At 41.6% G+C, this 57,427-nt stretch carries 36 protein-coding genes, 1 tRNA gene and 3 pseudogenes; 19 read left to right on the forward strand and 21 right to left on the reverse strand.

Annotation, left to right across the window (positions count from 1 at the left end; genetic code table 11):
• A pseudogene (locus tag RMY27_RS02075) lies at positions 1–1,693 on the forward strand (S-layer family protein); the annotation flags it as partial.
• 234 nt (positions 1,694–1,927) lie between these two features.
• Here RMY27_RS02075 and RMY27_RS02080 read toward each other — a convergent pair.
• Entirely contained in the window at positions 1,928–2,278 is a 351-nt protein-coding gene (locus tag RMY27_RS02080) for a helix-turn-helix transcriptional regulator (protein WP_322660039.1), read from the reverse strand.
• Between the two features lie 80 nt (positions 2,279–2,358).
• Here RMY27_RS02080 and trxA point away from each other — a divergent pair, with 80 nt between their 5' ends.
• From trxA to RMY27_RS02105, 5 genes are all read left to right on the forward strand, one after another.
• Complete coding sequence (gene trxA, locus RMY27_RS02085) at positions 2,359–2,682, forward strand: thioredoxin (RefSeq protein WP_012412473.1); 324 nt, start codon at positions 2,359–2,361, stop codon at positions 2,680–2,682.
• 220 nt (positions 2,683–2,902) lie between these two features.
• A complete protein-coding gene (locus RMY27_RS02090) occupies positions 2,903–3,697 on the forward strand; it encodes an SDR family NAD(P)-dependent oxidoreductase (RefSeq protein WP_322660041.1) in 795 nt (264 codons plus the stop codon).
• 207 nt (positions 3,698–3,904) lie between these two features.
• The gene (locus RMY27_RS02095; protein WP_322660042.1) at positions 3,905–5,017 is read left to right on the forward strand and encodes an alkene reductase; all 1,113 of its coding nucleotides are present in this window, start codon (positions 3,905–3,907) and stop codon (positions 5,015–5,017) included.
• 159 nt (positions 5,018–5,176) lie between these two features.
• Positions 5,177–5,842, forward strand: a complete 666-nt coding sequence (locus RMY27_RS02100; RefSeq protein WP_289799746.1) for a nitroreductase family protein — start codon at positions 5,177–5,179, stop codon at positions 5,840–5,842.
• 736 nt (positions 5,843–6,578) lie between these two features.
• A complete protein-coding gene (locus RMY27_RS02105) occupies positions 6,579–8,207 on the forward strand; it encodes a serine/threonine protein kinase (RefSeq protein WP_322660043.1) in 1,629 nt (542 codons plus the stop codon).
• A 200-nt stretch (positions 8,208–8,407) separates the two neighbouring features.
• On the opposite strand, the gene RMY27_RS02110 is transcribed toward RMY27_RS02105, so the two are convergent.
• The 3 genes from RMY27_RS02110 to RMY27_RS02120 all read right to left on the reverse strand — a co-directional run bounded on the left by RMY27_RS02110 (position 8,408) and on the right by RMY27_RS02120 (position 11,682).
• A complete protein-coding gene (locus tag RMY27_RS02110; protein WP_322660045.1) occupies positions 8,408–9,589 on the reverse strand; it encodes a CapA family protein in 1,182 nt (393 codons plus the stop codon).
• Positions 9,590–9,806: 217 nt separating this feature from the next.
• A tRNA-Ser gene (locus RMY27_RS02115) sits at positions 9,807–9,891 on the reverse strand.
• Positions 9,892–10,236: 345 nt separating this feature from the next.
• Positions 10,237–11,682 carry a PQQ-dependent sugar dehydrogenase gene (locus RMY27_RS02120; protein WP_322660047.1) on the reverse strand — a complete coding sequence of 482 codons (1,446 nt, stop codon included), beginning with the start codon at positions 11,680–11,682 and terminating at the stop codon, positions 10,237–10,239.
• A 66-nt stretch (positions 11,683–11,748) separates the two neighbouring features.
• Here RMY27_RS02120 and RMY27_RS02125 point away from each other — a divergent pair.
• The 5 genes and pseudogenes from RMY27_RS02125 to RMY27_RS02145 form a co-directional block, all read left to right on the forward strand.
• Positions 11,749–12,059 (forward strand): annotated as a pseudogene (locus RMY27_RS02125) (IS1 family transposase); the annotation flags it as partial.
• Between the two features lie 138 nt (positions 12,060–12,197).
• A complete protein-coding gene (locus RMY27_RS02130; protein ID WP_322660048.1) occupies positions 12,198–12,473 on the forward strand; it encodes a hypothetical protein in 276 nt (91 codons plus the stop codon).
• Between the two features lie 187 nt (positions 12,474–12,660).
• On the forward strand, positions 12,661–14,367 hold the full coding sequence (ilvD, locus tag RMY27_RS02135; RefSeq protein WP_322660050.1) for a dihydroxy-acid dehydratase: 1,707 nt from the start codon (positions 12,661–12,663) through the stop codon (positions 14,365–14,367).
• Between the two features lie 283 nt (positions 14,368–14,650).
• The gene (locus RMY27_RS02140) at positions 14,651–14,989 is read left to right on the forward strand and encodes a hypothetical protein (RefSeq protein ID WP_322660052.1); all 339 of its coding nucleotides are present in this window, start codon (positions 14,651–14,653) and stop codon (positions 14,987–14,989) included.
• A 236-nt stretch (positions 14,990–15,225) separates the two neighbouring features.
• The gene (locus RMY27_RS02145; RefSeq protein ID WP_322660054.1) at positions 15,226–16,239 is read left to right on the forward strand and encodes an alpha/beta hydrolase; all 1,014 of its coding nucleotides are present in this window, start codon (positions 15,226–15,228) and stop codon (positions 16,237–16,239) included.
• Positions 16,240–16,451: 212 nt separating this feature from the next.
• On the opposite strand, the gene RMY27_RS02150 is transcribed toward RMY27_RS02145, so the two are convergent.
• From RMY27_RS02150 to RMY27_RS02160, 3 genes are all read right to left on the reverse strand, one after another.
• On the reverse strand, positions 16,452–21,866 hold the full coding sequence (locus tag RMY27_RS02150; RefSeq protein WP_322660056.1) for an AAA family ATPase: 5,415 nt from the start codon (positions 21,864–21,866) through the stop codon (positions 16,452–16,454).
• A gap of 512 nt (positions 21,867–22,378) precedes the next feature.
• Positions 22,379–22,933: a RidA family protein gene (locus tag RMY27_RS02155; RefSeq protein WP_322660058.1), complete on the reverse strand. Its 555-nt coding sequence runs from the start codon at positions 22,931–22,933 to the stop codon at positions 22,379–22,381.
• A gap of 1,317 nt (positions 22,934–24,250) precedes the next feature.
• A complete protein-coding gene (locus RMY27_RS02160; protein WP_322660060.1) occupies positions 24,251–25,900 on the reverse strand; it encodes a Ppx/GppA phosphatase family protein in 1,650 nt (549 codons plus the stop codon).
• A gap of 349 nt (positions 25,901–26,249) precedes the next feature.
• On the opposite strand from RMY27_RS02160, the gene RMY27_RS02165 reads away from it, so the two are divergent.
• On the forward strand, positions 26,250–27,131 hold the full coding sequence (locus RMY27_RS02165) for a 4-hydroxybenzoate solanesyltransferase (protein WP_322660062.1): 882 nt from the start codon (positions 26,250–26,252) through the stop codon (positions 27,129–27,131).
• Between the two features lie 314 nt (positions 27,132–27,445).
• Positions 27,446–29,197 (forward strand): asparagine synthetase B family protein, encoded by a 1,752-nt coding sequence (locus tag RMY27_RS02170; RefSeq protein ID WP_322660064.1) that lies wholly within the window; start codon positions 27,446–27,448, stop codon positions 29,195–29,197.
• Here the strand turns inward: RMY27_RS02170 and RMY27_RS02175 are convergent.
• Positions 29,174–29,329: a hypothetical protein gene (locus tag RMY27_RS02175; protein ID WP_322660066.1), complete on the reverse strand. Its 156-nt coding sequence runs from the start codon at positions 29,327–29,329 to the stop codon at positions 29,174–29,176. The two genes, RMY27_RS02170 and RMY27_RS02175, sit on opposite strands and share 24 nt — an antisense overlap.
• A gap of 361 nt (positions 29,330–29,690) precedes the next feature.
• Positions 29,691–32,978, reverse strand: coding sequence for a filamentous hemagglutinin N-terminal domain-containing protein (locus tag RMY27_RS02180; protein ID WP_322660068.1), 3,288 nt, complete (start codon positions 32,976–32,978; stop codon positions 29,691–29,693).
• A 195-nt stretch (positions 32,979–33,173) separates the two neighbouring features.
• Between RMY27_RS02180 and RMY27_RS02185 the strand changes: the two genes are divergently transcribed.
• Both RMY27_RS02185 and RMY27_RS02190 read left to right on the forward strand, forming a co-directional pair.
• The gene (locus tag RMY27_RS02185; protein WP_322660070.1) at positions 33,174–33,296 is read left to right on the forward strand and encodes a hypothetical protein; all 123 of its coding nucleotides are present in this window, start codon (positions 33,174–33,176) and stop codon (positions 33,294–33,296) included.
• A gap of 1,568 nt (positions 33,297–34,864) precedes the next feature.
• Positions 34,865–35,521 (forward strand): pentapeptide repeat-containing protein, encoded by a 657-nt coding sequence (locus RMY27_RS02190; protein WP_322660072.1) that lies wholly within the window; start codon positions 34,865–34,867, stop codon positions 35,519–35,521.
• A 510-nt stretch (positions 35,522–36,031) separates the two neighbouring features.
• On the opposite strand, the pseudogene RMY27_RS02195 reads toward RMY27_RS02190, so the two are convergent.
• Positions 36,032–36,247, reverse strand: a pseudogene (locus RMY27_RS02195) (IS4 family transposase); the annotation flags it as partial.
• A gap of 43 nt (positions 36,248–36,290) precedes the next feature.
• Between RMY27_RS02195 and RMY27_RS02200 the strand changes: the two are divergent.
• Entirely contained in the window at positions 36,291–41,024 is a 4,734-nt protein-coding gene (locus RMY27_RS02200; protein WP_322660074.1) for a hypothetical protein, read from the forward strand.
• A 449-nt stretch (positions 41,025–41,473) separates the two neighbouring features.
• Positions 41,474–41,869: a hypothetical protein gene (locus RMY27_RS02205; RefSeq protein WP_322660075.1), complete on the forward strand. Its 396-nt coding sequence runs from the start codon at positions 41,474–41,476 to the stop codon at positions 41,867–41,869.
• Between the two features lie 239 nt (positions 41,870–42,108).
• Here RMY27_RS02205 and RMY27_RS02210 read toward each other — a convergent pair whose 3' ends face one another.
• From RMY27_RS02210 to fraC, 3 genes are all read right to left on the reverse strand, one after another.
• A complete protein-coding gene (locus RMY27_RS02210) occupies positions 42,109–42,888 on the reverse strand; it encodes an ABC transporter permease (protein WP_322660077.1) in 780 nt (259 codons plus the stop codon).
• Between the two features lie 179 nt (positions 42,889–43,067).
• A complete protein-coding gene (gene fraD / locus RMY27_RS02215; protein ID WP_322660079.1) occupies positions 43,068–44,075 on the reverse strand; it encodes a septal junction protein FraD in 1,008 nt (335 codons plus the stop codon).
• A 60-nt stretch (positions 44,076–44,135) separates the two neighbouring features.
• The gene (gene fraC, locus RMY27_RS02220; protein ID WP_322660081.1) at positions 44,136–44,675 is read right to left on the reverse strand and encodes a filament integrity protein FraC; all 540 of its coding nucleotides are present in this window, start codon (positions 44,673–44,675) and stop codon (positions 44,136–44,138) included.
• Positions 44,676–45,048: 373 nt separating this feature from the next.
• Between fraC and RMY27_RS02225 the strand changes: the two genes are divergently transcribed.
• Positions 45,049–46,185: a cob(I)yrinic acid a,c-diamide adenosyltransferase gene (locus RMY27_RS02225; protein WP_322660083.1), complete on the forward strand. Its 1,137-nt coding sequence runs from the start codon at positions 45,049–45,051 to the stop codon at positions 46,183–46,185.
• Positions 46,186–46,504: 319 nt separating this feature from the next.
• On the opposite strand, the gene RMY27_RS02230 is transcribed toward RMY27_RS02225, so the two are convergent.
• Positions 46,505–46,897, reverse strand: coding sequence for a hypothetical protein (locus tag RMY27_RS02230; protein ID WP_322660085.1), 393 nt, complete (start codon positions 46,895–46,897; stop codon positions 46,505–46,507).
• Positions 46,898–47,161: 264 nt separating this feature from the next.
• On the opposite strand from RMY27_RS02230, the gene RMY27_RS02235 reads away from it, so the two are divergent.
• Positions 47,162–47,317, forward strand: a complete 156-nt coding sequence (locus RMY27_RS02235; protein WP_322660087.1) for a hypothetical protein — start codon at positions 47,162–47,164, stop codon at positions 47,315–47,317.
• A 153-nt stretch (positions 47,318–47,470) separates the two neighbouring features.
• Here the strand turns inward: RMY27_RS02235 and RMY27_RS02240 are convergent, their stop codons facing one another.
• The 7 genes from RMY27_RS02240 to RMY27_RS02270 all read right to left on the reverse strand — a co-directional run bounded on the left by RMY27_RS02240 (position 47,471) and on the right by RMY27_RS02270 (position 57,146).
• Entirely contained in the window at positions 47,471–48,439 is a 969-nt protein-coding gene (locus RMY27_RS02240) for a PleD family two-component system response regulator (protein WP_322660089.1), read from the reverse strand.
• Entirely contained in the window at positions 48,436–52,719 is a 4,284-nt protein-coding gene (locus RMY27_RS02245) for a PAS domain S-box protein (protein ID WP_322660090.1), read from the reverse strand. The genes RMY27_RS02240 and RMY27_RS02245 overlap by 4 nt, the downstream gene beginning before the upstream one ends.
• A gap of 730 nt (positions 52,720–53,449) precedes the next feature.
• A complete protein-coding gene (locus RMY27_RS02250) occupies positions 53,450–53,686 on the reverse strand; it encodes a hypothetical protein (protein WP_322660092.1) in 237 nt (78 codons plus the stop codon).
• Between the two features lie 736 nt (positions 53,687–54,422).
• Positions 54,423–54,773 (reverse strand): hypothetical protein, encoded by a 351-nt coding sequence (locus tag RMY27_RS02255; protein WP_322660093.1) that lies wholly within the window; start codon positions 54,771–54,773, stop codon positions 54,423–54,425.
• A gap of 451 nt (positions 54,774–55,224) precedes the next feature.
• The gene (locus tag RMY27_RS02260; RefSeq protein WP_322660095.1) at positions 55,225–55,350 is read right to left on the reverse strand and encodes a hypothetical protein; all 126 of its coding nucleotides are present in this window, start codon (positions 55,348–55,350) and stop codon (positions 55,225–55,227) included.
• A gap of 208 nt (positions 55,351–55,558) precedes the next feature.
• Positions 55,559–56,038, reverse strand: a complete 480-nt coding sequence (locus tag RMY27_RS02265) for a YbjN domain-containing protein (protein WP_322660097.1) — start codon at positions 56,036–56,038, stop codon at positions 55,559–55,561.
• A gap of 250 nt (positions 56,039–56,288) precedes the next feature.
• The gene (locus tag RMY27_RS02270) at positions 56,289–57,146 is read right to left on the reverse strand and encodes a nitrate ABC transporter ATP-binding protein (RefSeq protein ID WP_322660099.1); all 858 of its coding nucleotides are present in this window, start codon (positions 57,144–57,146) and stop codon (positions 56,289–56,291) included.
• Positions 57,147–57,427: the final 281 nt, after the last annotated feature.

Below are 57,427 nucleotides of genomic sequence, written 5' to 3' on the forward strand. Positions count from 1 at the left end.
TACTCGAAGGTTAAGTTCTCAGAATGGAGCGCGAGTATCAACTTCTACTTCAGGTGAGGGACAGGGGGGAAATTTGACTGTAACCGCCACTGATTCCGTGGAACTAATTGATGCTAATAGCGGCTTGTTTACTGTAACTTCCGGTGCTGGAAATGCTGGAACCTTGACAATTGATACCAGACGCTTGAGTGTCCAAGATGGAGCACAAATATTAACTATTAGTAGTGGTCAAGGAAACGGGGGAAATTTGTTTGTGGATGCTAGGGATTTGGTGGAATTGAAGGGAACAGGAATATCATCTAATAGTGAGCCAAGCCCTAGTTTGTTATCTACTCAAACAACAAACGTTGGCAATGCCGGAGACTTAACAATTATTACTAGGCAGTTAATTGTGGGAAATGGCGCGCAGATAGCTACTGGTACTCGTGGTCAAGGAAACGGTGGACAGATAGAAATTAATGCAACTGAAGCTGTTAATGTTTTTGGATTTGCCATTAATAAAACGGCAAGTGGGTTATTTTCACGTACCATTCAAGAGGGGCAAGGAGGAAACATCGTTATTAATACCAATGCTTTGCGGATAGCAGACAATGGGGTTGTAGATGCCCGCACTTTCCGTCAGGGAAATGCTGGCAATATCACGGTGAACGCGAATACTTTGGAAGCGGTTAATGGTGGACAAATCCTTGCTAATGCTTTCACAGGCAGCAGTGGGCTTGCAGGTAATATCACAGTTAATGCTACTGATAGAGTGATTATATCTGGCAGCGCTGCCTTCAAACGCCGTGTCCGAGGAATTGATGGGAACTTTGTTGAGGATGAGTCTGCTAACAGTGGCTTGTTTGTTCGCTCTCGAGGATCAAAGGGTGCAGGCAACCTTCAGGTAAAATCTCCTTTTATTCGTTTAGATCATGAAGGGGAAATCACTGCTGAAACCGCATCCGGTAATGGTGGTAATATTACACTCCACGACCTAGATTTGTTGTTCCTAAGTGGTAATAGCCAGATATCTGCTACCGCAGGCACTGAAGGGGCTGGTGGAGATGGCGGTAAGATCACCATCAATGCCCCTAATGGCTTCATCGTTGCTAAACCAAATGAAAACAGCGACATCACCGCCAATGCCTACAATGGTAATGGGGGAACAGTCACAATCAACGCTACTAAGATTTTTGGAATTGCCTCACTAACTAGCGAAGACCTTAAGAGGTTGCGCCCTAACGATCCAAACCCAGACCCGCGTAAACTTCAGACAAATGATATTACAGCAATTTCCCAAACAAGACCTGATTTAAACGGCATTGTAGAAATCAACACGCTTAATGTTGATCCCTATCAAGGATTAATTAACTTACCAGCCGTCCCAGTTAATAGTCAAGTGTCGCAAGTCTGTCAAGCCCGTACAGCACAAAATGAAAGTAGTTTTACGATCGCCGGACGCGGTGGCTTACCACCCAATCCCAGAAGCCAACCCCTCACTCCCGATGCAGTTCAAGTAGATTGGGTAACTCTCAACCCAAAGGGTGAAAACCACTCTAGTACAAATGTTTCAAATCAGGCAAATAGTTCCAGTCCAGCGCCAATTGTGGAAGCGCAAGGCTGGGTGAAAAATACTAAAGGTGAAGTTGTACTAACGGCTGATGCGCCGACAGTTTTGCCTCATAGTTCCTGGCTTACTACTTCTTGTTTCTAGGAAACATTGCCCTCTTTTAGGAAAGAGCAGATTACAGGGAGAAATGCTTTCTCGTTCTGCAAGTCAATCGAGATCAGATACCCAAAATTATCGACGGTATTGATTTACTCTCTACAGATTTAGGTTTATCTCTACTCCAAGGACTTTTCAAGAACAACATGATATTATCTTTGCTGATTTAGAAACACAAATTGAAAAACGAGCAGATTCTTAAACAGGTCATGCCCAATACCCCTAAATCTTTGAAGCTGTTTGTTTGGCACTGGCGGGTTCAAAAGGCAATGGTTGAGCGGCTTTCAATACCACATCCAACAACCCTGGAAATAGCACCTCTAAATCTTCACGCCGCAGGATGTTAATGTGATGTGTCCCTTCTTTGCGTGTAAAGACTATCCCTGACTCTCGCAAAATCTTAAAGTGGTTGGACATCGTAGACTTAGCGATCGCAAAATCAAACCTCGCACAGCATTGTTCCCCTTCAGTCGCCAACAGCCGCACAATCTCTAGCCGCACGGGATCGCCCAATGCATACAACACGCCCGGTAAAGAAATATTTTTTCTATCTGGATGATAAAGGAATCTCATAGTTGCATTATCTCATCAGGTGGCATATATTTTTATTATTCGATATTATCGAATAATAGAATTAAGTAGGAAGGCAATTTATGTCATCCATTACAAACGTCACAGAAGCCACATTCAAGCAAGAAGTCTTGGAAAGTGAAATTCCGGTATTAGTGGACTTTTGGGCACCGTGGTGCGGCCCTTGCCGGATGGTGGGCCCAGTCGTCGATGAAGTTGCTGCTGAATACGAAGGACAGGTGAAATTTGTGAAGTTGAACACAGATCAAAATCCTACTGTCGCTAGCCACTATGGAATTCGCAGCATTCCGACATTGATGGTTTTTAAAGGAGGTCGCCAGGTTGATACTGTCGTAGGGGCGGTTCCAAAAACTACCTTGAATAAGACCTTAGCACAGCATCTTTAATTTGAGTGCTGAGTTAGGAGTGCTGAGTGCTGAGTGCTGAGTTAGGAGTGAGGAGTGAGGAGTAGTGCTGAGTGCTGAGTTAGGAGTGCTGAGTGAGGAGTGAGGAGTGAGGAGTGAGGAGTGAGGAGTTTTGTTTATCCCCCTCATCTCCCTCATCTCTCCTACTTCCTAGTCCCCAGTCCCCTGCTCATTTTGTTTCAATTAACGGGGAAAGAGCGAAATGGACTTGAAATTGCATGGTAAATCCGCACTGGTTAGTGGCTCAACCGCAGGTATTGGAATGGCCGTCGCTCTTGGGCTAGCTCAAGAGGGTGCATCAGTGATTGTCAACGGTCGGTCTGAAGAAAGAGTAGCTCAAGCGATCGCTAAAATTAAGCATTCTACACCCGACGCGAAAGTTTCTGGTGTTGTTGCTGACGCTGGCACTGCATCAGGGGTAGAGAAACTCATTCAAGAGGTTCCTCACGTTGATATACTCATAAACAATGTGGGTATTTATGAGCCAAAAACCTTCTTTGATATTACTGATAAAGATTGGTTAAACATATTTGAGATTAACGTCCTCAGTGGAGTCCGTTTGAGTCGGCAATATCTGCAAAAGCAGCTAGAGCAAAACTGGGGGCGGATAATTTTTATTTCCAGCGAATCTGCTATTCAGATCCCAGTGGAAATGATTCACTACGGCACAACAAAGACGGCACAACTTGCAATCGCCAGAGGTCTAGCAGAAATGACTATCGGGACTGGAGTCACGGTAAACTCCGTCCTACCAGGGCCAACTCGTTCCGAAGGAGTTGAAGATTTTATCACCAACTTGGCACAAGAACGCGGTATTACTCGCGCTGAAGTTGAGGCTGAATTTTTTCAAAATGTGCGTCCAAGTTCTTTAATTAAACGTTTTGCAACTAATGAAGAAGTAGCAGCGATCGTAGTTTACCTTTCTAGTCCCGTAGCATCAGCAACAAATGGTGCAGCTTTGCGGGTAGATGGTGGCGTTATTCGGTCGATTGTTTAGTATTTGAACCACAACCGCATAGGCTATTTACCTGAAAATAGCTGTAATGCCCTGCACGCAAAATTGGGTATGGGGAAAAATCTTTTTTTGTTCTCCTGATCTCGCAAATGTGGAGTTCCAAATTTTGTTAGCGCAGCGTAAAGCCTTCGGCATGGCTTCGCTTAAAGCGAGTCTGCGAGCGTCATTTTGAATTGGAGCAAAAGCGACATGAATACTGATATCAACTTATTCTCTCCTTACCAGTTAGGAAATCTGGAACTACCTAACCGGATAGTGATGGCACCCTTAACCCGAAATCGGGCAGGTGAGGGAAACGTGCCACACCAACTGAATGCTACTTACTACGTCCAACGTGCTTCCGCCGGGCTGATTATTTCTGAAGCAACACAGGTAACTCCTGAAGGACAAGGCTATCCCGCGACACCAGGAATTCATTCATCAGAACAGGTGGAAGGATGGAAGTTAGTAACCGATGCCGTACATCAGCACGGAGGCAGAATTTTTCTGCAACTATGGCACGTAGGCAGGATTTCTCACCCTGATTTACAACCGAATGGAGTTTTACCTGTAGCACCTTCTGCCATTACTCCTAAAGGTGAGGCTGCAACTTATGAGGGGTCAAAACCTTTTGTTACTCCTCGTGCTTTAGAAACTTCAGAAATACCACAGATAGTTGAACAGTACCGTCAGGGAGCGGCAAATGCCCTAGCAGCTGGGTTTGATGGCGTGGAAATTCACGCAGCTAATGGTTATTTAATAGATCAGTTTCTCCGGGATGGCACGAATCAACGCACAGATAAATATGGAGGTGACATTGAAAATCGCGCCCGATTCCTATTGGAGGTAACAGAGGCGGTAACTAGTGTGTGGGATTCTAACCGAGTTGGGGTGCGTTTTTCTCCTAGCGGGACTTTTAACGATATGCGTGACTCCAATCCCCTGGAGACATTCGGTTATGCGACTCAAGCGTTAAATCGGTTTAATTTGGCATATCTGCATATTTATGAGGCAACAGAAGCAGATATTAGACATGGCGGGATAATAGTACCCACTAGTCATATACGCGATCGCTTTACAGGTACTCTCATCGTCAATGGTGGCTATACTCGTGAAAAAGGCAATGCTGTACTGGCAAACAAAGCAGCAGATTTAGTTGCCTTTGGCACATTATTTATATCAAATCCCGATTTACCCCGACGCTTGGCTTTGAATGCACCACTAAATGAACCAAATCAAGCAAGCTTTTACGGTGGTGGTGAAGAAGGATATACAGATTATCCATTTTGGTCGCCTGCTAATGAGCCAGTAGCTAATGCATAATTCGTAACTTGTAATAGTCCCTTGCGGTATTGTAGGCAAGTTATTTGTTCGGAAACAAGAAATAATTTTTGTTTTTGTTTCATGGATAAATAAATTCGCTTATATTCTAATCACAATTTACGAATTATTTGGTCATAATCCAACTATTAGGAGAATTTCATGAGTTCCATCATCCAAACCCAACCTTTAGATGTACCCAGTGCGATCGCTCAACGTCGTTCTATCAAAACTTTTAAAACAGACCCCATCGCCCCAGAACTACTCAAGCAACTGGTAGAGTTAACCGTGGCTGCGCCCAGCAGTTTCAATATTCAGGACTGGCAAATTATTCTCGTGCAAGATGAGGCGCAAAAGGCAGCCTTATCAGCAGCTGCTTGGAATCAACAGCAAATTGTCCAAGCACCAGTTACTTTTGTTTTTGCTGCTGATGCAAGTGCATCTGAAAAAAACTTGAACCCGATAATTGAACAGGCTCTTGCAACTGGGGCATGGAATGAAAGCACAGCTAATTATTTTAAAACTGCTATTCCGCAATTTCAAGAGACACTGGGAGATAAGCAACGGGAGTATGCGATCAAAGATGCGATTATCGCTGCTACCCATTTGGTGTTAGCAGCTGAAAGTCTAGGTTTATCTACCTGTTTTATGAATGGTTGGCTTGAAGACAAGGTAAAAGAAGTGATTGGTGCAGGAGATAATCCAGATTTAGCGATCGCTGTTTTAGTTCCTGTGGGCTATGCAGCCGAACCACGCTTAAATCCAGGTCGTTTACCATTTTCCTCCAACGTCTCTGTAGACAGAATCGGTAATCCTTATGCAGGGTAGCTTTCCCTAAATTGGGAATGATATCATGTTCGGATAATTAATTATGATTTCCACAGTCATTGCACCCCACACGCCAGATGCTCCACTTGGGGAGACCCCAAGACCGCACTGGCTCCCCTTAATCCCCTCCCCGCAAGCAGGGAGGGGAGACGAAGCGTAGCTTTGGCGGGGTGGGGTTCTTCGGATTTAATAAGTAATCAAGCGAACATGATATGACGCATTGGAAGAGGCAGAGGGGAAAAACTTACTGCAACTTCTCCTCTGCTCCCCCGCTGTACAGTGACTTTTTATTTGTCGTAGTGCTAAATTAATGTCATCGGGGATGTGAAGCCTGAACTCTCTAGCGTTCAGCTTAGAAGCAGCACAGAGAACTTACAGGCGATACCAAGACAAATTGTTGCAAACTTAAAGTGGGTAAGCTTTAGCTTGAAGATATTCAATTGATGAATTTGGGTTTTAATAGCTTTTCTGAAAATGACTTTTATCAAATCCCAAAAATCACTTTAGCCGATCTTCCGGTTTAGGCTGGCCGCAGTCCCGCGTTATCATCTGAGAAAGATAAAACTGTTGTGCTCATGAGGAGGTCTTTCTCACTTCAGGAATTCCAACAACTAAATCATCCCATAAAATAGACAGGCAAGAATCCTGCCCAATAAAAATATGGGAAAATTTTTGGGAAATCCCTCAAGACTCAGGACTCGCTACTTATCTGCTCACTCAGGACTCAGGACTCTTTATGTTAGCAGGCACAATTTTGCAGGATGGAAAATATACCCTTATTCAAGAAATAGGGCGGGGTGGCTTTGGCATTACCTTTAAAGCTACGCATCACTACTTGGGTCAGGAGGTGGTGATGAAAACCATCAACGAACGGCTGCGACAACATCCTGATTTTGCCAAATTCGAGCGCCAATTCCAAGATGAAGCCAGACGATTAGCTACGTGTATTCACCCAAATATAGTCCGAGTTAGTGACTTTTTCGTAGAAGCTGGACTGCCTTACATGGTGATGGAATACATTCCTGGCGAAACCTTGGGAGACGCATTTGTTTTACCAGGGATAACTCTGCCAGAAGCCACAGCAATTCATTACATCCGGCAAATTGGGGCAGCGTTGCAGGTAGTACACAACAACGGTTTGTTACACCGCGATGTCAAACCAGATAATATTATTCTTCGTCAAGGAACACAGGAAGTAATACTAATTGATTTTGGCATTGCCAGGGAATTTAATGGCGGTGTCAGGCAGACCCACACAGGTTTGGTTTCTGAGGGTTATTCTCCCATTGAGCAGTATATGACGCAAGCGGCGCGCACACCCGCCACGGATGTTTATGGTTTAGCAGCAACCTTGTATGCACTGTTGACTGCCCAAGTTCCCATGCCAGCATTATTGCGCGATCGCGAACAAATGCCTTCCCCCCGCGAACTGCAACCACACTTGAGCGCTGCTGTCAACCAAGCGGTAATGCGCGGTATGGCGGTAGAGTCTCGTTTTCGCCCAGCGACAGTTGCTGAGTGGCTGCAATTGCTACCTGGAAATGGGGTGAATGGAACACCGCAAGTTTTACCCACTTACGCAGTGCCAACTGTCAATTTATCTGCGCAGCAAGCAGCAACTTTAATTGGGAAAAGTGCCCAAAATTCTATTCATAGACCATCTGTGCTGGCGCAGCCCAACCCAGGCATCGCTAAGGAAGCTGTACTGGCTAAAAACCTGGGGTCATCTAAAGTATTTATTGGTATGGGTGTAGCCCTAGTTGCTGCGACAGCAGGTTTTGGGATCGCCAGTATATTACCCAAATTTCAGCAGCCGACCGCCAAGCCACTTGTTGAAAAGCCAACTCAAGAATCAGGTGCGAAAGCACCTAATTTTGATAGTACATCTTCACCCGGAGGTGAAGAGACTAACACCACTTCAAGAAGCGAAAAAGCACCCGTCTCTAATTCCAAGCAGCGTCGCCGCAATCGTCGTTCTTCCCAAGAAGAATCTACCAGCAGCCCTACAAGAGAATCGCAACGCGGTGATTCCGAACAATCCACACCTGCACCTAGCGTTTCTCCCACACCCTCCTTAGTGGAGAAACTACGGGCAATCCGCTCATCTCGAAAAGCTTCCCCTGCTCCTGCACCGTTGCCATTCCCACAAAATAACTTACCCGCTTCTAGTCAAAATCCTGCTTCCCCTCAACCCGTAATTCCATCAAAACCTCTATTTATACCACCAGCACCACCAACAGAATCCAAACAATCAGATCCTTCTGCTGTGGTAGTACCAACACTAGAAAAGCAAAATTCACCGACTAATAGCCAACCCCAGAATATTCAGAAGTTCGAGGAAAAACCGCAAGATGACAATAACTAGTAAATTTTGGATTCTAGTAAAGCAGTGTGGTAAGTCCACAACTACCCTGGCTCCCAATACTTGTCGGGTTTTGGGGGAAAGGGACTCATGTTAAAGGGAAAAAACCTTATATATCGAGCCTTCCAATCCTTTTCCCCTTACCCTTTTCCCTTTAAGCGAGCAGTATTGCGCTGACTCCTATTAACTAATTACGAATTATTTTAGGAAGGATTAAGCTTCTTCTGTACAACAACTTCCCCCTTCTTATTAATCTTCACCGGATTCTTGGGAAAAGCTTGATTATTCAAATAACGCATAAGTCTTACAGTTTGAAAACTCCGATCAATATGAGGGATTCCCTGCCGATCCATCCGAACGGGAATAATTTTACTTGAGACCAAATTTCCTGCTGAGTTGAGTTTGACTTCTAAAATCATTGAGTCACCTGTTTGGGCATTTGTAGATAAAGTCCGATATCCCAAAAAGTTTCCTAAAGAATAGGCAATGATTTTTCCCTGATAAATTTCCATCGCTCTCGGAACGTGAGGGCCATGTCCTAGTACTAAGTCTGCTCCGGCATCAATCATGTTTCGAGCAAACGCGATCGCATTACCTCGATTTTCTCCATAAAAAAACTCTGTTTGATTCTTAACGTGTAGTGCCCCCGTTCCTTCCGCTCCAGCGTGCATCGATACTACTACAATATTGGCTTTATTTTTGGCTTTTGCCACGAGTGCTTTAGCTGCTCCTAAATCATGGATCGAATTATACATTTCATAAGGAGAAAATCCGATCATTGCCACAGGAATATTGTTAGCTTCCAAATAAAGAATTTGATTTTTATGACCTAATGTTGCAATGCCCACAGCCTGAAGATTTTTCATTGTATCTTTGAACCCTACCGGGCCAAAGTCCATAGCATGGTTATTTGCCATATTGAACACATTAAAACCAGCCTCAGCAAAAAGCTGGGCGTATGCAGGTGGAGAGCGAAAGGCAAAGACTTGTCCTCGACTAATATCTTTGGCAGTATAGGGATAATTAGTTAGACTACTTTCAAAATTACCAAACAAGATATCAGATCCTTGCAAGTGAGTTCTCACTGACTTTGGTAATAATTGATCTCGAAAGCGGGGTAATCGATAGTTAGGGAAATTAGTGCCGGGAATAATATCTCCAACGGCTTTGATGGTAATAGTATCTGGAAAGGTTTGTTGTTGTGTTTTTGATGGCGTAAGTTCAGGAATAGCTAATGGAAATTGCACAGGCTCAGTAGGCATAGTAGCAGCGTTTAATCGCTGTGATTGACCAAGCCGGATAATGACTCCTATACTAATACCCAGATATAAACAAATGCTGATCAGACTAAATGAGAATACTCGCCCCAAGCTGCGATCTACCATCGTTCACTCCTCACACGATGGCATTAGTTTATCCCAAAAAGCTGTAAAATCTGTGTTAGCAGTGTATATTTTAGTGTTTTTGGCAAATATTTGACTACGTAAATATTGAACGATAATCCTATCTAATTTGCAAATAAACAGACAAGTTGTTCAAGACCCTTCCTAAAGGTAGGCAAATTTCAGCCACATTGTAGTAAATTTCCAGTAATCTTTTGAACGGAGAGGGGGGGATTCGAACCCCCGTTGGGTTTCCCCAAAACGCATTTCGAGTGCGTCACCATGAACCGCTCGGACACCTCTCCAACTATTTATTCAGACATTTGAGTATATATTCTACATTCAAATGCTGTAAATTTAGGGAAATCTTGCTGAATTCCCTATACTACTATAGCATTATCGCTTTTTTTGCGTAATGCAATTCTCTAAGAATGCCAATACCATTAAAGCCCACGACATTTTTCATCATGACGGTTGGTGAAATTACCTGACGAGTCAATGAGACGCAGAGATTTATATAAAGCTGTGAAAAAACGTTTCTTATGCCAGGACGAGGGGTGCAAACAAGCGTCAGGAGTACGAGCTTGTTTCAATCGGGATAGCTTGGGTGCCTAATTTCGATTAAGTAATGCAGAAATACCCAATTTACTTCATTTGGTAGGCATAGAGACTTCCCAAATCCCTTGATTTCCACCATATTCCAGAACATAAATCTTATTGCTAATAATCTCAGCATCAATGGGATTACTAAAACCTGTGACCAGGCGCGTAGCATTAAGTTTATAGTTGGTATTTCCGACTTTAGTTAACTTTAAATGTAGTAGGTCTTGGCTGGCATCTTTAAAAGGACCTATTAATGTTTCGCCAGTGGGATCGCCTGGTGTCCAACTCAACATAAATCCATCTCTCTTAAATTCTGGACTCATTACTCCTTGTGTATCAAAAACTAAGCCTAAAGGAGAACGGTGTGTTGTAAAAGTGCTAAAAGGTTGCCCAAGAACACTAGCATCTTTGATTTTTCCATCTACAGGATCGCGGTAATTGTCTGCGTCCGGGCCAAGATTAGGAATTGGTTCAATCAAATTTTCAGTAGGCCGAATAGGAAAGGTTGGATCGTTGCGATAGTAGCCCTTTTGGATAGCGTTAAATTGAGGGCTTAACAATCGGTCAGTGGCAGGATTATAATTGGGAAATTGTTGTGGATTATCTGTTCCACCAATACGCCAAGGGAAACCGTAATTCCCACCTAAGCGTAGCCAATTTAATTCTTCTGACATATCGCGATCTGGGCCATTTTCTGTGCCAAATAAATCCCCATTGGGCGCAAAAGCCATATCGAAAGTATTACGTATTCCTTCGGCAAAAATATAGCCAGCTGTCTTTAAAGTTGCTCGATTGTTTGCCAGAAAGAGATTGTTACCATTACTAGGAAGACGGAGTATACAGGCAGTTAATCCGACTTCGCGAGTATTGGGATATAGGCCATCAACAGACTGAACCTCACCATGATCGGTACGAGAACCGCTATTCACATAGATAAAGTTACCATCCAGGCTAACAACTACGCCGTTGAACCGATGGTCATAAGCTGTTTTGCTTTTGGGATAGGCTTCACTCTTAGCTAAGATAGACCAGATACGCTGTTTTGTACTCGAATTAATTACACCTTTAACAATAATTGCTTGAGTTTGGTTATTCACAAGGTCTGCATTGCCAACTAAATAAATTGTGCCGTTAGGGCCAATTGCCATACCTTGAGTTTCACTTAAATTATGATTACTAGAGTTGTACACAGGGGTTCTAGTAGAGGAGGCTAAATTCACTTGATAAATTTCACCATTTCGTTTGAGGTAATAGAGAGTATTGTTTTGTGGATCTTTTACAATACGCACAGAAGGAGAGACTGATAATGTATTAATAATATTGCGAACCTTGATATCAGAACGCAGGGCTTGAGGTACAACAGTTACTCCAGTAGTGCTATGATTTAATAAAACTATTGTAAATAATAGTGTTATTGCAAATAATAGCGTTTTGACAGCAATATGATTGAAAAATTTGCGTTTTACTTGGTTAGAAGATTTAATGTTATTCATGTTTTTCTTGATAAAATTGCTAGTTAATTTTGTTGCTAAATCCCTCTTGATGAGGGGAACGTTTTTGGAATTTTAGCTTGGCTTTTAGGAAACCATAGTGCTGAAAGATTTAAACCTTTATGGGACATTGTTTGCAGTTGGCAATGCTATTTTTATGTAACGAACGGATGGAAGTTTACTCCAGTTTTATTAACCCAGAAGATCATATCGTCAGTAAAACATATATGACCAGAGTATAAGGTGAAAATACACCTTTAGGTGATTATCTTGCACGCCTATAGACGCTCCTAACGTCGCTACCGCTTCGCTATCGAAAAACATTATGCTATTCCAAACCAGTAGATATGCTTAAACGTTCAATTTTATTGTTACCTTGAGGTTTAAAGTATAGATAAGTACCTGTACTTAGCTAAGTTATGCCGCATTTATGCAAGGCCAAACTTTTTCCAACAAAATATTTCGGATCGTCTAATAACTTAATGTATTCTGGGATATCCTACCTTATGGAAAGCCAAATGATGACTATGAATATGCAACGACTCATCAAAAAAACTGCTAACCCAATTCGCAAGACAACAGAAGTAACTCCACCATCGACAGAACCGATTGAGATGCCTGAGAGTCAAGATATTTTTGAATCGGTGGTTGAACCAAATCTACCTGTGTACATCGAAGCATCCGAATCGGACTACATCTGGGAACACTATCGCCCTTTGCGCTCTGTTGGTAACTCTGGCTGGCAACCGTCTGATGTGTGGCGCGAGTTGAGGGTTGATAATTTCTGTGGGTGAGTAATATGAACGCAGAGAGCCATTCGATTTCTGGCTAATTCCTCGGCTACAGCAATAAAGTAGCACAGATTTCTTAGTCCCATCTTTTTGATACTGTATAAGTCTCAATTCTAAACAAATATATATTGGACATCTCAAAAAAGGCTACATATCATACTCGTACAGAGATTTGATTGAGGCCAGAGCCATGAGTGAAAAAACAACGTCAGAGAATTTCAGAAGTAAAGTTGTCACACAAGGGGTACAGCGATCGCCAAATCGGGCTATGCTGCGTGCAGTAGGTTTTCAGGATGAAGACTTTAAGAAAGCAATTGTCGGTGTGGCTAATGCCTACAGCACCATTACTCCCTGTAATATGGGAATTAATCAACTAGCACTCAGAGCTGAAGCTGGAATTAAACTAGCCGGGGCAATGCCGCAAATGTTCGGCACAATTACTATTAGTGATGGGATTTCGATGGGAACTGAGGGAATGAAATATTCCTTAGTGTCACGAGAAGTAATTGCTGACTCCATTGAAACCGTCTGTAATGGTCAAAGTATGGATGGCGTGATTGCCATCGGTGGCTGTGATAAAAATATGCCAGGGGCAATGATTGCAATGGCACGGATGAATATTCCGGCTATCTTTGTTTACGGTGGGACAATTAAACCCGGACACTACAACAGCCGTGACTTGACTGTTGTGAGTTCCTTTGAGGCTGTGGGTGAATACAGTGCTGGTAAAATTGACGACACCGAACTGATGGAAGTAGAACGCCACGCTTGTCCTGGTGCTGGTTCTTGTGGTGGGATGTTCACAGCCAATACTATGTCCTCGGCTTTTGAAGCGATGGGTATGAGTTTACCCTATTCTTCCACAATGGCGGCGGAAGATGACGAAAAAGCTGATAGCACTGAAGAATCAGCCAAGGTATTAGTAGAAGCAATTCGTAATCAATTGTTACCCCGGCACATTATTACGCGCAAATCTATAGAAAATGCTATTTCTGTAATTATGGCTGTGGGTGGTTCAACTAACGCCGTGTTACATTTTCTAGCGATCGCTCGTGCAACTGGTGTAGAACTTAATCTAGATGATTTTGAAACTATTCGCGGTCGTGTCCCGGTTTTATGCGATTTAAAACCCAGTGGTAGATATGTTGCCACAGACTTACATCAAGCTGGTGGTATCCCTCAAGTGATGAAAATGCTCTTGGTACATGGATTACTTCACGGCGACTGTATCACCATCACAGGTAAAACCATTGCCGAAATTTTAGCAGATGTTCCCGATAAACCACCCACGAATCAAGATGTGATTCGTCCTTGGAATAACCCAATGTATGCCCAAGGTCACTTAGCTATCTTGAAAGGGAATCTTGCTACAGAGGGAGCAGTAGCAAAAATTACCGGGATAAAAAATCCCAGCATTACCGGTTCTGCAAGAGTTTTTGATTCCGAGGAAGAATGCTTAGATGCCATCCTTGCAAGTAAGATTAAAGCCGGTGATGTAATTATCGTCCGCTACGAAGGCCCCAAAGGTGGTCCTGGGATGCGGGAAATGTTAGCACCCACCTCAGCAATTATTGGTGCAGGTTTAGGCGATGCAGTGGCGTTAATTACTGATGGACGCTTTTCAGGTGGTACTTACGGGATGGTAGTCGGACACGTTGCTCCCGAAGCCGCCGTTGGTGGTGCGATCGCTCTAGTCGAAGAAGGTGATAGCATCACTATTGATGCTAATTCTCGCTTGTTACAAATCAACATTTCTGATGCAGAATTAGCCAGTCGCCGTGCTAAATGGCAACCCCGTCCACCCCGTTATACAAAAGGCATCTTAGCAAAATATGCTAAGTTAGTTTCCTCTAGTAGTGTTGGTGCTGTCACAGACTTGGATTTATTTAATGAGTAGGGAGTAAGGTTAGAGACGCGATATCTATCTCGCGTCTCTCTACAAGACTATGGAAACACGATTTTCTGGCGTTGGCTGTGAAACTTACAGCAGAATTCAGAAGTAAACACGTTTTACATCTGGGTAACAGACTTAACTTGTGTACTTCACCAACTTGAAATCTGCTGTAAGTCGCTCTACTTATGTTTTAAAGTAGAAAGTAGTTGATTGAAAGTGTTTGTTACTACCAATGAAAGTTTTAGGGTCAGTCTTGCCAATCCTGTTGCTGCTATGCAGTCCTGCTATGGCAGTTGAGCTTAAAGGACAAAATATTGACGGTCAAAAGCTACCTGCTACAGCTTATTACTATGCAACTGGTGGGGTCTACAAAGTTCAGGTGCGCTTTCACAACAAACGAGCCACAATTTACTTTGACGACGGCAACCAAACAACTATACAGTTGAACCAGCAAGCGATCGCTGACTCAAAGAATATTGAAGGTTTTGGAAAACTAGGACAATATCCTCTAAATAGAATATTCAGTGTGGGGTTGGTGTATGACAATAATTGGCTCGGTAGCAATGATAGTCAATTCCAACTGTCCAATCCGCTAGACGGGTTGTGGAAAATTAGTTTGGAGTGAATACACATCCGACTTTAAAAAGGTTTTTCACTTCTGACAGGGCAACTCAACAATATGTCCTCTGCTAGACTCGGAGTAACTACTTAATTCATAAAGTAACATATATTTAGGACTCCTATTTAATTTTTGAATAACTAAGCTGCTTAAAAGCTTGCCAGACAAAGATTTCCTTTTCAGTATCCTGAACAGGGTTCAAGTAGGATTACTAGATGTATATAAACATAATAATTACATAAATGAAAGTTGGCATTCAAAATACAGTAGAAGTTCTAGAGCAAGTTCACCAATTAGAGTCCACACTAGGTCTTAAAAATGAAGCCTGCCGTTCTAAATTTTTGATTCATCCTGACTTCACGTCAAAAGTTTTTTTGTTTTTGCATGGTTTTACAGCAGGCCCTTACCAGTTCGAGCCGCTTGGTAAAGCCTTCTTTAACAAGGGATATAACGTTCTGATTCCTTTACAACCCGGTCATGGACGCTCAGGTGACTGGAAGTCGCAAAATCCTCCACCCCTGCCAACAGATATTGAGATTTATCAACAATTTGTCATCAAATGGTTGCAGATTGCAAAAACGTTAGGTCAACAAGTTGTGATTGGTGGATTATCAACAGGTGGAACTTTAGCTGCTTGGTTAGCTTTAGAGCATCCTGAAGAGATTGACCGCACCTTATTGTTCACGCCTTTTTTAGGTAGCCGCTATTTAGTATTCGATCAACTCATCAAAATTCTGCCAATTTACTTTGAATGGTTCAACAAAGATGCACCTGGGAATTTTGGTTATAAAGGTTTTCGTTTCAAGGCCTTACGGATATTTCTAGAATTGGGATATCAGGTTTTAGACAAGGCTCAAGGCAGTGTTTCTGCCCCAATCTTAATGGTATGTAGTGAGGCAGATCGTGCTGTTAGTCGCTCGAAACAGCAGGATTTTTTCCGAAGAGTACTTAGACAGCAACCGAAATCCTGGTATTACTGTTTCGATGATTCACTTCACATTGAACACCGAATGATGACAAAATTGGAAGACAATGATTATGAAGAACTGGTAATTATCCTTGCTAAAGCATTTGTTGAGAGTAATTTAACTTGGGTAGAGTTTCAAGAAATGGCAAAGCGGATAGCGCAGGGACAAGCTTATGACCAAATCATGCGAGAACTCAACTTTGATGAACAAGTTTTTCCACAGCTATCTGCAATGATGACTCAAGGTTTTGGCTGTGAGCATCTTAAATGTATCAATCCAGATTCCTAATGAACATTCCAATTTTGCAAAAAATGGAGAGGTTAAAAAATATTTGCAATTTCAAAATAAACTTCAACTCTCAATAGGTTTAGTTAACGATTAGTGGTGTAGATAATTGGTCTTTCAAGACGCGATTTATCGCGTCTCTACAAATGGTCTACTTGTCGTATTCTTTTTTTAAATTGGTATAACTTTTGCTATTGGCTGGTGGTGGTTCCAAGTTAATTTTGAGTCTGAGCCAGAATCGGTAAGGTAATCACAAATTCTGTTCCAACGCCCAGGGTAGAATTCACAACCAGTGAACCGCCATGTTTTTCTACAACAATAGACTGAGCGATCGCTAATCCTAATCCCGTTCCTTTACCAACACTTTTCGTAGTAAATAAGTGGTCAAATACTTTTTGTTTGACTGATTCACTCATGCCTTGACCATTATCAGCAATGCTTACCTCAACTTGTTTTTCTTTGAAAGAGGTGGTAATTGTAATCCGGTTGGGATTGGCTTGAATCTCTTCAAAACTCTTACCTGTATTTGATTCATCCAAGGCGTCAATAGCATTCGCTAGGATATTCATAAATACTTGATTTAACTGACCAGGAAAGCATTCAATTTTGGGTAAATTTCCGTACTCATTAATTATTTCAATAGCTGGACGTTCTGCGTTAGCTTTCAGGCGATGTTTGAGAATTAAAATCGTACTATCAATGCCTTCATGAATGTTAAACGGTACTTTATAATCTCTATCGGCACGGGAAAAAGTACGTAGACTAGTGCTAATGTTTTTAAGCCTATCACACGCTATTGTCATTGAATCAATTATCTTGAGCAAATCTTCTAGGCTATATTCCAAATCGATTTCTTCAGCATGAATTAAAATTTCATCTCCAGGAGTAGGAAACTTTTGTTCATATAGTTTCAAGTGTTCGATAACATCAATAAATGTTGGTTTAGCTTGTTGGAGACTGGCAGCAATAAAACCAAGAGGATTATTCATTTCATGAGCGACGCCAGCAACTAAGTTACCCAATGCAGACATCTTTTCACTTTGGACGATTTGTAATTGAGCTTGTTGCAAATCTTGTAAAGCTTGCCCAGCTTGCTGATAAAGCCGAGCGTTTTCTAAGGCAATTGCTGCTTGGGAAGATAGTAGATTAATCACCTGTAAGCGGTTACTAGTAAATACTCCTTGATTCAATTGATTTTCTAGGTAGAGAATCCCCACCAAATGACCTTGGTTAATAATGGGTGTACATAATACACTTTGAGGTTGATGTAGGAGCATATATTCTCCAATTACGCCAGGAATACTCGTTTCACAATTGTCTATAATGACGGTTTCTTGAGTATTTTTAACGTAATTGATCAGTTTTCTCGGAATATATTGACAAGCATCTATTAGTTGGGAATCAAGAATAGTTTTGACATCAGTCTGGGAATTTGACTGTTGATCGATAAAGGTAATTGCCCGCACTTGCCAAGTATCTTTTTGAGGAAGAATTAATACAGATGTTTTCGCACCAGAATTTTCTAAGATAATGCGAGTGAGACTGCTGATAAGTGCGTCTAATTCGATACAACTGGAAATAGTTTGAGCTGCTTTGAGAATGCAGGTTAAATCTAGAGCATCAGAAATATTAGTGCTGCTGGTAGTGTAAGTAGATGTACGAGCAATGGTGGCTATGGTTTCTAAAGGATTTAAGTTGAATTCTTGCTGTTGCAAAATGGGTTTGAGTAATTTGGGATAGCGTTTTTCCAAGTCATCAGTTTTGGCTTTTGCTCCCCAACGGGCATAACTGTAATATGCTTGTTGCAGATATCCTTCTGCGGCTTTTTCTTTACCCCATTCTAGGTAAAATTTGGCAGCAAGTTCGTTAGCGATCGCTGCTTCCTGAACATACCCATTGGCGATCGCTTCTTGGATCGCTATTTCATAATAATCTGCGGCTTGTAAGCGATCGCCAGTTACACGAGCTTGTTCAGCTAAAATTAAATTGTACTTGTGCTGATAATTTACGGCTGCATGAGTCGCCCATTCTTGCATTTTTGACTGGTTTTCGGCTACTTTCTGGAGATAAAGCTGTTGCTGTGCTTCATTTACCTGAGAACAAAGAGCTAACAAACTTAAAGATTGGTAGAAATTCCGCAAAGGAACAATTAATAAACCTGCTGCTCCCTGCTCATATTGCTCAAATTTTTGGGAATATTCCCAAGCAGATTCGTATTCACCCAAAAGATAAGCCAGGAGCGTTTTTGCTAGATAGACATAACAAATACCATTGATATTGTTTGTTTCAATTAAAGTTGGTAACATTTCAACCTCGTGAAAATGCTTACCAATTAAACAACAGGGATTAGCCGCTTCTCCTTGTAAATTTAGCACCGTCTGCCGCCAGATATTTCCCCAAACCAGAGATACTTCTTGTTTTATTTGCTGCATTAGATCGCAATATTTATCTGCTTCCAGCACCGCATTTTCTAGGTTTTCTCCACTCCAAAAGAGAAATTGACAATAGCAATTGGCACAATAGCCTACATATTCTAGATTTCCGGTTTCTAATCCACTTTGCAATCCCTCCAAAAATAGATTCAATGTGGATTTAATAGAATCTTTCCAATGTTTAATAAATAGACTAAATGTTAAATAAACCCTACTTTTAAGCTCTTTAGTTTGAAACTTCTCTAAAAGTTGTACTGCCAGTTTACCAAACTGATACCCATCTTCAATTGCACCAATACTGCACAAAAACAATCCATAGAGACTATAAGCAACAGCTGCCTGTGGTGAGTTGCCGTACTTGATACAAATCTCGATCATTGTAAAAATTTTGAGCGGCAATAACATCGGTTTGGCTATATAGACTGGAGCAAACAAACCCGATAATATGCGAAGCGCAACTAATTTTTTGGGATCAATTATTTCTGGCATATCTGCCAATCCTGCAATCGATTGATGAACCAACATTTGTTGTAAATTGTCATGTTTGTCAAAAATCATTTGAGTGTTACCCTCTTCAGGTAACGTCAAATCTAGTAATTGCAGTGCTTCTCTACCTGTGGCTATTGCTTCAATGAATTTATTTTGCGCTGTATAAGATTGGATTTGAATCTCATAAGTACGAACTTTTTCCAATGGAGATTTAGCGTTTTTGAGGATAATCTCTACTAATGATTTTGATGCCTCAAAGTTTGTATTGAGATATTCTGCCTCAGCCGCAGATTCGTAAACAGCAAGGGCTAAATCGTAGCTGCTTTGCCAAGCATTTATCGGTAATAGAAGAATTGCCACTTTTAAATACTCAACTGCTGTCGCATAAGCAGTCGAGTTTTTGGCTTTACAACCAGCTATCAGATTTAACCGGGATAAATGTTCTCGTTCGTCAGCTTCCTTTAATAATTCCAGTCCGTAATTTAATTGGTTAACGATCGCAAAAATTCCTGATTGCTGCTCTTTAGGTGTATTCTGCAACAACAATTGCCCAATTTGCAAGTGTGTTGACTGTTTTTGTGCATCTGGAATGAGTGAATAGGCAGCTTGCTGGACGCGATCGTGTAAAAATTTATACACAACAATCTCAGAATGTTCTTGAGTAGTTGCTTGATTTTCGGAATCAACAAAAAACTTATAAACCTCACTTTGCGGTAAAATCAACCCTTCTTGCAAAGCCTTCCATAAACAATCTGCGGTTTCTACCTCAGATTGTTTAGAAACAATCGCTAATGTTTTTAAATCGAACTGATTACCAATACAAGCGGCTAGCTTCAATTGTTGTTGAGTTGATTCTGGTAATCTTCGTAATTGAAAAACCATAAAATCAACAACATTGTCTGCTAGAGTTTGCTGATTTATTTGAGAAATATCACATTGCCAACACCCTTCGGCAAAATTGAATTGAATTAGTCGATCTTGATGTAATGATTTCAGGATTTGAGTTGCAAAAAATGGATTTCCTTGAGCTTTACGATAAATCAATTGTGAAAGAGATAATGCCACATTTTCTGCACAATTTAATGTATCGGCTACAAGTTGGTTCAATTGTAATTGGTTGAGCGGTTTCAGGGCAAGACTATTCACCTTGACACCTATTTTGCGAATTTCATCCAACATTACCATCAACGGATGTGCTGGAAATACTTCATTGTCTCTATAAGCACCAATTAATAATAAATATCCCTGATTAGCTTCATTCATTAATAATTGCATGAGTTTCAATGAAGCTGAATCTACCCACTGCAAGTCATCTAAGAATATGACTAAAGGATGTTCTTTAGTTGTAAATACTTGGAGAAATTTCTGAAATAATAAATTAAATCGGTTTTGTGCTGCGTTACCTGATAATTCTGGTGCAGGTGGTTGTTTGCCAATAATTTTTTCTAATTCGGGAATGACTTCAATAATTACCTGTCCGTCTTCACCTAATGCTTGAATAATTTGATTTTGCCATTTTCGTATTTGGACATCACTTTCTGCTAGTAATTGCTCCATGAAGTTACGGAAAGCTTGGACAAATGCAGAAAAAGGAATATTCCGATTAAATTGGTCAAATTTGCCTTTGATAAAATAACCGTGTTGACGAACAATAGGTTTATGCACTTCGTTAACAACGGCAGTTTTACCAATCCCCGAAAACCCAACTACTAGCGTTATTTCTGTTGCTCCCAGGCTGACATTTTCAAATGCTTCTAGCAGAGTTTCTACTTCTGCTTCTCGTCCATAGAGTTTATCAGGGATAATAAATCTGTCGCACACATCCCTTTGGGCAATTGGGAAACTTTCAATTTTGCCAGTTGTTTTCAGTTGAGCTAAACAATTTTCTAAATCATACTTCAATCCTAATACACTCTGATAGCGGTCTTCAGCATTTTTTGCCATTAATTTACTAACGATATCCGAAATTACCGCCGGAATTTGTAAGTTAATTACATCTATTGATGAGGCTACCTTAGCAATATGGGAATGCACCAATTCCATTGGATCGTTTGATTGAAAAGGTAACTCACCTGTAAGTAATTCATAAAAAGTTACACCAAGCGAATAAAAATCAGTCCGGTAGTCAATTCCCCGATTCATTCTCCCCGTTTGTTCTGGAGAAATATAAGCTAGTGTTCCTTCTAATACATTGGGGCTGATTAACGTTTGCGTTTCCCTTGGTAATAGAGAGGCAATACTAAAGTCGATTAATTTAACTTGTTTGGAATGAGGATTAATTAAAATATTGCTCGGTTTGATATCTTTATGGATGATACGGTGACTATAGAGTATCTCTAAGGTATTACAAAGTGCGATCGCTATTTGAAAAAACTCTTGTAAAAACCTAATGTCTCGTGTTTGATTGCGAGTAAAATAATCTTTTAGAGAAATGCCACCAAAATCTTCCATCACCAACACATAGGCATTCTGATACACCTCCAGTCCGTAGGTTTGGACGATTAAAGATGAGTTTAGATTTTTGGCAATGGTGTACTGATTGCGAAACTGCACCAGTTCGTTGAAGGATGGATATGGATTTTTCAGCAGTTTGATCGCTACAGGTAATGAGTCACTTTCTCGACACCCTCGATAAACTATAGTTCTCGAACCATTGTAGATTTCTTCAACGATTTGGTATCCAGAAATATTAACATTAGTGCTAAACATACTGTAAAATCCTAGTAATTTATAAATTTATTATTCCCAAATTAAGAATGGCATCTTAATATTAATTGGTAGAAATTACTGTGGCTTTACTTTATATCTAATTTATGAAGATAAGATTTAAATTTTAGGGTATATTACCCGCTGCTTTAACTTTCAGGTATCAAATACAGAGATAGAATATTCCCTACAATAGTGTCAAGTCTCTCAGTTAGTAGTAAATTAGGAATATGCAAAGCGTAAACTAGTAATTTTTCAACTCAAAAATGTGCTTGTAAGGGCTGGGGAAAGATTAAAGGTAAAGCAATTAAAATTTTTCATCTTTACCCTTTAATCTTTAAAAAGCCAAGTTAACAAAAGCTCACTATTAGAACCTGCTGGGATTTTTATTTAGGTTTCGTAGTCTGACTAAAGGCAATTACCTACTCAAATAGGAGAGACTATTATTGATTGACAGTAGCGGAAGTTTGTTATTCCGCCGACTGTGATTGATAGGGTTATATTGAAACCAGCCCTCAACTACGGTTATCTGGAATTACCGCATAAGCATCAATTTCAAACAACATACCGTCAAGTGCAAGTCTAGGAACGGGAATAAGAGTGTTTGCTGGTGGTTTATTCCCCCATAAATTTATAATTTCACGTCCTAACGGGATCAATTTATTTTGGTTGTGATCCACTATAAGAACAGTAGTTTTTGCGACATCTTGTGGTTGTGCCCCAACAGCTGCTAAGGCATAACGAAGGTTTTTAAAAGCCTGTATTAACTGCTTTTCAAAGTCATCCGAGACAAGATTCCCTTGTAGATCCGAACCAAATTGACCCGAAATATAGACGGTTCTTGCCCTTGATGGTGTAACAGCTATATGGCTATAGCCATTTTGGGGTGCATTATATAACGTTGGTGGGTTCACCAATTTCAACTCTTTGTTGTCTTTAGCACTCACTTCCTTTTGTGTTCCCACCATCAAAGCGGTAGTTATTCCACTACCTCCAAGCCACAAAAGTGCATTTCGTCGTGATAAGTTTGCTACTAATGAATTTACAGCACTGCTAATAGGTCTAGTCATTAAAGCTCCTTAAATGTGAGTTCTTTATTTTTGCTCATACTTAGTTTTATTATCTATCTAATTAAATTAAAAAGCACTAGTTACAAGATTTATTCAGTGTGATCACATATATAATAAGTCTGGATTGGTTTCAGTTCCTTTAGCTTGCAATATGGATACAGTTAAAACTTATACTAAATCAGGTTATTAACCCTCAAAAAGTGTATTAGGCGATCGCAGTGCGTGGTATTTTCGTAATAACTTCAGAGCGCAAACAACAGTCGCAGGGGCGCAAGGCCTTGCGCCCTTACCGCGTGGTCTCACAAGAAGCTTATCCACTTGCAATACTTTTCGGATAAATCCAACAATCTCTCTTTTGGTCTGGGTAAAGGTTAAAGGGTAAGGGGTAAAGGTAAATATCAAACCCTTTCCCCTTTCCCCTGATGGCAACTATGGTCGACTCCACGCATCGGTGATGAGCCTACCGAAATTTTACTTTGAAGTCTCCAGTAACTGCATAGGCGTAGCCCGTCGTAGACATCGCCATATCTATCGGTAAGGATCTGCACAAGTTTCTTTTGCAGCCCTCAATATTATGTCTGCTTGATTACTTATTAAACTAGTGAGATTTTATATAAGGATATCTAAGTTTCCCGGCTTAGACATCCACTAGCAACATAAACCTACATTTAATAGATTGTTAATTCTATTCTAATTACTATTTTTTGTTTGTACATGGTTCTTAAGACAGTTATAAATTCATCCTTAAGTTGGATGCCAGAATTAGATATATATTTTCTGTTAATACAGCTTGCAAAGTGAATTAAGACTTTTTTGTATAAAATAATGCTACTTATTAATAACACCTTCTGAAAAAGTTATTAGATAAATTTTCTGATTTTTACTTGAAGATTTTATATTGGGACTAACTTCTCATGCTGATTAGAGGATGTCTGAAAACTGTTTGGTGTTGTATTTGAGACTACTAGATTCCCCTAAATCCTCCTTAAAAAGGGGGACTTTAAGATAAATTTCCCCCTTTTTAAAGGGGGCTAGGCAGGGTGGTTTCATACGAAAAAAGAAAAATACATAAGTCTTGATTTCTCGTTTTGTGGCATAGCTTTTTCCCTCACTTCCATTCCTCTCCCCCACGGGGGGAGAGGCTTTGAAACCCAGTTTGAGTTTTTCTCTGCTTGTATGAAACCACCCTGCTTTTTAAGGGGGGCTAGGGGGGATAGAGCGAAATGTTTAATACTTCTCAGACATCCTCTTAGCGATCGCAAGCATAAATATAAACTATGTGCAGGTGCGTTACACTGTGTTAACGCACCCTAATTTCTAAGACAAGTTAGGAATACTAGACTTTTCTAAACTTGCTACTAATTTCACTCCAAATTCTTCTTCAAACACTCCTTTCTTATAATCTAAGCTCCAAAGTTCTAAAGCACAATCATCATCTGATTGAGATGGAAAAATTAGCAGGTTGACCTGCCTAAGTTGTGAATAGTACTCACATTGCACTTTAGCGATCGCACCAATTTGTCGTCTATCTAATGCTACTGCCAATCTTAAAATGGCACTTAGTTGACTAACAATTTGTCGTTGTTGTTTAGTTAGCAAACTCTGGTAGTTTTCATGTTTTTTCTTAGGTGGCGATTTGCGATGATAACGCGCTAAATTGGCAATGATTTCAATTTCGGTTTCTGTATAACCGAGTAATTCTCCATTGCGAATTAAATAGTAAGAGTGCTTGTGGTGAGATGAATGGCTAATATAATGACCGCAATTGTGTAATATTGCCGCTGCCCACAGCATTTGTCGCTCGTCAGTTCCCCAATGATGTAGAGTACCTTGAGTTTGGTCAAATAAACTCTCGGCAAATTTTGCCACGCGATCGCTGTATTCTAAGTTGATGTGGTATTTATCCGCGAGTTTGAGAACATTCCGTTCCCGAACTGAACTTTGATAGCGCAGCTTATCTTCAATTAAACCGTGGGTTAACATCCAGTCTACGATTACGCCTTCTCTCAGAGAACGCTCACAAACTGTTACTGATTCACTACCCAAAAGGGTCATTGCTTCCTGTAATATCACTGCGCCAGCGAGGATAACTTCAGGGCGCTTCTCTGGCATACCTGGAATCTCAGCCCTTTCGGAATTACTCAGTTTCCGCAAGCGGTTTACCAACTCTTGCAAGTCTTTAAGACTAAACTGGTAGCCATTGAGAGTAGTAGGAATAACACCCGACTTTTCTCGTGCATGAATCATCGCCAGGGTTTCAATTGTGCCAGATGTACCCACCAAACGGGGAGATTCCCCAAACTCTAGGTTGGCTAGGATCTCATCCACGGAACGTTCCAACATACCGCGTGTATAAGATTCTAGGTAGTTAAACTCAGTATTACTGATGGGGTCAGTGGTAATTAACTCGCTAGTGAGTCGCACTGCACCAACTTTGGTACTGGTGAGAGCGCGGGCTTGGTGACTATCGCCTAAAATCAATTCTGTGGAACCACCGCCAATATCAATAATCATGTGGGGCTGGTTGTGAAATTCCATCCCCGACAGCACGCCAAGATAGATTCGCCGCGCTTCTTCTTGACCAGAAATCAAGTCAACGCTTAAACCCAACTCCGCTTCTATTTTGTGCAAAAAATCTTTACCATTGGGGGCTTCCCGCACAGCACTAGTTGCCACAGCGATGATAGTTTCAGCGTTGATAGTTTTGGCAACTTCTTGGAAGCGTCCTAAAGCCGCGATCGCCTTTTTAATTATCTCTGGTTTGAGTTCTCCAGTGGTAAGATTGCGATCACCAAGCCTCACAGTTTCCTTTTCTCTAGCAATAATGCTGAAAGCTGGTAGTGTGGGGTCAATCTTGACTACTACCATGTGTAGAGAATTTGTTCCCAGGTCAATGGCAGCAATAATCCGATGTTGCTTAGATGGTTGAGTAGGAATACTCTCCCAGCTAGAAACTAAATTCAGCATCTAGTTTTCTCTCTTTATTAAGAAATGATGGCAAACGGTGATACGTCGGGGTAGCTAGCACTGATATTTATGACAACACACTTGCTCAGACTGAGTGCTGTTAGCGGTAGCAGGGCGTTGAGCCAGTGCTGAATATTGAGTAAATTAAAAAATACTCAGCATTCGCAACTCAGCTTGGTCGAGGGTAACGGAGCTATGTATGTTCACCCTACTATTTATAACCGCAGTGACTATTTAAAGATATTTAAAGTTGCCACTTTGGGTTATGTTTTTACAAATAACAAATAACGTTATTCTATAGATGTAAAGAAGTGTGAATTCATCTCTCTAAAGTTATTTGTTGATTTCTATGTTAACGACGCCAGAACGCCCCCAGTCACCAATTTGGCTTGTAATTATCCAGCTTTTACGCTGGCATAAACCAGAAGGGCGGTTAATTTTAATGATTCCTGCCCTTTGGGCTGTGTTTTTGGCAGCTTCAGGGAAACCGCCTTTACCTCTGGTTGGTGTGATTATATTGGGTACTCTGGCCACGAGTGCGACTGGATGTGTTGTCAACGATTTGTGGGATCGGAATATCGATCCAGAAGTAGAGAGAACACGCGATCGCCCCCTTGCTTCTCGCGCCTTATCTGTGAAAGTTGGGATTGTAGTTGCGATCGTATCTTTAGCATGTGCAGCAGTTTTGGCCTTTTATCTTAATCCCCTGAGTTTCTGGTTATGCGTGGCAGCAGTGCCTGTAATTTTGCTTTATCCAGGTGCAAAGCGGGTGTTTCCTGTACCGCAACTAGTACTTTCCATCGCTTGGGGTTTTGGGGTATTAATTAGCTGGAGTGCAGTAACGCAAAGCATTTCTCAACCAACCTGGTTGCTTTGGGGCGCGACTGTATTGTGGACATTGGGATTTGATACAGTTTACGCCATGAGCGACAAGGAAGATGATCGCCGCATTGGTGTTAATTCTAGCGCCCTATTTTTTGGTAATTATGCCCCTCTAGCCATTGGAATTTTCTTTGCTGGTACAATCTTGTTATTGTCTTGGTTAGGCGTAGTTATACATCTGCACTTCGCCTTCTGGATTAGCCTTGCAGTTGCTACTATGGGATGGGTTTGGCAGTCTCTGCGATTAAGAGACCGATACTTACCTAATTCTGCTTATGGTGAAATGTTCCGGCAAAATGTGTGGATTGGTTTTATTTTACTTGCTGGGATGATTGCTGGATCTTTATAAGGAATAAATTAGATTTACCCCCTTAATCCCCCCGATGTATTGGGGGGAAATCAATATCCGGTTCTCCCCCTTACCAAGGGGGAGTTAGAGTGGGTCAGAAGGACTTTTGTGTACACCGTAGCTCCGCTTGCGGGGAGGGGTTTAATATCATGTCCGGCTAATTAGTTATAATTCCCTTTCTCTATGCAGAAAGCCCAAAAACCCATCCCCTCTGCCCCTCTGCCCCTCCGCTCCTCTGCGGTCTTAATGATAAGTCTTTAACCGGACATGATATAAGAGTGCGATTCTTATTGATTATGCGTTGAAAATTTTCCATGCTATTTGATGCGTTTAAAAATCGTAAATCTCCTAAAATCGAATTCATCAAAACTAACCCAACCTGGCGCGTAGCGTGGGGAACAGTTGATGCAAATTATGAAGATATAGCTTGGCGAGATGAAAAAATTTCTGTAATTTTACCACGCACAACTTCGGAATTGCCGACAGAGAAATTAGCAATCAGTTCTAGAGGACGATTTGTTGTTGTTGGTGATGTTTGGTTAACTAACCGAGTGCAGTTGCTGCAAAAATTGGGAATTGAACCGGATAGCTTTCAAGGAAGTTCTCTGCAACTGGTAGCCAATCTTTGGGAACGATGGGGTAGTGAAAGTCTTAGCCAACTTGTGGGGATGTTTGCGCTAGTGGTTTGGGATAGAGACAAACAGGTGTTGAGATTGGTTCGCGATCGCGTTGGTGTTCGTACTCTCTATTACACTACCACTGGTTCAGTTCGTTGGATTGCGCCTCGACTGAGAACTTTAGCACCTCATCGTTCATCCGATTTAGATTTGGTGGCATTGCGCGATTATCTTTGTTGTGCTTTTGTTCCTGGCGAACGAACCCTTTGGGAACAGGTGCGAGAACTGCGACCTGGAATTGTTTTAGAATTTCCTGACTACAAAGTTACAGCTTATTGGCAGCTTCAAGAACAGATTACAGCAAGCGATCGACCCTTAGCATGGCATGGCGATCGCTTGCGAGAACTTCTAGAGCAAGTTGTTCAAGAATATTTACCACCAGCAAATGAACCCGTTGGCGTTTTCCTTTCTGGTGGTTTGGACTCTAGCAGTATCACTGCTTTAGTAGCAAAATTCCACAAAGCACCAGTCCACACCTTCTCAATTCATTTTGGTTCAGAATGTCCCAATGAGTTAGAATTTTCCAGTCTCGTTGCATCCCATTGTCAGACGCAGCACCACATTTTAGAAATTACTTTTAAAGATATGTGGTCACGCCTGCCGGAAACAATGGCGTATTTAGATGACCCCATTGGCGACCCACTGACAGTTCCCAACCTGTTACTCGGACAACTGGCGAGAGAAAGCGTAGAAGTAGTTTTGAATGGTGAAGGTGGCGACCCTTGTTTTGGTGGGCCAAAAAATCAGCCGATGCTGATTAATAGTTTATATGGCTCTGTCACCAATCAAGATGCATTGCAAGCTTATTTAATATCCTTCCAAAAGTGCGCTGTTGACTTACCGCAACTTTTAAAACCAGAAGTTTGGACAGCAGTACAAACAGCACCTTGGATTTTTGCAGAAGACTTATATTCTCAAGCTAACTATCTGAATCGTTTGATGGCAATGAATATCAAATTTAAAGGTGCTGACCAAATTTTGACTAAAGTTAGTAACTTGACTCAAGCTGCTCTTTTGCAAGGTCGTTCTCCTCTGTTTGACCAACGAGTAGTAGAGTTAAGTATGGAAATACCTCCAGAGTATAAACTTTCTGGAGTGGAAGAAAAAGCAGTTTTAAAGCAAGCCATTGCAGATATTTTACCAGACACAATTATTCATCGTCCCAAAAGCGGCATGATGGTACCGGTGCAGTTAGGATTTCGGAAATATTGGCAGCAAGAAGCCAGAGATTTATTGCTAAATCGAAATGCATGTATTACTCCTGACTTAAACCAGTTACTAATTCGTAATTGGTTAAATTATCAAGGAGATACTTGGAGTCGTTATGGAGTAAAGCTGTGGTTGCTTGCTAGTTTAGAAATTTGGTTACAAGTAAATCAAAAAACATAGTACCAGATTTTCCACCAACACCCCATCACTCCAATAGCCCATATCAGCCGGACTTTCGGCAATTACTCTTGATAATCGATTGCTCTTAGGCGATGGACTACCCTGCATAAGAGCGATCGCTACTTCCTCCATCCACAGATTCTGCTCATCAGCATCCCATTACCAGCAACCATGTCTGTCTCCCGCCAAGGTTAAGACAAAAGCATCTCAAGCGGTCTAACAACGCTGTTGGAGCGGACTGATAGGAGATATTGGTTATAATGTAAGGATTACTTACAGCCGCTCAACAGAAACGTTAACCTGCTTCGTCTGTGCGATGACTTGAAAGCAATTAGCACCGACAGTAGCGAGCGAATGGGTTGGCAAGTTTCTGCGGCGGGCGGGCTAACAATGGCATGAACCGTACCCTTAGCCTAGATGTAGCCCGCCGTAGGCATCACACCTTTTTGCCCGACCTCACCAAATCGCGTTGCTCCCGTTTCAACGTGATTTACTACTGGGCACAGGCAGCCGATAGCGAAGAAACAGCAACAGGTGTGTTTGCAGCAGCTTCGGCAATTAAGTGAATATTACCTTTGCCATCTGCCACCCATTTTTGAGCTTCTATAATTTGTTGCTCAATATTCACAGAAGGTGTAGTAGATGCAGAAATATCTTGAGATTTATTCTCCCAAGTAGATTCAAGCGTTACCCACGGTGCGATTACTGCCCGCCCCCGTAATGGTTCATGGGGGCTTTCGGGCAAACCGCTGCGTCCTGTGGCGATAAACCGACTATCTGTTCGTCGTTCTCTATTAGAACAACCTTGAGCAATTTGGGTGGACGGATCGACGAGATTGGTAAGTAGTTCAACCAAGCCTCGGCTGGGGTCTACATCAGGTGTATTAATTTGTACTGTGCCACTTAAAGAAGGGTTTTCTTGAGAAACGGCAGTGATGTCATTTGTTGGCAGTTGACTTGGGTCTAAATCAAGCGGGCGCAATCTTTCCAGGTCTTGCCGACTAAGTGGTGCGATGCCAAATGTTTTAGTAGCATTGATTTGGATTTTGCCGCCAGAACCGTTGAATGCATTGGCAGTGATGTCGCTATTTTCATTGGGGACAGCGACAATAAATTTTGAGTCGATATTGATATTACCGCCATTACCGCCTTTTTGCTCAGTACCAGCGTTGGTGGAAATTTGACTACCATGACGCAACAATAACAAATCGCTATTGAGGTTGAGATTGCCACCATTACCAGAAACAGAATCAGCATTGAGTCGGCCTTGATTGTCTAGAATAATTTTGGGTGAATTTATTTCGATGTCGCCTGTGATTCCTGAGCCAAAAGCACTGACGAATAAACCACTGTTACCACCAATATCTGCTACTCTGCTAGAAAATTTAGTAATGGGATCATTATAATAAGTAGAGTCGATACCACTAATAAATACTTGATTAAGAGCGCTCACTGTAATTTTACCTGCGCGTCCATTACTTGAAGTAATAGTGGATATCTGTCCACCGCTGAGTGCTTCAAAGAAATTTGTATCGATGCGAATATTACTTGCATTTCCTTTTCCATAAGTTGAGGCAGAAAGTATAGCATCATCTCGTAATGAGAATGAACCTGAATCGATGCGAATATTACCTGCATCACCCTGTCCATAGGTAGCAGTTTCCAATATGGCATAATTGGTAACAGAGAAAGAGTTGGTTTCAATTGTCAAATCGCTTGCATTCCCTACTGCCTCCCGTCCAACTGCGACGATGATAGCACTAGGGACTATCAGGTCATCTCCTAAATAGGGATACGGAGTAAACCCACTTAAGGATACGCGATCACGTGCGTGTATAGTAACTCTGCCTGTATTGCCTTGGCCCTGAGTAGCAGCATTTATCTGAGCACCGTTGGTAACAGAGAGTGAGCCAGTTTCAATTCTAATCTCTCCTCCTGTCCCTTTTGCTCCACTATATACTAAGGTTGTCATACCACTAGGACTGGAGGGAATGCCATCTTCAATGCCAACTCCATCTAGATAAACACTATTTGCTCGCACAATAATACTACCTGCATTTCCCTCACCTAAGGTAGCAGCTGTTAAAAATCCTCCGTTTGTCAAGAAAAGCGATCCAGTTTGAATCTGAATATTGCCGCCCTGTCCAACTCCACCACTTCTAACCGCGCTACCAGCGCTACTAGCAAAACTATTGTTTCCAACTCCATCAAAAGCAATGTGATCGGCTCTAATCATTATGTCACCTGCTCTGCCCTGTCCGGAGGTTCCTGCAACTAGTTCGGCTCCATTGGTTAATTCTAATACTGGAGTCTCAATTACTATTTTCCCGCCATTACCTACTGCACCAGTTTTAACATCACTACGAATTGCAGTCGAAATTCCATCATTTCCCACTCCATCCAAAAAGACACTGCGGCTGGAATTAACAAATATACTACCCGCTTGACCTTTCCCACTAGTGCTTGCTTCTAACTGTGCTCCATTGGTCAGCGAGAGAGTTTTAGTAGAAATACGGATGTCTCCACCTTGGATTTGGCTATTTGATGTTATGGGACTGAGAACAGTATTGATAATAAGGCTAGAAAACTTACCATCATCACTTCCTCCATCTATGGAAATGCTCTCGCGCGTGTCGATGCTAATACTGCCCGCATTGCCCTGTCCTAGAGTGCCAGCAATTAGTTGACTGCCATTTTTAATATTAAGTGTTCCAGTTTTAATAATCACGTTGCCACTATTACCCATTGCATCAGTATTGACAACGTTTTGAATTACGCTCAACTTTCCCAGCCTGATAGCATCAGTTATATCGAGTATAATATCTCCCCCTTGATTGCTCGTTGATCCCAAGCCTTGAACCATTCCAGCCTTGAGGACACTTTCTGAAATATCCAGATTGCGAGCAAAAATTGCAATATTACCACCCCCTTCTACGTATACACCCGCTTGATTGCTAAGAAATACCGAAGCACGATTCACATTTTCAGGAAATCCCAAGCTCAATTTATTCCCATCAAACAGAAGGTTTACATTCCCAGATTCCGCCAATCCCCCTAACTCAACTGTCCCACCAAAAGCATTTAATCGTCCACTATCCATGCTGACATTACCGCCCATAAGTAGCAAACTCTTACCATCTGCTACTCGCAAACCAAATGCATTCAAACCTGCTAGGTCTTTTCCTGCTGGTGCAACTGAATTATTTTGAATTGCTGCATTTTGATTGATTTGATTAAAGACCAAAGCTGAAGGGTTGATTTTCAACAAAGGGGAAGAAAGATGTTTCTCAGTTGCACTGAAAAATCCCAGATTCCTAAATTGCAGTGCATTCGCCGTACTTGCTACAAACGAACCGCCAATATTCAAGCTGGCATTTTCACCAAAAATAATCCCATTAGGATTGAGTAGAAATAGGTTAGCCACACCTAAGCTGCGAATCAATCCATCAATGTTCGATACTGACCCACCTGTTACTCGGCTAATGATGTTCTGAATATCTTGAGCATTGTTAAAGAAAGCAGTGTCGCCAGTAGGAACTGAAAACTCTCTAAAGCTGTGGAAGAGATTGCTACCCACTCTAGTTCCGCCTTCAATCAGGTGAGTATTTCCTTGAAACGTGATGGCGGAATTAATAGGTAGAGTGTCATCCGGGGCAATTTGAGCAAAAGCACAATTTGCCCAAAAAGCAAGCGCCATTCCTATTCCTACACAAATAGCAATTTTTGAATCAAGCTGAGTTTGTATAGTGATTGTGGTGGTTGGTATTTTAGACTGTGTCATCAGGAGCGATGCCTATCGGCAACCTAACGAAACGCTTTAATGCTTTGTCCTAATTTTATGGTGGTAAGAGCAGTAAAAAGCAATAAATTTTCTAAACAAATACTCAGAGCAAGCCGATATCCAACTATTTTTATGGTCTAGGGATGTCGCCGCACAGGGGCTACGGAAGTAGCAAGTAAACTCAGCCGAGCCGGAATGATTAGCTACAAGCGTGGAAATATTACCATTTTGGATCGACCGGAGTTGGAAGATACATCTTGTGAATGTTATTCCATCATCAAAAACGAGTACGCTCGATTGCTAGGTAAACAGGGCTAGCTTTTGTCAACTCCGATTGGTATAAAAGAGATGGCATGAACGAATGGCACTCTCGTAAAAATGAAATCTTTGCCAGGGCAGGGTCTTGGGGGCAGGGTTGCAGATTTGGAAAAATCAGGAAAAGTAGAAATGAACGCGGACATTAAAAAACTTTTTCCTTACTATACCCCACTCAGCCACACCCTACACCCAAAAGCCTTATAGATAATCGATTTGCCCTTATCAAGCGTGCCGTAATCAAATAGGAATCCTAATACTTTCTAGCCAATTACTCAACATGAGAAATGAAAAATGCAGATATTACAGTGTAGCCAACAAAAAAAATCACAGCCGACAGCATAAAAAACTCCTTTTTTAGCCAAAGATTAAATAATATTTACTTACTTTGAATTTATAGCTAATACCAAGTGTAAACATCTACTAAAAGACTACTCTGTTAAATGTCTAGAGGATGACTCGGCTGAACAAAATTATCTTTCATAGTCAGGGTGAAGTATATCTCAGTAATTACGGTAGTTACTGAGATATAAAAATTACTAACAACTGAGTAAAGTTATTTTGGTCTGAGCAGGGCTACTCACTTATAGCCGTAGTCACATAGATTAGGACAGTGTTGATTGCTCAAAGGCTTGAAACGACTGGGTTTTTACTCAGCACTCAGCACTCAGCACTTTGCTATAAATACAGGTAAGAAAGAGTATGCTGCTCAAATCACCTTAACCGTCTTGCGTCCAATTTGAGGTTTCATTAGCTCAAAACCTAAAAAGTTTTAATTAGTTACAAGGAGTTATATTATGTCAGATACTATTTGTTAATATTCTCTATCTTGACGCTGCCACTATTTATCTACAATTTCTTTGGCAGCCACAAGCACAGGTGCGATCGCTTTCGATTTATCAAACTGGCGAGAGTTAGCTCAAGCGCTCTACCGATTTACTTAAAACATCTTTGGTGGTGCTTTTTTGCCAGATAATTGCTCCCATCCCCGACCAAAGGAGAAATCATAGAGGTGAGGGCGGTTGCTAATCGAGTAGGGATGAGGGCGGGGGCAGCGAGCGATAAGCGACCAAGATAAGCTCAACATCACCGCCAAGATATCTCGCCTGTCCGCTTCATCGACTTGTTAGCTGGCTGGCGCTACCAACTATTAACTAATTCTTTCCCCTGGCTTTTCATAAAAAGCCCTAGTGAAATCGAAGTCATTGTCATTAGTACCAATGACCAAGTACAAATGACTCTTGTTATATGAATATTTCCTGACTTATGTCAGCATTTTTTGTTTTAAAAACCACTGAAAAAACGCATTTTCAAGTGATTGCCGATTTTCTTTTAATTTATTTTTGATTATTTACTGAGCTAATCTCCGTTTGCGGTGTACTCTCAATATACGGTAACTACCAATACTTCTCGGTTAAGGGGTAAAAAGAAAGGGAAAAGAAAAAACCTTTAACCCAAACCCAGTAACCTTTACCAAAACCCGATTCCGAATTAAAAATGCCTAACCGAGAAGTATTGCGGTAACTAACACACTCAACCTTTGAGACCAATTACACCCAGAGGTGAATACCATGAACAATTATCCTCAACAACAGGAATTTATTTTAAGTCAAATTACAAATAAATATTTTCAGCGTCGGGATTTCAGTGGATGTGACTTGAGAGGAATCGACCTGAAAGGAATTAATTTAAGCGGTATTAATTTAATTGGAGCTGATTTGCGTGATGCAAATTTGTCTGGCTGTGTTCTGACTCGTGCTAATTTAAGTGGCGCAAATTTGATGCAAGCTAGCTTACGCGAAGCTAATTTGTATGAAGCATCTTTATGTGAAGCCAATTTGACTAATGCTGATTTAACAAGAGCAAATTTGTGCGGAACTTTCTTATGGCGAGTGAAATTCATAGGTAGTAATCTTTGGGGTGCTTCTTTATGTGATGTAGATTTGAGAGAAGCAGACTTAAGTGAAGCCAAATTAATTGAAGCATCGCTGATTGAAGCTAACTTAAGTTTTGCAAATCTCACACGAGCCAAGCTATGTGGAGCAAAATTACTAGAAGCTAATTTGACTGAGGCTAACTTAACTAGTGCAGACTTGACATGGGCAAATTTAACTAAAGCAAACTTGAGCAATGCAAACCTTTGGAAGACAAATTTGATTTATGCAAAGTTGCGAGATACTATCATGCCTGATGGCACAATTGAGCAACCTCAGATAGTTATTTATTAGCTAGAAATAGCTCTGCCAAAGTGAGATAATCTTGTAATTTCGTTTCTATACTCTACATGGAAACGTGATGCAGCATAATTCAGAATTTAAAAGTCAGAATAAGTAAACATAAAGCGAGAAGTATTGACTTGAAACCTGAGTTAATACAGCTTAAGCCTTAGTTATAAATATTCCTTATATGATAAGTAATCCTTAAGCTGTAATTAATACGACTTCTTCTGTGATTATCAATGCTCAAGCTGTAATTAACACAGCTTCTTCTGTGATTATCAATGCTCAAGCTGTAATTAACACAGCTTCTTCTGTAGTTAGGAATGCTCAAACTGTAATGAAAATATAGCCATTCCCATTCTGATGTGGTATAGCATTATACCAAGGGGTGTCGGGGGACGGCACTGCCCATTGGTGTCAACTTAAGAAGATATAGCAGTTGCCAGGTAGATTAAAATATAATGACAAGCGTGAATCTCAGGAATAGCAAGGTTTTTACCTCCTGTCTTCTGCCTCCTGCTATAAAGCCCAAATTTGTTGGGTGTAAGCGTCAATCTCAAGGGTGACGCTTACGCGCTTACGCTTAGTTTTGACTATTCCAAAGAGCTTTTGATGTTCAACAATATAGCTGACAACATCAGTGGCATCACCACGCACAACAGCTTGGGAGAAATGGTATAAACTACGAGAAACCATCTCTGTAGAAATGAGGTCTAATGGTTGATTCAAAGCGATGCCAAAGGCAAGCTACAAAGCATCCTAGACACAGGAGAAAATCATGGCTAATTCATCATTCAACCTGCTGAACCTCTCAGATTTGAATGGTACTAATGGCTTTATAATTAACGGCATTGCACAATCTGACCAATTAGGCTATTCAGTCAGCAATGCGGGAGACATCAACAACGATGGCATTGACGACCTGATTATTGGCGCATTGGCTGCCAGACCCAACGGCAAAAATGCAGTTGGGCAAAGCTATGTGCTGTTTGGGAAGACGAATGTGGGCAGTGGCGGCAGCCTCAACCTCTCTTCTCTGGATGGCACTAATGGCTTTTTGATTAACGGCATTGCAGCAGGTGACAACTCAGGCTATTCAGTCAGCAATGCGGGGGACATCAACAACGATGGCATTGACGACCTGATTATTGGGACAAGTAATACCGACCCTTACGACAAAGATAATGCTGGGCAAAGCTATGTAGTGTTTGGGGAAACAAATCTGGGCAGTGGCGGCAGCCTCAACCTCTCTGATTTGAATGGCACTAATGGCTTTATAATTAACGGCATTGCAGTAGATACCTACTCAAGCTATTCAGTCAGCAATGCGGGAGACATCAACAACGATGGCATTGACGACCTGATTATTGGCGCGGGATATACCGACCCTAACGGCAAATATAATGCTGGGCAAAGCTATGTGGTGTTTGGAAGGACGAATTTGGGCAGTGGCGGCACCCTCAATCTCTCTTCTCTGGATGGCACTAATGGCTTTTTGATTAACGGCATTGCAGAAAATGACTTCTTAGGCGGCTCAGTCACCAATGCGGGGGACATCAACAACGATGGTATTGACGACCTGATTATTGGCGCACCAGGTGCCAAACGCAATGGCAAAAATGCAGTTGGGCAAAGCTATGTGGTGTTTGGGGGAACCAATCTAGGCAGTGGTGGCAGCCTCAACCTCTCTTCTCTGGATGGCACTAATGGCTTTTTGATTAATGGCATTGCAGAAAATGACTTGTTAGGCGCCTTTGTCAGCAATGCGGGGGACATCAACAACGATGGCATTGACGATCTGATCGTTGGCGCACTTAATCCCTACCCCTACAGCAGAAATTATCCTTGGCAAAGCTATGTGGTGTTTGGGAAAAGAAATCTGGGCAGTGGCGGCACCCTTAACCTCTCTTTTCTGGATGGCACTAATGGCTTTTTGATTAACGGCATTGCAGTAGGTGACGACTCGGAGGGCATCTCAATCAGGAATGCAGAGGATATCAACAACGATGGCATTGACGACCTGATTATTGGCGCACCGGCTGCCAACCCCAACGGCATCCGTGATGCTGGGCAAAGCTATGTGGTGTTTGGGGAAAGGAATTTGGGCAGTGGCGGCATCTTCAACCTCGCCTTCTTGAATGGCAATAATGGCTTTATAATTAACGGCATTGCAGCAAATGATTTTTCAGGCAAGTCAGTCAGCAATGCGGGGGACATTAACAACGATGGCATTGACGACCTGATTATTGGGGCACCTTATGCCAATCCCAACGGTAGAGAAGTTGCTGGGCAAAGCTATGTGGTATTTGGGGGAACAAATATTGCGACTAGCAACACTTCTCCCAACCTGACTGGAACTGCCAATGCAGATAACTTATTTGGCACACCTAGCAACAACATCATTAATGGGTTAACTGGTGACGACACCATAAAAGGCAATGGCGGTGAAGATAAATTTGTGTTTCGCCTTGGCGATGGCGATGATACTATCGCCGATTTTGGTGGCATTGGTAAAAACACAACCCCAACATCAGCGGCGATCGCTAATGTTGACACCTTACAATTTAAAGGTTCGGGTTTAACTGCCCAAAATCTGCAATTAACTCAAAATGATAACAATTTAGAAGTGACTTTTGAAAAAGTGGCTTTTACGAAAGTCACTTTGCAAAACTTTAAATTAGAAAACCTGGATAACCTCCCAGAAAGCAGTTCACGAACTGCACTTGGCAATATCCTATTTGATGGGCAAACCAACATCGCCGACAGCTTTGATGTCTTCGATGCTAACTCCACTCAAACTACGCTATTCAACAAGAACACGGTGACTTTCCTCAATGACCTCAACAATAACATCACGGGTTTTGACAACTCTAATGATGTGGTTAATGGGCAGGGGGGTGACGACATCATCGACGGCAAAAGTGGCAATGACTTGCTGCGGGGTGGTGCAGGTAATGATACCCTTGTCGGTGGTGCAGGTAATGATACCCTTGTCGGTAGTGCGGGTGCCGACCCTTTCTTCAACCTCTCTGACTTGAATGGCACGAATGGCTTTATAATTAACGGCATTGCAGCAGGTGACTCTTCAGGCTATTTAGTCAGCAATGCGGGGGACATCAACAACGATGGCATTGACGACCTGATTATTGGGGCACCTAGTTTCTACCCCTACGACAGAGATTCTACTGGACAAAACTATGTAGTTTTTGGGGGGAGGAATCTGGGCAGTGGCGGCACCTTCAACCTCTCTGATTTGAATGGCATTAATGGCTTTTTGATTAACGGCATTGCACAAGGTAACAAGTTAGCCGGCTCAGTCAGCAATGCGGGGGATATCAACAACGATGGCATTGACGACCTGATTATTTGGGGACCATATACCAACCTCAATGACAACAAGACTCTTGGGCAAAGCTATGTGGTGTTTGGGCAAACGAATCTGGGCAGTGACGGCACTCTCAACCTCTCTGATTTGAATGGCACTAATGGCTTTTTCATTAACGGCATTGCAGGATATGACTACTCAGGCTCCTCAGTAAGCAATGCGGGGGACATCAACAACGATGGCATTGACGACCTGATTATTGGAGCAATTGGTACCTCACCCAACGGCAAATATGAAGCTGGGCAAAGCTATGTAGTGTTTGGGAGAACGAATCTGGGCAGTGGCGGTACCCTTGACGTTTCTTCCCTAAATGGCACTAACGGCTTCGCGATTAACGGTGTTGTAGAAGATGGCCACTCAGGCTACTCAGTCAGCAATGCGGGGGACATCAACAACGATGGCATTGACGACCTGATTATTGGGTCACGAAAGTTCACCCCCGAAGGTTATAATGATGATCCTGGGCAAAGCTATGTAGTGTTTGGGGGAACCAATGTCGGCAGTGGCGGCATCCTCAACCTCTCTGATTTGAATGGTAATAATGGCTTTATAATTAACGGCATTGCAGAATTTGACTACTCAGGCTCCTCAGTTAGCAATGCAGGGGACATCAATAACGATGGCATTGACGACCTGATTATTGCCGCAGAATATGCCTTCCGCAACGGCAAAGATTTTGCTGGGCAAAGCTATGTAGTGTTTGGGGGAACCAATGTCGGCAGTGGCGGCACCCTTAACCTTTCTGATTTGAATGGCACTAACGGCTTTTTAATTAACGTCATTGCAAAAGGTGACTCCTCAAGCTACTCAGTCAGCAAAGCCGGGGACATTAACAACGATGGCATCGACGACCTGATTATTGGGGAATCTGATGTCACCGCCAACGGCAAAAATTCTGCTGGGCAAAGCTATGTAGTGTTTGGGGGAACGAATCTGGGCAGTAGCGGCACCCTTAACCTCTCTGATTTGAATGGCACTAATGGCTTCATAATCAACGGCATAGCAGCAAATGATTTATCAGGGAAGTCAGTCAGCAATGCGGGGGACATCAATAACGATGGCATTGACGACCTGATTATTGGGGCAACTGATGCCGACCCCAACGGCAAAAATGCTGCTGGGCAAAGCTATGTGGTGTTTGGGAGGACGAATATAAACAGTGACGACACCCTGAACCCGACGGTAACTCCTGGTGATGATACCCTAACGGGCAACAGGCGTCAAGATAAATTTGCGTTTCGCCCTGGTGATGGCAATGACACCATCACCGATTTTAGCGGCATTGGTAAAGGCTCAAAGCCGTCTGCGGCAGCGATCGCCTCTTTGGACAGCTTACAATTTATTGGTTCGGGTTTAACTGCCCAAAATCTGCAATTAACTCAAAATGGTAACAACTTAGAAGTTACCTTTGAAAATGTGGCTAATACTAAAGTCACTCTGCAAAACTTCAAATTAGAAACCCTCGATAATCTGCCTGCTTCTGGAGCAACACCTGCGATTGGCAATATCCTATTTGATGGGCAAACCAATATTGCTGACAGCTTTGATGTCTTCGATGACAACTCTACTCAAACTAGCTTGTTTAACAAAAATACAGTCACATTCCTCAATGACCTGAATAACAGCATCACAGGTTTTGAAAACTCCAACGATGTGATTAATGCTCAAGGGGGTAATGACATTATCTATGGCTTGAGTGGCAACGATCTATTGCGAGGCGGTGATAGTAATGATACTCTCGTCGGCGGTGCTGGCAATGATACTGTTGTCGGCGGTGCTGGCGCGAACTCTTTCGTTTACAACACTGATGCAGTTTTTGGCGCGACTGCTGTTGGTATAGACGCCATTAGTGACTTTAACAGTTCCCAAGGTGATAAAATTGTCCTAGATAAAATTACCTTTAGTGCTATTACTTCAACTGCTGGAACAGGTTTTAGTAACAAGAGTGATTTTCAAATCATTTCTAATGGGGAAACTAGCACAGCGAAAATTATCTACGACGCTGTGAATGGACAGTTATTTTACAACCAAAATGGCAGTGCGGCTGGTTTTGGTAGTGGTGGTCTATTTGCAACTCTGACTGGTGCGCCAACTCTAAGTGCATCAGATTTTATTGTACAAGTTTAAATGCTATTTTCAGGTAAACATAACGTGAGTTCAATAAGCCCTTTTTTGACCTCTCCCCCAACCCCTCTTGGACACAGAGAGGGCAGGGTGGTTTCATACGAAAAAAGAAAAATACATAAGTCTTGATTTCTCGTTTTGTGGCATAGCTTTTTCCCTCACTTCCATTCCTCTCCCCCACGGGGGGAGAGGCTTTGAAACCCAGTTTTAGTTTTTCTCTGCTTGTATGAAACCACCCTGCTCTCCGACACTGAGAGGGGAGCCAAAACCCTAATTTATTGTTGCTCGTCCCTTTCCCCGTGGGAGGGAGAGGTTGATCGAACTCACGTTAAATTAAGAGAATTTACCAGTATTTATTTCATAAAAGTATCATTATTTGTGGAATTTGCTGAACCAGAATAGATTTTTAATGGGGCATAGTAACTGTATAAATATTACAAGTAACTAAATTTATGTCTTTGAGAAAACGTACATCCCGCGTTCTAGAAAATGCTGAGTTAAGATTTGCTGGACTCAAAGCAATTGATGCTAATCTGGATCTTGGAGATACTTGTAATTTAAAAGCTCTGACAGAAATAATTGAGCAATTACGCACTAAGTTAGAAGCTCATAATACTGCTCTCAGCACAATTGACTCTTCCAAAGTAGAAATTGAAGAGTTAGAACAAACTTTGGGCACTTTCTCAGAGAAAATGCTTATGGGAATTGGCTTTAAATACGGCAAAGATAGCCGCGAATATGAGATGGCTGGTGGAGTTCGCAAAAGTGAACGTATCCGTAAAAGCAGAGCGACTCGCTTGAAAACTATTGCACAAAAAGCATCTAGCCAAGGCACTCAACCCTTGTAGATGTGTAAACAATAGACTTCTTGCAAAAGTCAGGGTAAAGGGAAAGGGGAAAAGGGTAAAAAAACTCAAAATCCTTTCCCTTTAACCTTTTCCCTTTTCCCTAAGAGTGCAAAAATATATTTTTGCAAGAGGTCTAATACAGTTTGGATAGGCAGGAGCAGGGGAGCAGGGGAGAAGTTGCACTAAGTCTTTCCCCTCTGCCCCTCTGCCTCTTGTGCCCAATGCCCAATGCCCAATGTCTAAAATTCGCGTTGTGAAAATATCAGAATAGCGATCGCTAACAACATGGCACTATAAAGTAAGCCATAACCGGCATTCATAATCAGTGCAGTGGTGTCAGGTAGTGCTTGCAGACCATAAACGGCATCATTTTTCAAATCTAATCGAGATAAATCTGGCAAGAAAAGAAACAAAGCTTGAGTTAGACGTTCCATACCAGGGTTACGGCTAAGACGACCAAGTTGTACTAAATCTTGAGTAATATTTCCGATTAAATATACCGCAAAGGTTAAAACAGTCGCTAGCAGAGAAGCAGTAAAAACACCAAAGGTAATAGCCACGGCAGTAATTAATGACAACTGCAAAAATAAGAAAATTGCAGCAATTAGAATGCTTGCCGTAGGATGAGGAATACTACCAATTTGCAGAAATAGCAGATAAATTACTGTCATTGTGGCCACAAGCACAGCTAGGACTGCGGATAAACCTAAGTATTTGCCGATGATAATTTCGCTGCGACTAACAGGTTTAGCAATTAATACTAAAATAGTGCGTTTTTCAATTTCTTTATTAATTAGTCCCGTACCAATAAATATCGTAATAATTAACCCGATGGCATTCATCGCTGCCATCCCAAAGTCTAAAAACATTTTATCTTCAGCCGTAGCTGCAAATTCAGGAAGGACGCGGAAGGCAGTGGCAAGTACTAGCGCATAAAAACCAATAATATAGAGGATGCGATCGCGTACCACTTCCTGAAACACATTCTTTGCTAATACAAAAATTCTGTTAATAGTCATTTGTCATTTGTCATTTGTCATTTGTCATTGGAAGGAGACAGCAAAGAAGAGAGCTGTTCAATAATTCCCCCCTGCCCCTCTGCCCCCCTGCTCCCCTGCCCCCCTGCTCCCCTGCCCCTCTGCCCCTCCGCCTCTCGGTCACTGAGCGTAGCCGAAGTGCTGCCCCTCTGCCCCACTCCTCACTGCTGTGGAGGCGGTGAACCAGGAATTAATTTACTGGCGCGATCGCATTCAATTTCTGCAACTGTAATCTTATTCTCTGAATTAGTAGGTGCTGCAACTGGTTCAATGCGACAAGATTTTTTTAAGTAATAGCCCCGTGGGTTAGAACTTGGGCCTATCCAAATACTTAATAAATCTAATATATATCCAGATTTAGTATTAGCTACACGCGGTTCAACGCGCCATAATTCCTTCTCTTCATATTTACTCAAGTTCTTTTTAATGATTCCCCTACCCAGATTTCCTACCCGCTCTTTTGCATCTAGCAACCATTTCTCTACTTCTGACCAAGGTCTTTCAGCTATTTGATCTACTACTATTGGTTGAAGTTTCTGGAGAATTACAACGCCGTTTCGGGGAACTTTTACTGCCTGTTCTGTTCTGACAATAAAGGTACTATGTTTAAAAGTATCTGCTTGCAAACTGGGATATTGCCGTAACCAATTATCTGTCACAAAGTGAAACTGAATCCAGCAACTTAGAAGCATACTACTAGCAACTAAAATTATGATTCTTTGGCGATCTTCTGGCTTAGGAATACGAGCTTTTGCATCGGTGTCATTTCCTTCAATAAACTCTGGTATTGCTGTAATTAGTGCTGAAATTGTCGGCCAAAAAACGATTGTTCTTGGTGTAATTACATCTTGTTGATCTCCAAACGCAAAAACACTCACTAAGAATCCAGTGATTACTGCCCCGACTGGCATAAAAGTACCAGGAACCCTCAAAGGATCTTCAGTTGTATACCAAGCTGTGCCGGCAATTAAAAATAACCAACCGAAAAAGGCAATTACATCTTTGATATAACCTGTGGCACAATATGAAAGTACCCAAGAAAAAATACTCAAATAAATAAATGTCTGCCAAGAATAAGCTTTGGGTGGAACTAATATTTTTCTAATTCCTGCATATAGCCCTTCAGCAAATTTAAAAACCCCAAATACATCTTTTAGTAGCGTATTCATATTCCTCCGTACACCCGATTGCTCAATATTTTTCCTCTAAATTCAACAAGTACTTTCTTGCTATTTTGAACGAAATAATAAAATAATAGTTATTGCAGTATAGCTTAGAGAATTTGCTATTAGTATAGTTGTAACTAAATTAGTATTTTGGAAATTAAGGGTGGTAAAACGACGCCGTTGCAAGCGCTGAGATGTTTTAGGTTCCTCTTCTCTTTTAGCAAATGATTCATTTAATGAGACTAGTAAAGCCTTTAAAATGAAAAATTTCATCAAAAAGGTAGTAAAAAAAATTATACAAGCAGTTAAAATAATTAAAGGTTGTGTGTTCGGCGATTTAAAATTATTAAAAAACATATAATTAATTAATTCTGATTTCACCTGTATTGGCAACATTGGTTCTGAGACAAAAAATATGAACCAACCAATTACACTGGAAAACAGATTGATAGAAATTGCATAAAAAGTACTGGTTTTTTTGTCAAATTTTAGTCGAGAATGCAAAACATAAGCTTCGATGGGGATGGCAATCAGTACAAATAAAAAGTCAAACAGAAATCCACCAATGGGAAAAATCCTGGGAAGCATCCAATTGTCAGGCATAAATGGTTACGGGTAAGGGTTAACTGTAGTGAGTATAACTGGGATAGTAAGGGTGATGGGGGAAATTATCCCATTGTTCTTGTCCTTTACTATGCGAGTGTGCCAGTATTCCTCTATTAGACTTCTTCCAGAAGTGGGGGAAAGGGGAAGGGGTAAAGGGTAAAGGGTAAAGATATGGAATTATTCCTTCCCCTTTAACCTTTAACCTTTCCCCAACCGGAAAGCAAAAGTAACTTTTGCTTTCCGGTCTATTGATATTGTTAATAGATCGAACTGACCCTTGTACAGACGTGTTAGAGGGGGAGTTTCTCTATCTGAGAGTACAAGAGGTTAGGTAAGATTAAAGATTGCCATAGTTATAGCTTTTCGAGAGATGACAAGGAACGGTATTGGGATTCGGACGGCGCAAGTGCGTCAAGAACGGCTTATTGGTCAAATTCACGTCTACGATGGTCTGGGTAAAGGTAAATCTCAAGCGGCTTTGGGGGTGGTTTTGCGCTCCATTGGCTTGGGAATAAATACGCCTAGCAATTCTAATCGTGTTTTACTGCTGCGATTTTTAAAAGGGCCAGAACGTGATTATGACGAAGATGGCGCGATCGCAGCTTTACAACGCGGGTTTCCCCATTTAATTGACCAGGTTCGCACCGGGAGAGCCGAATTTTTTGGCCCGGAGGAAATTACCACCTTTGACCGAGACGAAGCAATGCGGGGTTGGGATGTGGCCAAAGGTGCGATCGCTAGTGGTTTATATTCAGTTGTTGTTTTAGATGAAATTAACCCAGTTCTGGATTTGGGTTTGCTACCAGTGGATGAAGTGGTAAAGACATTAAAATCCAAACCCCAAGAGTTGGAAATCATCGCTACCGGACGCGCCGCACCCCAAAAGTTGCTCGATATTGCAGATTTGCACTCAGAAATGAAACCTCATCACCACCCAACAGCCAAAGCCCTCTTCCTGGAAGGGATTGAGATTTATACTGGTGCCGGTAAAGGTAAGTCTACTAGTGCTTTGGGCAAAGCTTTGCAGGCCATTGGTAGAGGAATTAATCATCCAGGGTCTACCCGTGTATTGATTATGCAGTGGCTTAAAGGTGGTAGCGGCTACACAGAAGACGCCGCGATCGCTGCTTTGCAGGGGTCATATCCAGAAGTGGTGGATCATCAGCGTTGCGGTGGAGATGCGATTGTCTGGCGAAATTCCCGACAGGAATTAGATTATGTAGAAGCCGAACGAGGTTGGGAAATTGCAAAAGTTGCGATCGCCTCTGGATTGTATAAAACTATTATTCTCGATGAACTCAATCCCACCGTTGACTTAGAACTACTCCCCGTTGAACCCATTGTCCAAGCTTTACTCCGCAAACCCCGCGACACCGAAATTATTATCACTGGTCGTTGCCAAAATCCACCCGCGTATTTTGACTTGGCCAGTGTCCACTCAGAGGTTTATTGTCACAAACATTATGCTAATCAAGGTGTAGAACTTAAAAGAGGGGTAGATTTTTAGGCGTTGCTGATTAAGAGTTATGAATTTAGTCTCACCCAACAAGGCAAAAGTTAGAAGTTAAAAGAAAAAGAAGGGTTTGAGAGCAACTAAATTTATTTATGAAATATTGAAAAAGATTTGTTTCAACACATGCAGTGCAAAAAACAAAGCATCCTGATTAAATCCCCTAAATTTATTTCTGGGGATTATCTTTTTGCTTTTTATTTTTATCCTTTGACTTTTTACCAGATATCTAATAGGCGAACCTATTAGATATCTGGTAAAATAATTTGCAGCCCTTGTACAGCTTGGGCTGATATCTAATTTTTAGAGATGTCTATTATTTAACAGCTGAGAAGTTGTAATTTCCAAAACTGCCTAAAATAGACGAAAATGACCCGCCTATTCTCAATACTGTTGCATTTTGTGAAAGGTTTCCTTCATAGTATTGAATTGTCGTGCCGTTACTGATACGTGAAAACCCAATGTTGCCACTAAAAGGACAATAGAAACCTTGAATTGTATCTGTTGTAAAGATAGTACCGCTGATGGGTCGGCAATTTAGAGTGCTGCTCGGCTGATTGATTACCAATGTACCCTGAGACTGATTTGCTGATACAGACCAAGTTCCTGCCACGCTCACTGGCCAACCATCTGCACGGGCAGCACTAGCCCAACACAGTGTACTCAGACAGACTGTGAGCGCAGCACTTTTTTTCAAGTTGAAATTCATCAGATTTCTCCCAAGAAAATTTTTTATTTAATTTAGTTTTCTTACAACTTCAACATAGATCAACTCGTAAGTCAGCGATAGACTAAGCCTGCTCACTGCAACGAATCTTGATGAATTAAACTCAGTACCAATACTTTTTAATAACTCTCGCCAGAGAATAAAAAAGGTCAGTCCGAGCGGGGTTATTTGTCGTAAGCATTTTTTGAATTGGTATAACCTTGCAGCTGTTAGCCATGTCAATAAATTAATACCATAGCTTTAAAATTGCCACCTGATTGGGCTGTACCTACGGTGGTTGAAATTCCGCTACCGTTACGCAATAGTAAGCGATCGCTAGCAGTTAAATTTATATTTCCCCTATCACCAGAGTTGGTTACTGCTGCAATAAATCCTTGGTTATCAAGTATTGTAGAACCATAATTAATATTAATATCTCCGGCTTTCCCTTATGAGTCCTATAAAGTAAGGCGTTGAGCGGAAATAAAGCACCTATTCTAAATCAATAAAACGCTGACGCTGAATTCATTTTGACTTTTGACTTTTGACTTTTGACCTCCGCCTGGCGGCGCGGTACTAGCGGAAATTTGTACTTTCGGGTAGTAAAATATTTTGCACAAAGCGATCGCGTCCTGCTGCCTTTGCTTGATACAACGCTCGATCCGCTGCGGCAATCATTTCTTCTAAGTCGGAATCTGGCTGAGGAATTTCTGTTGTAAACCCAACACTAATAGTTACATGAGAACTAACTTGGGAATTTTGATGGGGAATTGCTAGTGCTCGGACAGCATGACAAATTTGGTCAGCAACATGAATCGCCCCCTTAGTGTTTGTGTTCGGTAAAATCACAGCAAATTCTTCCCCACCATAACGGGCAACTAAATCTCCAGGACGTTTAATAATATCTTTGATGGCTTGAGCAATTTTTTGAAGACAGCGATCGCCTACCCGATGACCATAGGTATCATTATATAATTTGAAAAAATCAACATCGCAAAGAATCAGGGAAAGCGGACGTTGCTCGCGTTTTAAACGCTGCCACTCTTGGTAAAAATACTCTTCAAACCGTCGGCGATTGGCTACTTGAGTTAATCCATCGATAGTTACTAATCGCTGCAATTCCAGATTTAAGGTTTCCAGTTTTTGCTGTAACTGAGATTGCTGAATCAAGCGTTTTACCCGTTGTCGCAAAACTGGCCAATGAATCGGTTTGGTCACAAAATCCATTGCTCCCACTGCAAATGCACGGTCAACTGACTCTTGATCTTCAAGTCCTGTAATCATTAAAATCGGAGTGTGCTTATTACAATCCAGAAGCTCCAACTGAGTGCAACACTCGAATCCATCCATATCCGGCATTATGGCATCAAGGAGTACTATATGAGGGTGCAGTTGGTTAAAAACTTTTATTGCTTCTATGCCATTTTGAGCTTCCGCTATTTGATAGCCTTCCCGTTCTAAGAAATGCCGCAGTATCAGGCGAATAAAAGGTTCATCATCAACAATTAAAACTAAAGATTGGCTTTCTTCAGCAGTGGCTTTCATGGTGCTTCCTTCGTAAGTTCTTTTTCTAAAGCAGTTTTAACTTGTTCATATTCCTGATCCAGTAGTAAAAGTAATTCTAAATTGTTTTCTAAGTTACTGCTGCGTGCCTGTGCTTCTAACACCTTGCAAAGCTGTGCTAAGGCGATCGCTCCAATAGAAGCACTGCTGGATTTGAGTTTGTGTGCTGTCTTCCATATAGTCTGGATATCCTGAGTTGCGATCGCTGTGCTGATCTGTTGCACTAGTCTATCTGTCTCTGTAAGATAACACTCTATGAGTTCAGCAAATGCCACACGATCTCCTCTGAGCATAAGCTGCAAGGATTCGAGGATTTTGGCATCAATTTTGGTACTTTTTAATGTCTGGTTTTGTCCTGACTGTAAGATATTTGACAAAGGTTGCAATTCTAGGCGCATGACTTCCCCTGGTTGTTCGATGGAAGTGAATTCAAAATTTCTTTGGGGTGCACATTTGCTAAGTGCCTGAGCTAACTCTTCCAGCTGAATGGGTTTGCTAATGTAGTCATCCATACCAGCGGCAAGACAAAGTTGGCGATCGCCCTGCATGGCATTGGCAGTTATGGCGATGATATGGGGACGAAAACCCACCCCCCATTCTTGACAAATTCTCCGAGTTGCTTCTAAACCATCCATTTTGGGCATGTGAACATCCATCAACACTACGTCAAATCGCTGTTTTTGCAGAGCTGCGATCGCTTCTAGCCCATTGCTGACGACATCTGCGCCATAACCTATTTTCTGTAGCATTAATAGAGCAACTTTCTGATTAACAACCGTATCCTCTGCCAGAAGAATTCGCAGTGGCAGTCGATGGCCCAAATGCCGATTTACCAAGGGAAAATGAGAAATACTGCCGATCCTCGGCTGATTTCCCAAAACACGAGTAATAACATCGTAGAGTTGAGAGTGTTTGATGGGTTTATTCAAAGAAGCAGCAAACTTGACATCATTAAAGTCAGAAGGAGTTTCTATTTTCGCTAAAGAAGTCATAATCACTAAAGGCAGATTTTGACAACCAGATTGCTTGCGGATTTGACGAGCTAGGGTTATGCCATCCATTTCTGGCATCTGCATATCTAAAATAGCAATATCGAACTGTGTTCCCTGAGCGAGTTTAACTAAAGCTTCTTTTCCAGATTTGGCAGCATAAGTTTCCATCTGCCAAGACTCAGCTTGCAAGCTAAGAATTTGGCGATTGGTTAGATTATCATCCACAATCAATAGTCGCTTGGATGCAAGCAGCGGCGAAATGCTTAATTCAGCTTGTTCTGATTGAGCAGCAACTTTGGTAATAATGGTGAAGTAAAATGTTGAACCTGGTGAAGAGTCAGGAGATGATAATAATTTTCCTTTATCCCATCTAGGGCTAGGATTGCCACCAACAAACCCCTGGCTTTCCACCCAAAGAGTGCCGCCCATCATCTTACTGAGCCGCTTACTAATCGCCAATCCCAGCCCTGTGCCACCATATCGTCGAGTCATGGAGACATCAGCCTGAGTGAAGGGTTGAAATAATCGCTCTATTTTCTCTGGTGCGATGCCAATACCTGTATCTTTGATCGCAAATTGAATTTCGTAGAGAAGTTGCTCTTTTTCAACAGGTATCGCGGACTGGGGATTGGGGACTGGGGAGCAGGGGAGCAGGGGAGCAGGGGAGCAAGGGAGCAGGGGAGCAGGGGAGCAGGGGAGCAGGGGAGCAGAGGAAAAGTTGCAGTAAGTTTTTCCCCTCTGCCCCTCTGTCCCTCTGCATCTTATGCCCAGTTCCCGATCTCCAATCCCCAGTTCAACAGAGAGTAATACTTCTCCGGTTTCCGTAAACTTGATAGCATTGTTGAGCAAATTTATCAAGACTTGCCGCAGACGAGTCAAATCACCGACGATCTGAATAGGAACTTGGGGCTTGATCAGATAAACTAGTTCGATATCCTTTTGGGCAGCTTTCGGCGCTAAAAAGGAAATAGCCTCCTCCACACAAACTCTCAAATCAAAAGGCTGTTCTTCTAATTCCAGTTTGCCCGACTCAATTTTGGAGAAATCTAGAATATCGTTGATAATGGTGAGTAAAGTATCTCCGCTACTGTGAACTATTTCCACAAAGTCTTGCTGTTGAGGTGTGAGATCGGTATCCAACAGTAAACCTGTCATGGCAATAACAGCATTCATTGGAGTCCGAATTTCATGGCTCATCATCGCCAAAAACTCACTTTTTGCCCGATTTGCGGCTTCTGCTTGACGTTTTGCCTGCTCCAAAGCAAAGTTTTTCAAGGTAAGTTCTTCACGTTGGCGCGTTTCTTGTTCTAGTAAATGAGCTTGTGCTAGAGCAATACCTAGTTGAGCCGCCACAGCTTCTAGTAATTCGATTTCATCTTGTGTCCATTGGCGAAAATAGCTGCACTGATGTAAGCCGATCGCTCCATTGGGTTCTCCTTGATAGGAAGTGCGGATTGACAGCATAGACTTCAGCCCAATTTCTCGGCAGATAGGCTGAACCATTTGCAGTAAAGGCTCAACGTAGACATTTGGAGAAGCGATCGCACTTTCTTGGGCCATCATCTGCTCGGCATGAGGATTGTTAGTCATGGGAACTTCCAATTTCAATACAGAGCAGTAACCAGGGAGTGTATTATATTGTGCTACTAGGGGAATTTGTGGTGTGGGGTTACTAATGTAAGAGTGAATCAGGCAGCGATCGGCTCCAAATGCTTGTCCAATTTGGGTAGCAGCCGTCTTAAAGATTTTGCTGGTGTCAAGACTTTGACGAATTTCCTGAGTAATTTGTTCAAGTAGTAGGGTGCGATGCAATTGCCGTTGCAGTGCCTCTTTAGCTCGTTTATTTTCGGTAATGTCGTGATTAATGCCGACAGTCGCAACAGTTTCCCCCTGTTCATCCTGTAGAGCAACTACGGTTGTTTCGCAAATTCCCTCACTGCCATCTTTGCGAATAAAGTGTATTTCCCCTGACCAGCGTCCTTGCTGATTGACTGTTGACAAAATGTTAGCGCTTAATGTTGCGGCTACTTCCGGCTGATGCAAAATACTGGGATGTTTAGCCAAAATCTCGGCTTTGCTATAGCCAAACATACCTTCGGCAGCAGGATTCCAGTCAATAATATTTCCGGTTAAATCTGTGATAATTACGCCATCATGCATATTTTCAAAGGTGAGGGCTTGCCGACGCAGATTGGCTTCGGCTTGCTTGCGTAAGCAAAGCTCGTTGTAGACATTGCTAATATCTCTCTGAATACCAATGAAGTGGCTTAACTTACCATTGTCATCATGAATAGGAGAAATACTCAATTCATTCCAAAACAAAGTACCATCTTTGCGATAGTTGCGGAGAACAACTTTGCAACTTCTTCCACTTTGAATAGATGAACGCAATTCATTCAGTGCTGGTTGCTGGGTATCTGTGCGTTGCAAAAATCGACAGTTTTGCCCAATTACATCAGTAGCACTGTAGCCTGTTATTTGCTCAAAGGCAGGGTTGACGTAAATAATGGGATTGTAAGCGAGTTTGGCATCGGCAATAATAATTCCATTACTGGTAGCGGCAAGTGCCCTTTCCCTCAGTCTCAAGGTTTCTTCAACCAGCTTCAAATCAGTGATGTCAAACATAAACCCCCTCAGCCCGATCGCAGTTCCGGCTTCCTCAATGACACTAACAATGTCTCGCAGCCAAATAACTCGCCCATCAGCAGCTAACATCCGGTATTCAAATTCGTGATTCTCGCACCTAGCAGTTGCTTCTTGACAAAAACGAACCGAATTTTCCTTGTCATCTGGATGCAGATGATTAACCCAAAAATTTTCCTCGTACCACTCTGCGAGCGGATAATTTAGCAAATCTACCGCTTGCGGCCCGACGTAAATAAATCGCCAAGTTTTCAAGTCCAATTCCCAAGGGATGACTTTGACAGTTTCCAGTAGCTGTCGCAAACGATTTTCACTGGCGAGCAGGGCAATTTCTATCTGTTTCTGTTCAAAAATCCTGTGAGTTAACTCCTGATTGATTGCTGTTATTTGTTGATTTCTTGCATTCATTGCCAAGGCAAAATAGATTGATAATGTCAGCGTGACAACAACTAATAACCCTGCTATCAATTCTAGTTGTGTTAATAACCCCGGATTTCGGGTTAAAAGTCTCTGCCAGAGTAGGAATACAGAGATTGAGAAGAAAATCCCTAGCAACAGGGCGAGTAATTCTCGTTGACGGAAAAATATCACAGCTTTGAACCAGTTATATCGGTGCTGTTTTACCACTTATTAACTCTCTAGTAGCTTCAAGGCTTATTGCACTAACTTTTACTTTTAAGTAATCTAAAATCTCAGTAGCAAGAGGGCAATTACGGAATTTATTTTTAGTAAATATATTAATATGTTTATGTATTACCAGAAAAATTTAATCATTTCTGATTATAACTACACTTCTTTTGATACCAACTCTTTATGAAGATGCATAGAAAGAACCCACCGCCTGCGACGTAGGTTGGGAGGGATCAAAATATGTGCAGCTTCACCGAGAATTAGTATGAGAACTGCATCTGTATTAGTAGACTGTGGCGGAAGTTTGCTTACCTTTAACAAGTTGCTCAAAGTATAGCCGTAGTCACACAGATTAGGACAGTGTTGATTGCTCAAAGTCTTGAAAAAACTGGATTTTTACTCAGCACTCAGCACTCAGCTATAACTTGTCTGATTAATTGAGATGATAGAAGGTACTACAAACAAAAAGATCCCCGACTTCTTGAAGGAAGTCGGGGATCTAAGCCTCTGGCTGGAAAGCAAATTAAATATAGTGATTCGCGCAAACTTTAAGTAGACTACGCCTGCGATCGCAAGAAAAGGTAATGGAAATTAAAAACCAATACAGTCCAGAATGAGCAACAAAACCCAGATTGTAGAGACGCGATTTATCGCGTCTTGAAAGACCAATAACCCTTAACCCAAGCGTATTGGATTAAAAACAAGAGCTAATGCCTATGCTTGTACTTTAAATTGCAGCTTCTTGACGTTGACAATCAAAAACTACCATGTAGGAAGCATCTGGTATTTCTTGAGGAAGGTGTCGCATATAGCCATCGGCATCAGAACGGCTGCGGAAGCGAGCAACAATCTCCCGTTGCGTATTAGGAAGTTGACGAGCGATTGCCCAAGAATTAAGGCGTTCTTTATACGCAATAGTCTGATTGTCTGATTGAGAAGTTTTGTTATCCGTATTTTCTGGCATAATTATGTTAACCGTATGAAGTTTAATGAAGGGCGTTAATTAGTTTCTAAGTAGGAATGCACTAACGCTTTTTTTAATGCTGCTGCCACCTTGTTATTCGATTATTAATAAATTGTCAACACTGAGCGCTATATTTAAGACCAACTAAGTTGAAATTTTCAGGTGGCAATGAACCTCAAAACCTTAACTTGCAATTGTTTCCAGGACACAACAATGTTCAAGCAGAAAGTTTAGCAATTATTGGGTTTGCATGATTTGTATGCATAGACATAAGTAAAGTCCGCATCAGTGGTAAAAGAAACATTAATGTCTGAAAACAGACTATTAAAACCTGAAGAGAAAATAAATAGTAATGTACGTAGAAATAATCAGTACGTAGACGCTCTTAATTTTTCTCTAGTCTGATTGGTAAACCTAGATTGCGGGCATTAACATTTTTTATAGTTAGTTGAGAATAATTAAATTAAGTTTTCATAGATTATTTAAATATTCAAAATTGAATTTTCCTTGAGCTTTTGACTAGAGTTTTAGAGTAAATTATTGATTTTGAGTGGAGGTGGAGTAGGAATTACTCACCTCCTGAACTATTTTTTAGTAATAATTCAGAAGTCATAAATCAGGATTTAGAATAGTTAAAGAATCAGCAGAGCATTTGATAAATAAATATACTAATCATTCTAGATTCCTGATAAATTCTGACTCCTGACTCCTGGGTGCTGAATTCTTACCTTTTTCTTTACCAGTTCTTATCTAATAAAGATTCAAATTCAGCTTGTAAGGCGTTTATATCTGCCAACCTTGTGACTAGTAAATTATCCTTACCAGCATCATTTAAACGTACTTTCCAATAACGAATACTGTCTGAGTTATTCAACCAAAAGTTAATCACGGTATCTACTACTTGATCCAGATTCCAATCCCACTTTGCTGGAACTGATTCCACCGATTCTAAAAACGTATCTAACGTACATGTATGCATTCCCAAGTATTCCACACCTTGGTGGGGCGGTTTTTGCCCATTTTGCTGTTGCTGATTAAAAAACTGTAAAAGTGGAGATATTCCTACAATATCAAAAGTGTATTTCATGCCATTACTCCCAACTTTATATTACTTACAGCAAATATTTAGTTTTTTCTATTTCTAAAATAATATCTGCAAAGGCACTAAAGCATCTGTAAAAAGTGCAGTTTTGGTCTATATCATAGGCATTAAACCTCAGCTATAAATTAGCACTGACAAGCATTGAGTGCTAATATTTATTTAATAGTTTGATTGATTACTAAAGAGTTTCAGGCATTAATTGAAGGATGTATATATCTTTAATAATTATTTAATTAGTTACGTTACGGCTTGTAAAGGCTAGTACCGCAAGGCGGTAGTCAAAAGTCAAAAGTATTATCGAATAAGCTTTTTAGGGATTTTAAATGGTTGCTCTATTTACGCTGTGGCGTACTAGATGCTCTCTAACTCATCTTTTGAGGGCTTGTGAGGATAAATAAAGTGGCTGTGTAATGAAATCAACAGCCCAACACATATACTAGATGCTATCAAGTCTGCCAATCAAACCGTCTTTCTGGAGCGATCGCACCCAAAACGCAGATAGGATCAAGTCAAGGGAGTATAAATTTAAACTCAATTGACGGTGCAGTTTTAAAAGTGTCACTTACTAGACTCGCCTTTTGATTGAAGCAGTGATACTATTTATTTGTGTGAGGAGCAAGTTAAAAATAAAAAACGCCTGGGGTGGAAACACGGCAACACTCCCAGGCGTTTTTTAATTGGTACACAGAAAAAAGTCTTTGCAGATTCGCCCAAACCGGATGTGCTATACATCGGATGTAGCAATAGCCCAATCTAAAATCTAAAATTCCTTAAGTTGCACCAAATTCAGTTTGTAAGGCTTCATCGTTATTATCAGCGATCGTTGCCACAACGGTGATTAGCCGAGACACTTCGCCAGGAGATAACTCTGCTAAGGTGCGTGTCGATATTACAACCACCCGGTTTTCAATGATGCCGAAACGTGCTTCAAAAGTACTAGAGCAGTTTAACTCCAAAAGATAACGCATCAACTTAGGTTCATTTTTCGCAGGTAAATTTAGCACCGCAGACCAAACTGTTATTGTGTCTTCATCGTTTGTCCCGTTGAGTTGGACAAATACTTCCACGCTTCCATACTTAAATTTCCAGAGATAACCACCCTCTGGAGTGTGGCTAACCATCGCGCTATCATCTTGTTCTAAAGAGTCGATGACATTTTCAATTACCTCAACATGGTTAATGCTTGCCGTCTCGGCGATTAAATCATTAACGGATTCGTTATTAGTTAGGGTTTCTGGGTAGCTTGCCATACAGATTCTTTCTCAACATACTTGCTGTTTGCTCTACACATACTTTATAACTTGTGGACGCAGTTAGTTTGAGCTTCCTTTTGGTCTACTTTTCAAATGCCTAAAGTGTGGAACTGCGATCGCTCTCTAAAACCAGAGTATCTTGTCTACATCAGAAAAATTAGCTGGAAGCCCAAAACGTTCCTCCCGCCACAATGCGGGATGGTGACGGGAGGAAGAATTATTCCGGAAAAAATCAATGAAAGTTAGCTTAACCTACATCATCATGGGCAAAGCGGTTAAACAGGAAATCTAGGGCATAGTTACGCAGTTGGTAGTATTGTGGATCTTCCATGATGCGGGCGCGATCGCGCGGACGAGAAAAGGGAATTTCCATAACTTCACCAATCTTTGCATGGGGGCCATTGGTCATCATTACCAATTTATCTGCTAAAAATAGTGCCTCGTCGATGTCGTGGGTAATCATCAGCACTGTACAACGGTTATCGCCCCAAATTTTCAGCAATTCTTCTTGTAATTCTTCTTTGGTGATGGCATCCAGCGCCCCAAATGGTTCATCTAAAATTAAGACTTTCGGACGAATTGCCAAAGCACGGGCGATGGAAACCCGTTGTCTCATACCACCGGACATTTGCATTGGTTTCTTTTCCATTGCATCAGCCAGCCCTACCATTGCTAAATGATCGCGCACGATCGCTCTTTTTTCGGCTTGTGGTTTGTTGGGATAAACGGCGTTGACAGCTAAGTAGATGTTTTCAAAAGCAGTTCGCCAAGGTAGCAAGGCATAGTTTTGGAAAACAACCATTCTATCTGGGCCTGGCTTGGTGATTGGTTCTCCTTCCAGCAACACTTCCCCAGAGGTGGGAAAGTTAAAACCGGATACCATATTTAACAGTGTCGATTTACCACAGCCAGAGTGACCGATGACGCAAATAAACTCGCCCTGTTCGACGTTGAGGTTAACGCCATCGAGTACGGTGAAGGGGCCTTTCTTTGTGGGATAGACTTTGGTAACGTCTTTAATTTCTAGGAAAGGTCTGCGGCTGGTGGTTGCAGTGGCGAATGATTTTTCTAGTGTGGTTGTAGCTGTTGAGTTGCGGTTTTGCATGGTATTTGGTATTTGGGGATTAAAAAGCTAAATGTACGCGATGAAAAAATGAATATTTTGACCTCTCTCCAAACCTCTCCCCTTCTAGGGGAGAGGCTTTGAATTTTCTTCCCTTGTAGGGAAGGGGGTAGGGGGTTAGGTCTTTTGCTGGTTTTTTCAGATGATGTAAAAAGTCAGATCATTAACGGAGATAAAAGGTGGATTCATCCAGTTCAAATACTCGTTGACGGAGATAAAAGGTGGATTCATCCAGTTCAAATACTCGTTGACGGAGATAAAAG

It is taken from the genome of Nostoc sp. DedQUE09 (assembly GCF_034530915.1).
GTDB lineage: Bacteria > Cyanobacteriota > Cyanobacteriia > Cyanobacteriales > Nostocaceae > Nostoc.

Bases quoted from the DNA above. Each gene is read 5' to 3' on its own strand.
- RMY27_RS02265 (WP_322660097.1), bottom strand. From the start codon at position 56,038: ATGGCAAGCTACCCAGAAACCCTAACTAATAACGAATCCGTTAATGAT.
- fraD (WP_322660079.1), bottom strand. From the start codon at position 44,075: ATGAATACGCTACTAAAAGATGTATTTGGGGTTTTTAAATTTGCTGAA.
- RMY27_RS02175 (WP_322660066.1), bottom strand. From the start codon at position 29,329: ATGGAGGAAGTAGCGATCGCTCTTATGCAGGGTAGTCCATCGCCTAAG.
- RMY27_RS02105 (WP_322660043.1), top strand. From the start codon at position 6,579: ATGTTAGCAGGCACAATTTTGCAGGATGGAAAATATACCCTTATTCAA.
- RMY27_RS02095 (WP_322660042.1), top strand. From the start codon at position 3,905: ATGAATACTGATATCAACTTATTCTCTCCTTACCAGTTAGGAAATCTG.
- RMY27_RS02165 (WP_322660062.1), top strand. From the start codon at position 26,250: ATGTTAACGACGCCAGAACGCCCCCAGTCACCAATTTGGCTTGTAATT.
- RMY27_RS02200 (WP_322660074.1), top strand. From the start codon at position 36,291: ATGGCTAATTCATCATTCAACCTGCTGAACCTCTCAGATTTGAATGGT.
- RMY27_RS02100 (WP_289799746.1), top strand. From the start codon at position 5,177: ATGAGTTCCATCATCCAAACCCAACCTTTAGATGTACCCAGTGCGATC.
- trxA (WP_012412473.1), top strand. From the start codon at position 2,359: ATGTCATCCATTACAAACGTCACAGAAGCCACATTCAAGCAAGAAGTC.
- RMY27_RS02090 (WP_322660041.1), top strand. From the start codon at position 2,903: ATGGACTTGAAATTGCATGGTAAATCCGCACTGGTTAGTGGCTCAACC.
- RMY27_RS02185 (WP_322660070.1), top strand. From the start codon at position 33,174: ATGATTAGCTACAAGCGTGGAAATATTACCATTTTGGATCGACCGGAG.
- RMY27_RS02230 (WP_322660085.1), bottom strand. From the start codon at position 46,897: ATGAATTTCAACTTGAAAAAAAGTGCTGCGCTCACAGTCTGTCTGAGT.
- RMY27_RS02270 (WP_322660099.1), bottom strand. From the start codon at position 57,146: ATGCAAAACCGCAACTCAACAGCTACAACCACACTAGAAAAATCATTC.
- RMY27_RS02205 (WP_322660075.1), top strand. From the start codon at position 41,474: ATGTCTTTGAGAAAACGTACATCCCGCGTTCTAGAAAATGCTGAGTTA.
- RMY27_RS02110 (WP_322660045.1), bottom strand. From the start codon at position 9,589: ATGGTAGATCGCAGCTTGGGGCGAGTATTCTCATTTAGTCTGATCAGC.
- RMY27_RS02145 (WP_322660054.1), top strand. From the start codon at position 15,226: ATGAAAGTTGGCATTCAAAATACAGTAGAAGTTCTAGAGCAAGTTCAC.
- RMY27_RS02130 (WP_322660048.1), top strand. From the start codon at position 12,198: ATGATGACTATGAATATGCAACGACTCATCAAAAAAACTGCTAACCCA.
- RMY27_RS02240 (WP_322660089.1), bottom strand. From the start codon at position 48,439: ATGAAAGCCACTGCTGAAGAAAGCCAATCTTTAGTTTTAATTGTTGAT.
- RMY27_RS02190 (WP_322660072.1), top strand. From the start codon at position 34,865: ATGAACAATTATCCTCAACAACAGGAATTTATTTTAAGTCAAATTACA.
- RMY27_RS02080 (WP_322660039.1), bottom strand. From the start codon at position 2,278: ATGAGATTCCTTTATCATCCAGATAGAAAAAATATTTCTTTACCGGGC.
- RMY27_RS02225 (WP_322660083.1), top strand. From the start codon at position 45,049: ATGACAAGGAACGGTATTGGGATTCGGACGGCGCAAGTGCGTCAAGAA.
- fraC (WP_322660081.1), bottom strand. From the start codon at position 44,675: ATGCCTGACAATTGGATGCTTCCCAGGATTTTTCCCATTGGTGGATTT.
- RMY27_RS02210 (WP_322660077.1), bottom strand. From the start codon at position 42,888: ATGACTATTAACAGAATTTTTGTATTAGCAAAGAATGTGTTTCAGGAA.
- RMY27_RS02140 (WP_322660052.1), top strand. From the start codon at position 14,651: ATGGCAGTTGAGCTTAAAGGACAAAATATTGACGGTCAAAAGCTACCT.
- RMY27_RS02155 (WP_322660058.1), bottom strand. From the start codon at position 22,933: ATGACTAGACCTATTAGCAGTGCTGTAAATTCATTAGTAGCAAACTTA.
- RMY27_RS02150 (WP_322660056.1), bottom strand. From the start codon at position 21,866: ATGTTTAGCACTAATGTTAATATTTCTGGATACCAAATCGTTGAAGAA.
- RMY27_RS02120 (WP_322660047.1), bottom strand. From the start codon at position 11,682: ATGAATAACATTAAATCTTCTAACCAAGTAAAACGCAAATTTTTCAAT.
- RMY27_RS02180 (WP_322660068.1), bottom strand. From the start codon at position 32,978: ATGACACAGTCTAAAATACCAACCACCACAATCACTATACAAACTCAG.
- RMY27_RS02170 (WP_322660064.1), top strand. From the start codon at position 27,446: ATGCTATTTGATGCGTTTAAAAATCGTAAATCTCCTAAAATCGAATTC.
- RMY27_RS02160 (WP_322660060.1), bottom strand. From the start codon at position 25,900: ATGCTGAATTTAGTTTCTAGCTGGGAGAGTATTCCTACTCAACCATCT.
- ilvD (WP_322660050.1), top strand. From the start codon at position 12,661: ATGAGTGAAAAAACAACGTCAGAGAATTTCAGAAGTAAAGTTGTCACA.
- RMY27_RS02255 (WP_322660093.1), bottom strand. From the start codon at position 54,773: ATGAAATACACTTTTGATATTGTAGGAATATCTCCACTTTTACAGTTT.
- RMY27_RS02250 (WP_322660092.1), bottom strand. From the start codon at position 53,686: ATGCCAGAAAATACGGATAACAAAACTTCTCAATCAGACAATCAGACT.